General features: G+C 52.9%; 47 protein-coding genes. 2 read left to right on the top strand and 45 right to left on the bottom strand.

What is annotated here, in order from left to right; translation table 11 throughout:
- Positions 1-333 precede the first annotated feature (333 nt).
- The 35 genes from lysS to metG all read right to left on the bottom strand — a co-directional run bounded on the left by lysS (position 334) and on the right by metG (position 37,489).
- The gene (gene lysS / locus ACFO4L_RS14505) at positions 334-1,839 is read right to left on the bottom strand and encodes a lysine--tRNA ligase (RefSeq protein WP_377910384.1); all 1,506 of its coding nucleotides are present in this window, start codon (positions 1,837-1,839) and stop codon (positions 334-336) included.
- Positions 1,840-1,940: 101 nt separating this feature from the next.
- Positions 1,941-2,939 (bottom strand): tRNA dihydrouridine synthase DusB, encoded by a 999-nt coding sequence (gene dusB / locus ACFO4L_RS14500; protein ID WP_377910383.1) that lies wholly within the window; start codon positions 2,937-2,939, stop codon positions 1,941-1,943.
- Positions 2,940-2,990: 51 nt separating this feature from the next.
- The gene (gene folK / locus ACFO4L_RS14495) at positions 2,991-3,479 is read right to left on the bottom strand and encodes a 2-amino-4-hydroxy-6-hydroxymethyldihydropteridine diphosphokinase (RefSeq protein ID WP_377910382.1); all 489 of its coding nucleotides are present in this window, start codon (positions 3,477-3,479) and stop codon (positions 2,991-2,993) included.
- A complete protein-coding gene (folB, locus tag ACFO4L_RS14490) occupies positions 3,476-3,850 on the bottom strand; it encodes a dihydroneopterin aldolase (RefSeq protein WP_377910381.1) in 375 nt (124 codons plus the stop codon). Before folB ends, folK begins: the two co-directional genes overlap by 4 nt.
- 2 nt (positions 3,851-3,852) lie before the next feature.
- On the bottom strand, positions 3,853-4,701 hold the full coding sequence (gene folP, locus ACFO4L_RS14485) for a dihydropteroate synthase (RefSeq protein ID WP_377910380.1): 849 nt from the start codon (positions 4,699-4,701) through the stop codon (positions 3,853-3,855).
- The gene (pabC, locus tag ACFO4L_RS14480) at positions 4,698-5,564 is read right to left on the bottom strand and encodes an aminodeoxychorismate lyase (RefSeq protein ID WP_377910379.1); all 867 of its coding nucleotides are present in this window, start codon (positions 5,562-5,564) and stop codon (positions 4,698-4,700) included. Before pabC ends, folP begins: the two co-directional genes overlap by 4 nt.
- The gene (pabA, locus tag ACFO4L_RS14475) at positions 5,549-6,145 is read right to left on the bottom strand and encodes an aminodeoxychorismate/anthranilate synthase component II (RefSeq protein ID WP_377910378.1); all 597 of its coding nucleotides are present in this window, start codon (positions 6,143-6,145) and stop codon (positions 5,549-5,551) included. Before pabA ends, pabC begins: the two co-directional genes overlap by 16 nt.
- Entirely contained in the window at positions 6,142-7,572 is a 1,431-nt protein-coding gene (gene pabB / locus ACFO4L_RS14470) for an aminodeoxychorismate synthase, component I (protein ID WP_377910377.1), read from the bottom strand. Before pabB ends, pabA begins: the two co-directional genes overlap by 4 nt.
- A 192-nt stretch (positions 7,573-7,764) precedes the next feature.
- Positions 7,765-8,709 carry a cysteine synthase A gene (gene cysK / locus ACFO4L_RS14465; RefSeq protein ID WP_377910376.1) on the bottom strand — a complete coding sequence of 315 codons (945 nt, stop codon included), beginning with the start codon at positions 8,707-8,709 and terminating at the stop codon, positions 7,765-7,767.
- A gap of 85 nt (positions 8,710-8,794) precedes the next feature.
- A complete protein-coding gene (gene hslO, locus ACFO4L_RS14460; RefSeq protein ID WP_377910375.1) occupies positions 8,795-9,679 on the bottom strand; it encodes an Hsp33 family molecular chaperone HslO in 885 nt (294 codons plus the stop codon).
- 15 nt (positions 9,680-9,694) lie between these two features.
- Positions 9,695-10,471: a type III pantothenate kinase gene (locus ACFO4L_RS14455; protein ID WP_377910374.1), complete on the bottom strand. Its 777-nt coding sequence runs from the start codon at positions 10,469-10,471 to the stop codon at positions 9,695-9,697.
- Positions 10,472-10,546: 75 nt separating this feature from the next.
- Positions 10,547-12,535, bottom strand: a complete 1,989-nt coding sequence (gene ftsH / locus ACFO4L_RS14450) for an ATP-dependent zinc metalloprotease FtsH (RefSeq protein ID WP_377910373.1) — start codon at positions 12,533-12,535, stop codon at positions 10,547-10,549.
- Between the two features lie 70 nt (positions 12,536-12,605).
- Complete coding sequence (gene hpt, locus ACFO4L_RS14445; RefSeq protein ID WP_377910372.1) at positions 12,606-13,145, bottom strand: hypoxanthine phosphoribosyltransferase; 540 nt, start codon at positions 13,143-13,145, stop codon at positions 12,606-12,608.
- 16 nt (positions 13,146-13,161) lie between these two features.
- Entirely contained in the window at positions 13,162-14,508 is a 1,347-nt protein-coding gene (tilS, locus tag ACFO4L_RS14440; protein WP_377910371.1) for a tRNA lysidine(34) synthetase TilS, read from the bottom strand.
- A complete protein-coding gene (locus ACFO4L_RS14435; RefSeq protein WP_377910370.1) occupies positions 14,492-14,941 on the bottom strand; it encodes a threonine/serine exporter family protein in 450 nt (149 codons plus the stop codon). The genes tilS and ACFO4L_RS14435 overlap by 17 nt, the downstream gene beginning before the upstream one ends.
- Positions 14,942-14,974: 33 nt before the next feature.
- On the bottom strand, positions 14,975-15,736 hold the full coding sequence (locus ACFO4L_RS14430) for a threonine/serine exporter family protein (RefSeq protein WP_377910369.1): 762 nt from the start codon (positions 15,734-15,736) through the stop codon (positions 14,975-14,977).
- A gap of 94 nt (positions 15,737-15,830) precedes the next feature.
- Entirely contained in the window at positions 15,831-16,205 is a 375-nt protein-coding gene (locus ACFO4L_RS14425; RefSeq protein ID WP_377910368.1) for a S1 RNA-binding domain-containing protein, read from the bottom strand.
- A 79-nt stretch (positions 16,206-16,284) separates the two neighbouring features.
- Positions 16,285-16,671, bottom strand: coding sequence for an FtsB family cell division protein (locus ACFO4L_RS14420; protein ID WP_377910367.1), 387 nt, complete (start codon positions 16,669-16,671; stop codon positions 16,285-16,287).
- Between the two features lie 76 nt (positions 16,672-16,747).
- Entirely contained in the window at positions 16,748-17,008 is a 261-nt protein-coding gene (locus ACFO4L_RS14415; RefSeq protein WP_377910366.1) for an RNA-binding S4 domain-containing protein, read from the bottom strand.
- The gene (gene yabN, locus ACFO4L_RS14410) at positions 17,005-18,477 is read right to left on the bottom strand and encodes a bifunctional methyltransferase/pyrophosphohydrolase YabN (protein WP_377910365.1); all 1,473 of its coding nucleotides are present in this window, start codon (positions 18,475-18,477) and stop codon (positions 17,005-17,007) included. The genes ACFO4L_RS14415 and yabN overlap by 4 nt, the downstream gene beginning before the upstream one ends.
- Entirely contained in the window at positions 18,474-20,030 is a 1,557-nt protein-coding gene (locus ACFO4L_RS14405; protein WP_377910364.1) for an oligosaccharide flippase family protein, read from the bottom strand. The genes yabN and ACFO4L_RS14405 overlap by 4 nt, the downstream gene beginning before the upstream one ends.
- Positions 20,031-20,066: 36 nt before the next feature.
- Positions 20,067-23,609 carry a transcription-repair coupling factor gene (gene mfd, locus ACFO4L_RS14400; RefSeq protein WP_377910363.1) on the bottom strand — a complete coding sequence of 1,181 codons (3,543 nt, stop codon included), beginning with the start codon at positions 23,607-23,609 and terminating at the stop codon, positions 20,067-20,069.
- Between the two features lie 120 nt (positions 23,610-23,729).
- Positions 23,730-24,287: an aminoacyl-tRNA hydrolase gene (gene pth / locus ACFO4L_RS14395; RefSeq protein WP_377910386.1), complete on the bottom strand. Its 558-nt coding sequence runs from the start codon at positions 24,285-24,287 to the stop codon at positions 23,730-23,732.
- A 203-nt stretch (positions 24,288-24,490) separates the two neighbouring features.
- The gene (locus ACFO4L_RS14390) at positions 24,491-25,138 is read right to left on the bottom strand and encodes a 50S ribosomal protein L25/general stress protein Ctc (RefSeq protein WP_377910362.1); all 648 of its coding nucleotides are present in this window, start codon (positions 25,136-25,138) and stop codon (positions 24,491-24,493) included.
- A gap of 93 nt (positions 25,139-25,231) precedes the next feature.
- Positions 25,232-26,182 (bottom strand): ribose-phosphate diphosphokinase, encoded by a 951-nt coding sequence (locus tag ACFO4L_RS14385; RefSeq protein WP_377910361.1) that lies wholly within the window; start codon positions 26,180-26,182, stop codon positions 25,232-25,234.
- A 33-nt stretch (positions 26,183-26,215) separates the two neighbouring features.
- The gene (gene glmU / locus ACFO4L_RS14380; protein ID WP_377910360.1) at positions 26,216-27,577 is read right to left on the bottom strand and encodes a bifunctional UDP-N-acetylglucosamine diphosphorylase/glucosamine-1-phosphate N-acetyltransferase GlmU; all 1,362 of its coding nucleotides are present in this window, start codon (positions 27,575-27,577) and stop codon (positions 26,216-26,218) included.
- A 146-nt stretch (positions 27,578-27,723) separates the two neighbouring features.
- A complete protein-coding gene (gene spoVG / locus ACFO4L_RS14375) occupies positions 27,724-28,014 on the bottom strand; it encodes a septation regulator SpoVG (protein ID WP_377910359.1) in 291 nt (96 codons plus the stop codon).
- Positions 28,015-28,760: 746 nt separating this feature from the next.
- Positions 28,761-29,579 carry a pur operon repressor gene (gene purR / locus ACFO4L_RS14370; protein ID WP_377910358.1) on the bottom strand — a complete coding sequence of 273 codons (819 nt, stop codon included), beginning with the start codon at positions 29,577-29,579 and terminating at the stop codon, positions 28,761-28,763.
- Between the two features lie 73 nt (positions 29,580-29,652).
- Entirely contained in the window at positions 29,653-30,522 is an 870-nt protein-coding gene (gene ispE / locus ACFO4L_RS14365; protein ID WP_377910357.1) for a 4-(cytidine 5'-diphospho)-2-C-methyl-D-erythritol kinase, read from the bottom strand.
- A 197-nt stretch (positions 30,523-30,719) separates the two neighbouring features.
- The gene (locus ACFO4L_RS14360; protein WP_377910356.1) at positions 30,720-30,983 is read right to left on the bottom strand and encodes a Veg family protein; all 264 of its coding nucleotides are present in this window, start codon (positions 30,981-30,983) and stop codon (positions 30,720-30,722) included.
- 265 nt (positions 30,984-31,248) lie between these two features.
- Positions 31,249-32,115: a 16S rRNA (adenine(1518)-N(6)/adenine(1519)-N(6))-dimethyltransferase RsmA gene (gene rsmA / locus ACFO4L_RS14355; RefSeq protein ID WP_377910385.1), complete on the bottom strand. Its 867-nt coding sequence runs from the start codon at positions 32,113-32,115 to the stop codon at positions 31,249-31,251.
- Complete coding sequence (rnmV, locus tag ACFO4L_RS14350; protein WP_377910355.1) at positions 32,115-32,675, bottom strand: ribonuclease M5; 561 nt, start codon at positions 32,673-32,675, stop codon at positions 32,115-32,117. Before rnmV ends, rsmA begins: the two co-directional genes overlap by 1 nt.
- 186 nt (positions 32,676-32,861) lie before the next feature.
- A complete protein-coding gene (locus ACFO4L_RS14345) occupies positions 32,862-34,277 on the bottom strand; it encodes a ubiquitin-like domain-containing protein (protein WP_377910354.1) in 1,416 nt (471 codons plus the stop codon).
- A gap of 426 nt (positions 34,278-34,703) precedes the next feature.
- Positions 34,704-35,468, bottom strand: coding sequence for a TatD family hydrolase (locus ACFO4L_RS14340; RefSeq protein WP_377910353.1), 765 nt, complete (start codon positions 35,466-35,468; stop codon positions 34,704-34,706).
- 23 nt (positions 35,469-35,491) lie between these two features.
- Positions 35,492-37,489, bottom strand: coding sequence for a methionine--tRNA ligase (gene metG, locus ACFO4L_RS14335; protein ID WP_377910352.1), 1,998 nt, complete (start codon positions 37,487-37,489; stop codon positions 35,492-35,494).
- 772 nt (positions 37,490-38,261) lie between these two features.
- Here metG and ACFO4L_RS14330 point away from each other — a divergent pair.
- Positions 38,262-38,555 carry an AbrB/MazE/SpoVT family DNA-binding domain-containing protein gene (locus ACFO4L_RS14330; protein ID WP_168009081.1) on the top strand — a complete coding sequence of 98 codons (294 nt, stop codon included), beginning with the start codon at positions 38,262-38,264 and terminating at the stop codon, positions 38,553-38,555.
- A 92-nt stretch (positions 38,556-38,647) separates the two neighbouring features.
- Here ACFO4L_RS14330 and rsmI read toward each other — a convergent pair whose 3' ends face one another.
- From rsmI to ACFO4L_RS14290, 8 genes are all read right to left on the bottom strand, one after another.
- A complete protein-coding gene (rsmI, locus tag ACFO4L_RS14325) occupies positions 38,648-39,526 on the bottom strand; it encodes a 16S rRNA (cytidine(1402)-2'-O)-methyltransferase (RefSeq protein WP_377910351.1) in 879 nt (292 codons plus the stop codon).
- Positions 39,519-40,262, bottom strand: coding sequence for a tRNA1(Val) (adenine(37)-N6)-methyltransferase (locus ACFO4L_RS14320; RefSeq protein ID WP_377910350.1), 744 nt, complete (start codon positions 40,260-40,262; stop codon positions 39,519-39,521). The genes rsmI and ACFO4L_RS14320 overlap by 8 nt, the downstream gene beginning before the upstream one ends.
- Before the next feature lie 127 nt (positions 40,263-40,389).
- Positions 40,390-40,743, bottom strand: coding sequence for a DNA replication initiation control protein YabA (yabA, locus tag ACFO4L_RS14315; RefSeq protein WP_168009079.1), 354 nt, complete (start codon positions 40,741-40,743; stop codon positions 40,390-40,392).
- A gap of 15 nt (positions 40,744-40,758) precedes the next feature.
- Positions 40,759-41,586 (bottom strand): PSP1 domain-containing protein, encoded by an 828-nt coding sequence (locus tag ACFO4L_RS14310; protein WP_377910349.1) that lies wholly within the window; start codon positions 41,584-41,586, stop codon positions 40,759-40,761.
- A gap of 2 nt (positions 41,587-41,588) precedes the next feature.
- Positions 41,589-42,578: a DNA polymerase III subunit delta' gene (holB, locus tag ACFO4L_RS14305; protein WP_377910348.1), complete on the bottom strand. Its 990-nt coding sequence runs from the start codon at positions 42,576-42,578 to the stop codon at positions 41,589-41,591.
- A gap of 17 nt (positions 42,579-42,595) precedes the next feature.
- Positions 42,596-42,925, bottom strand: a complete 330-nt coding sequence (locus tag ACFO4L_RS14300; RefSeq protein WP_168009027.1) for a cyclic-di-AMP receptor — start codon at positions 42,923-42,925, stop codon at positions 42,596-42,598.
- 84 nt (positions 42,926-43,009) lie between these two features.
- Complete coding sequence (tmk, locus tag ACFO4L_RS14295) at positions 43,010-43,639, bottom strand: dTMP kinase (protein WP_377910347.1); 630 nt, start codon at positions 43,637-43,639, stop codon at positions 43,010-43,012.
- Between the two features lie 15 nt (positions 43,640-43,654).
- The gene (locus ACFO4L_RS14290) at positions 43,655-45,049 is read right to left on the bottom strand and encodes an aminotransferase class I/II-fold pyridoxal phosphate-dependent enzyme (protein WP_377910346.1); all 1,395 of its coding nucleotides are present in this window, start codon (positions 45,047-45,049) and stop codon (positions 43,655-43,657) included.
- 88 nt (positions 45,050-45,137) lie between these two features.
- Here ACFO4L_RS14290 and ACFO4L_RS14285 point away from each other — a divergent pair, with 88 nt between their 5' ends.
- Complete coding sequence (locus tag ACFO4L_RS14285; RefSeq protein WP_377910345.1) at positions 45,138-45,746, top strand: hypothetical protein; 609 nt, start codon at positions 45,138-45,140, stop codon at positions 45,744-45,746.
- On the opposite strand, the gene ACFO4L_RS14280 is transcribed toward ACFO4L_RS14285, so the two are convergent.
- Together ACFO4L_RS14280 and ACFO4L_RS14275 are read right to left on the bottom strand one after the other, a co-directional pair.
- Positions 45,743-46,429: an NAD(P)-binding domain-containing protein gene (locus ACFO4L_RS14280; RefSeq protein WP_377910344.1), complete on the bottom strand. Its 687-nt coding sequence runs from the start codon at positions 46,427-46,429 to the stop codon at positions 45,743-45,745. The genes ACFO4L_RS14285 and ACFO4L_RS14280 overlap by 4 nt on opposite strands.
- Positions 46,389-46,568, bottom strand: a 180-nt coding sequence (locus ACFO4L_RS14275) for a hypothetical protein (protein ID WP_377910343.1), incomplete at its 5' end; no start/stop codon positions are given. The genes ACFO4L_RS14275 and ACFO4L_RS14280, both read right to left, overlap by 41 nt.

The following is a 46,568-nucleotide window of genomic DNA, read 5'->3' as shown; positions in this document are numbered from 1 at the left end:
AAAATTGACAGAGAATGATTCATTCTCTTTCCTTCTTCTTGTCTTTTGTTTAGTTTTCAAAGGGCCGTGTTACTTGATGCCGCTCGTTTTGGCGACTTTATTAATATAGCACGCTGAACATTTTGCGTCAACAACTTTTTATTAAGAAGTTTTCAGCTGTTCGTTGCGGCTGCGCTGTCCTGCAGCGACGAATAATAATATATCACGATTCATTTCTATCTGACAAGAGATAATCAGAAAAAAGATATTACTTTTTTTACGGCAGCTGTTTCACTCTGCTTAATGGCAGAAAGAGGCTGGTCATCCAGCCTCTTTCTTGCCTTTGATGTGATGTTACTCGTGATCATCCTGCGGACGCATCTGCGGAAACAGCAGTACGTCACGAATGGACTGGGAGTTCGTCAGCAGCATAACGAGACGGTCGATACCGATGCCGAGCCCTCCTGTTGGAGGCATGCCGTACTCCAGTGACTCGACGAAATCTTCGTCCATCATATGGGCCTCATCATCACCCTGCTCCCGCTCTTCCAGCTGCGCTTCGAATCGGCTGCGCTGATCGATCGGGTCGTTCAGCTCGGTGAAGGCGTTAGCGTGTTCACGTCCAACAATGAACAGTTCAAACCGATCTGTAAAGCGCGGATCATCCGCGTTCTTCTTCGCAAGCGGGGAAATATCAAGCGGATGTCCGTAAACAAACGTTGGCTGGATCAGTTTTTCTTCAATAAAGTGCTCGAAGAATTCGTTCACAACATGACCGAACTTCATCGTGTCTTTAATCGGTACTCCATGCTCCTTTGCAAGAGCTCTTGCTTCCTCATCGCTCATCTCCTGCCAGAAGTCGACTCCGGTATGCTCTTTCACAGCATCGACCATGTGCACCCGCTTCCAGCGGGGCTCCAGATCTATTTCCGTGTCATCATAAACAACCTTCGTGCTGCCGAGCACCTCGCGGGAAATGTGTGCAACAAGTTCTTCTGTCAGATTCATGATGTCTTCGTAGTCCGCGTAAGCTTCATACAGCTCGATCATCGTAAATTCCGGATTGTGACGTGTGGAGATCCCTTCATTTCGGAAGACGCGGCCGATCTCATAGACCTTCTCCATACCGCCGACGATCAAACGCTTCAGGTGCAGCTCGATCGCAATACGCATGTACAGCGTCATATCGAGCGCATTGTGATGAGTAACGAACGGACGAGCTGTCGCTCCGCCCGGAATGGAGTGCATCATCGGTGTCTCTACTTCCAAGTATCCGCGATCATCCAGGTAGCGGCGCATCGACTGCAAAATCCGGCTTCTTGTGACAAACGTATCGCGCACTTCCGGGTTTACAATCAGATCAAGGTAGCGCTGCCGGTAGCGCTGCTCGACGTCTTTAAGTCCGTGGTACTTGTCCGGAAGCGGACGAAGAGATTTGGACAGGAAGATCAGCTCCTCTGCTTTTACGGAGAGCTCGCCTACCTTCGTTTTAAAAATCACGCCGCGGACACCGAACATATCGCCGATGTCTGACTTTGTAAACTGCTCGTACTGCTCTTCTCCAACGCTGTCTTTTCGTACATAAATCTGGATCTGGCCGCTTAAGTCCTGAATATGGGCAAATCCGGCCTTCCCTTTACCTCGTTTTGTCATCATCCGCCCTGCGATCGAAACAGGAACCTCTTCTTCTGCAAGGTCTTCTTTTGTCATCTCTTCATACTGCGCCAAAATAGAGGCTGCATCGTGCGATCGTTCGTATTTACCGCCAAACGGATCCATGCCGCTCTGCTGCATCTGCTCCAGCTTTTCACGGCGGACCTGCATTTGATCGGAACCTTCGAATTCTTGACTCACGTTCATCAACTCCTGGGTAGTTAAGTAGTAGTGGATACATAGAAAACTGCCGACAGCATCTACCGGCAGTTTTCGCTAATGATGAAAAACGCAGAAGCAGAACGGGATCAGCGGCCTGCTGCACGCGGCCGCTTTTCTTCCAGCTTACCGCCGATGCTGATGAGCACGTCGGCCATGCCGTCGCGCGTCGTCATCTGGTTGATTTCATTACGGAGCTCAGCAGCTCCCTTTAGTCCTTTGATGTACCAGGAAGCATGCTTGCGCATTTCCTTCACAGCGACTTTTTCGCCTTTCAGATCGATCAATCGATCCATATGCAAAATGCAGACTTCCATTTTTTCATACGGAGTCGGTTCCGGTATATGTTCACCTGATTCCAAGTAGCGGACCGTCCGATAGAGCATCCACGGGTTTCCAAGTGCAGCGCGGCCGATCATCACGCCGTCTACTCCTGAGAACTCCATCATCCGCTTGGCATCTTCCGGTGTTTCAATATCCCCGTTGCCGATAACCGGGATATTGACCGACTCTTTCACCTGTTTAATGATGTTCCAGTCTGCTTTTCCTTCATACATCTGATAACGGGTACGTCCGTGCACGGCAACTGCCTTGCCGCCGGCCGCTTCAACAGCCTTGGCGTTTTCTACCGCATAGACGTGATCGTCATCCCAGCCTGTTCTCATTTTTACTGTGACCGGTTTATCCGCTGCGTTAACAGCAGCCTGCACCATGTCATAAATTTTATCGGGATTGAGCAGCCACTTGGCCCCTGCGTCACAGGACGTAATCTTTGGCACCGGACATCCCATGTTAATGTCAATGATGTCCGCATTTGTCTGCTTATCCACGACTTTCACTGCTTCTGTAAGCGTCTCTTTTGTGCCGCCGAAAATTTGAAGGCTGAGCGGTTTTTCGCGCTCGTCTACGTACAGCATTTTCAGAGAACGCTTATTCTCACGGAGAATCGCTTTGTCACTGACCATTTCCGCACAGACGAGGCCGGTTCCGAACTCTTTTGCGATCAAGCGGAATGCCGGATTGCATACACCGGCCATAGGGGCGAGTACGACAGGATTTTTCATTTCAATATCGCCAATTTTCAGCATCTTTTCCACCTCTTCTATTTCAAACCGGGGGATTGCTCCGGTCTCCACCATTCAGCGCGGCTTTTCAGCTTTCACAATGCCGCTGTCCCCGGTGAACGCACGAGCCGCTTCTGCAGCTGTTTCTCCATCTGCCACCTGCAGCTCTGGTGCTATCTCTGCAAGCGGAAGCATGACAAATCCGCGCTCACGCATGCGGGGGTGCGGGATAATCAACGATTCCAACTCTATATTCTCGTCTCCATAGAGTAAAATGTCAAGATCTATCGTACGGGGGCCCCATTTTTTCTTGCGGACGCGACCGAGCTCCTGCTCAATCGACTGCGTTTTCTCCAATAGAGCGAGCGGGGCGAGATCCGTTTCAATCTCTACCACCGCATTCAGGAAATCAGGCTGATCTGTCACCCCGACTGGTTTCGTCTCATAGTAAGAGGATTGGTTCGTTACCTTGATATGCTCCAGCCTGTGAAGCATGTGCACAGCATCTTCCAGCTGGCTGAACCGGTCGCCTATGTTTGCCCCGAGGCTGATATACGCCTTCACGTTCCGTCAAATCCCCGTTCACGGCGAATCTCAACGGCTACCGCATCATAGTGGCCTGGAATCGGCGGATCCGGCTTCGTTACTTTCACCGTCACTGCATGCACGATGTCAAAGCGGCCTAAAATAAGCGAGGCGACTTTGCGGGTTAAGGTTTCCACGAGCTTCACCGGTTCTCCTTCAAGTACTTCCTTCGCAGATTCATACACGAGTGCGTAGTTCACTGTATCATCGAGATCATCGGTCGTTCCAGGCTTTTCTGCGTCCAGCTCCATAATGATATCGCAGTAAAAGCGCTGGCCCAGCTCGTTTTCTTCTTTAAACGCTCCGTGATAACCGTAAAATCGCATTCCCTCTACGTAGACTTTATCCATGCTTATACGCCTCCAATAGTCGTAAGTGGGTGCCGGCCTTTTCCTAGCATTGCGTCCATCATCCGGGTCATCCGGCTGATCTCCTTCACGTCGTGGACGCGCACGATGCTGCATCCTTGATCGATGCCGCGGCAGACCGTAGCACCAGTCCCTTCCATGCGCTCTTCCACAGGCAGGTCGAGGGTTTTAGCGATGAGTGATTTGCGGGAGGTGCCGAGCAGCAGCGGGTAGCCTAGCTCATTGAATTCACCGAGACGTCGCATGACAAGCAGATTATCTTCATAGCTTTTTGCAAACCCGATCCCCGGGTCGAGAATAATCCGGTCGTCTTTTACTCCTGCACGAAGGCAGCGTTCAATCGACTCCGACAAGTCCCGCTTCATATCTGCAATCAGATCGGTGTACACCGCTTCCGGGCGGTTGTGCATAAGGACAATCGGAACATCCGCGGCAGCAGCCGTTCCGGCCATGTCCGCATCCGCTTTAGCACCCCAGACGTCGTTAATGATTGATGCGCCGGCTTCCAGCGCTGCTTCTGCCGTAGCGGCTTTATACGTATCAATAGAGATCGGCGCATCAATCGTTTGTTGGAGCGCTTCAATAACTGGGACGACCCGGCTGATTTCTTCTGCCTGGCCAACCTTTTCCGCTCCCGGCCGAGTCGATTCACCACCGACATCGATGATATCAGCTCCATCCGCAGTCATTTCCCGGGCATGCCGCACCGCTCGTTCCACAGTCTCGTAACGTCCGCCGTCGGAAAACGAATCAGGCGTCGCATTTAAGATGCCCATCACGTACGTTTTTTCCGCGAAGTTCAGTTCATGCGTCTTCCATTTCATCTTCTTCATTCTCTATCACCCTGTTCTTCCTGCTGTTTCGTCTTTTCAGCTGCCTGCTTGTAAACCCGCTGCAGGCTGCGTGCCACCGGTCCCCGCTTTCCCGGAAAGATCGTATCGTCCCAGCGCTTGAGCGGCACAATTTCCTGTATGGAATTCGTTAGAAAAGCCTCTTCGGCACGGAGCGCTTTCTGGAGCGGGTACCTGCCCTGCTCCACCTGCATGCCGAGTGCACGCGCTGCATGACGGACAAAGCCTGCCGTCACGCCCGGCAGACAGCCGGTCGACGGATCAGGCGTATAAAGCGTATGGCCATCCGTGAAAAAAAGGTTGGACGTAATGCTTTCCGATACAGCACCGGCTGCGTCCAGAAAAATTCCTTCAGCAGCGTGCTTACCCACTTCCCGTTTTGCGAGAATATTATTCCAGTAATGATGGGATTTACGACGCACGGCGCCTTCTGGACTGCTGCGCCGAAGCTGAAGCGTGACGGCGACCTTTTCTTGCGCCGCCTGATTCGGCAGTGCTTTGACGTAGAGAATGATGAGGGGGCTGCGGTAAGGCTCTTGAGGCAGACCGACGCCTTCAGCACCGGCCGAGACATTCAGACGAAAATAGCCGTCTGCCATACCGTTCCGTTCCAGAAGCTTCGGAACGGCCAAGCGGATGTCTTGCTCCAAGGCTGCAGGAAGCACAAGTCCAAGCTCTGCAGCACCTTCCTCCAGACGGCGTATGTGATCGGAAAAGAGAAAAGGGTGCCCGCCGTAGGTCCGGAACGTCTCAAAGAGACCCGCCCCGTACAGAAAGCCGTGCTCATACGGGGAAATGCGGATCTCTTTATCGTCCTGGATCGTTCCGTTTACGTAGAGGTACATGCCGGCTCAAACTCCTTGTATGCGTCAAGAAAGTTGCGGAGCATTATTTTCCCGGTATCTGTCATGATCGATTCCGGATGAAACTGCACCCCTTCTACCGGCAGCTCCTTATGACGGATGCCCATGATCTCTTTTTCAGCTGTTTCCGCCGTGATGTCAAAGCAGTCCGGCAGTGTTTCGCGCTTTACGATCAGGGAATGGTAGCGTGTCGCAACAAACGGATCCGGAAGTCCTCGAAATACGCTTTTTCCATCGTGAAATACTTCAGACGTCTTGCCGTGCATAAGCCGCTCTGCCCGTACGACGTCTCCGCCAAATACCTGGGCCATTGCCTGGTGCCCGAGGCAGACGCCGAAAATTGGGATCTGTCCGGCGAATGTGCGGATCGCCTCCATCGAAACACCGGCTTCGTCCGGTGAACAAGGACCCGGTGAAATCATCAGATAGTCCGGATTCAGCTCGCGGATGTCCTCCATCGTAATCTGATCGTTACGTCTGACGACAAGTTCCTGTCCCATTTCACCGAGATACTGAACCAGGTTATACGTGAACGAATCGTAGTTATCAATCATTAAAATCATTTTGATATCCTCCTCTGCTCTTCTGCCTCTGCTTCACTCATTTCCAGCGCCCGCCAGAGAGCGGCCGCTTTCTTCAGTGACTCCCGGTATTCTGCCCGCGGTTCGGAATCGATGACGATCCCCGCTCCTGCCTGCACGTGCAGCCGGCCGTCTTTTACAATCATCGTGCGGATGGTAATGTTCAGCTCCATGTCGCCGTTCCAGCCGATCCAGCCCATCGCACCAGTATAGGCGCCGCGTCGGACCGGCTCCAGCTCTTCAATAATTTCCATCGTGCGTATTTTCGGTGCTCCGGTAATGGTACCACCCGGAAAAGCAGCGGCAATAACGTCAAGCGCATCACAGTCGGACCGCTTCGTCCCCCGCACGTTGGAAACAATGTGCTGCACGTGTGAATATTTTTCAATGACCATCAGCTCATTCACATCGACCGTTCCATATTCACAGACGCGGCCGAGATCGTTGCGCTCAAGATCCACGAGCATAATGTGCTCCGCGCGCTCTTTTTCGTTGGCGAGGAGCGTTTCTGCAAGGCGGCGGTCTTCTGCATCATCCCGCCCTCGAGAACGGGTTCCGGCGATCGGTCTCGTGCTTACTTCATCGCCTGCTGTTTTCACGAGCAGCTCCGGCGACGCACTGACGTAGGTCAGCTCCTTTGTCTGTAAAAAGCCCATGTACGGCGAGGGGTTCATGCTGCGGAGATGCTCATAAATATGGAGCGGCTCCGTCGTCTGATTCCGCGTTTCCCGGACCGACAGGTTGACTTGAAACACGTCGCCTGCAGCAATATAATCTTTCGTTTTTGTCACAGCCTCGGCAAAGCGGGCTTCATCCATCGAACGATGCACGTCATCTGAAGCTGGTGCTGGCCGCTGCCAGCCGTCGAATGCCGATGCTGCTGCCTCCTGCCAGTCTGTCTCCATCCGCTTCAGCTTAGCTTCAAGCTCTTCGGCCGCCCCTGAAACGATACACCAGCGTATGTCTTCCTGGTGGTCAATGACATACAGCTCCTGAAACGCCAGCAGCAGGACATCATCAGTTGCAAGATCATCAGCTGCCTCATTTGGGAGCGATTCAATCTCCCGGATTAAATCATAGCTGAACTGCCCGGCAATGCCTCCTTGAAAATCGGGAAGCGCCTCCCGCTTTGGTGCCGTATAGCGCTGAAGCCACGCGCGGAGGCTCTGCAAAATGGGGCCCTCCAGCACCGTCTCTTCTCCGTTTTCGCTGACGACAAGCCTGCCGTTTTTCCCTTTTAAAATCGAGACCGGATGAAGGCCGATAAAGGAGTAGCGTCCCCCGCGTCCGCTTTCCAGCAGAAGATGATTGGCACTCTGCCGGCTCAGTTTTTTATACGTTTCGAACCAAGGCTCCCGGTCTTCCGCCAGTGGGACCGGGCGGCCCTGAACATCCATAGATTGTGTCATTGCGTCACCTCCGGCCGCTGCAGGGCCGTTTCATTTTCTCCCATCATTATACGGGGGAGCCCTCTATCCTGCAATCATTGCCTTTTGAGCAGAACCGCCTGAAGCCTGCGGCAGCGATTTTCTCTATCAAAGATAAAAAAGCTGCACCCGGAACATTCCCGGCGCAGCTGGTAGATCTATAGGATCCGCTCTTTAGTTGCTCGTTGTTTCCTGTTCTTCAAACTGATAAAGCGGCGTGCTCAAGTAGCGCTCTCCGTTACTTGGAATGACGGCGACGACTTTCTTGCCTTTGCCCAGCTTTTTCGCTGTCTCAAGCGCTGCATAAATGGCAGCACCGGAAGAAACGCCCCCGAGAATTCCTTCTTCACGTGCAGCACGGCGTGCATATTCATATGCCTGCTCAGTAGAGACCTGCATCACTTCATCAAAAATATCTGTATTTAGAATGTCCGGTACAAAACCGGCTCCGATTCCCTGAATTTTATGAGGTCCTGGACCGCCTCCGGAAAGAACTGGTGAATCCTCCGGCTCCAATGCAATGATGTTCAGATCCGGGAACTTTTCTTTCAGCACTTCGCCGGCGCCTGTGATCGTTCCGCCGGTTCCGATGCCGGAAATGAACGCATCCAGCTGATCGCCGACCTGTTCAAGCAGTTCCCTGCCTGTCGTTTCACGGTGGATCTTCGGGTTCGCTTCGTTCTCAAACTGCTGCGGCATAAAGTAGCCATGCTCCTTTTGCAGTTCGAGCGCCTTGGCAATCGCACCCTTCATTCCTTTTGCACCAGGTGTTAAGACAAGGTCAGCTCCGTACGCACGCAGTAAATTGCGTCGCTCCATGCTCATCGTATCCGGCATGACAAGTACGCTCTTGTAGCCTTTTGCAGCGGCTACCATCGCGAGACCGATACCGGTGTTTCCGCTTGTCGGCTCAATGATCGTATCGCCGGGCTTCAGGTTGCCCTGCTCCTCTGCGGCGTTCAGCATGGAAATCGCAATACGGTCTTTCACACTGCTGCCTGGATTCATAAACTCCAGCTTCAGATAGACATCTGCGTCCTGTTCCCCGGTCATGCGCTGCAGTTTAACAAGTGGTGTATCTCCAATCAGCTCCGTAATATTGTTAACGACTTTCACCATGGTACTGCCTCCCTTTTAATCCTGACTATTTTAATAGGTTTACACAGTCAGTTTAGCAGACGATTTCTGGAAAAGCAACTGAAGTTTATTTTTCCTGACGCGCAAATAAGATCTCTTCAAGCTCTGCTTTGGAAAAGAGATACTGCTCGTTACAGAAATGGCACGTCGTTTCGGCGCCTTCATCTTCATGAATCATCGCTTTGAGTTCATCCTCATCGATGCTGTGCAGCGCAGTCGAGATCCGTTCCTTGGAACAGCTGCATTCAAACCTTGTTGGCTGGGTGTCGAGAATCCGGTAGCTTCCGCCCGTGAGCTGCTCGACAATCTGCTCCGGCGTATCGCCCCGCTTTACCATCGAGGAGACCGGCGGCAGCGTCTGCAGCCTTGCCTCGACTTCATCGAGAATATCATCCGTCGCTCCCGGCATGATCTGCAGAATGAATCCGCCTGCTCCTTCGATCACATCTTCCGAGCCGATCACGACACCGAGACCGACAGAGGACGGGGTCTGCTCTGACGTTGCGAAATAATACGTGAAGTCCTCGCCAAGCTCGCCTGACACAAGGGGCACGCTTCCGGTGAAGTGGTCGCGCATGCCAAGATCCTTTACGACAGACAGGTTGCCTTCTGTTCCGACGACGCTTGCAACGTTCAGCTTGCCGCTGCTGTGACGCTCCGGATCGACAAAGCTGTTGGATACATAGCCCCGTGCCGTACCGGCAGCCGTCGCATCAATGATGATCGGGCTTGCCGGGCCGTTGCCTTCGATTTTGATCGTCAGCTTTTCATCGCCTTTCAGCATCGCCCCCATCATCGTGCCTGCTGTAATCGCACGGCCGAGGGCTGCTGTTACGGTGCGCCATGTTTTATGACGCCGCGCTGCTTCCTTGACCATATCTGTGGACCGTATGGCATAAATTCGTACTTTATCGTCATAGGCGAGTGCCTTTACGAGATAATCCTGATTCATGTTCTTTGTTCCTCCTTAGCGGTATAAGCCGCTGTTTTTTTCATAAATAAACTGCAGACCCTTTAGCGTCAATAGCGGATCGGCGTGATCGATCAGCCTGCTTTCGGACGCTGCCCATTCAGCGGCAGTACCGGCAGCAACAACCGTCGCATTCGTCCCGGACTCCCGGCGGATGCGGCTGATGATGCCTTCCACTGCTCCAAGACCGCCGTAGCGGTAGCCTGACTGCAGTGCTTCTGCTGTGCTTCGGCCGATGACGCGGGGACTGGCTTCTGCACGTACCTTCGGCAGCCTGGAAGCTTTTTCAGCCAGTGCCTCCATGGCCAGATCGAGTCCGGGCATAATCGCGCCTCCCAGGTAGCGGCCTGCTTCATCCAGATAGCAAAAGGTAATAGCTGTACCGAAGTCTACAATAATAAGCGGGGATCCGTAAAGTGCTTTGCCTGCTACAGCATTCGCGATCCGGTCAGCCCCGACTTCGCGCGGATTTTCATAAAGAATATTCAGCCCTGTTTTTACACCGGGTCCGACAAAGTAGACGGGTGCCTGCACGTACTGCTCCAGCACCTGCTCCAACAGGGTGTCCATATCCGGCACGACTGAGCAGACGAGTGATCCTTCGATTTCCTCAGACGGAATGCTGTATAAAGCCATCATCTGGTGCAGCATCAATCCATACTCGTCGACCGTTCTGCCCCGGTCTGTTTTCCATTCCCAGCTGGCGAGCAGATCCTCTCCTTCAAAAACACCGACGGTCATCACTGTATTCCCTGCATCTGCCACAATATTCATCTGCCTCCCCCTTTCTGTGCAAAAAAGAGGAGCGCTTCCGTGCCCATTAGGCACGGGAAGCGCTCCCCGCTCATACTAGTCTTCTTTACGGCGATCATCCTCGGATGGTTCGTCCGTCTGTTCCTGATGCTCGGTTTCTTTTGTGTCCGCAGAAGGTGTTTCTGCTTCACCTGCTTCAGCGTTCTCTTTTTCTTCGCCGTTGTTACCGTTGCGGCCGGTAGCGTGATGGCCTTCCGGAAGCCTGCCTTCATTTACAAGGGACTCAATTTGCTGCGCATCGAGCGTTTCATACTCGAGCAGCGTCTGAGCTACAAGCTCCAGGCTGTGCTTGTTATCCGTCAGGATCTGCTTACAGGCTGCATATGCATTTTTGAGAATTGACTGAACTTCCATGTCAATCTCGTGTGCAATCGCATCACTGTAATTTTGTTCATTATTGATATCGCGGCCCAGGAAGACTTCTCCCTGCGAGCTGCCAAACTGCATCGGTCCGAGCTTTTCGCTCATGCCGTATTCCATGACCATCTTGCGGGCGATGCCGGTAGCACGCTGGAAATCGTTATGAGCGCCTGTGCTCACTTCGTTAAACATGATTTCCTCTGCAACCCGTCCGCCGAGGAGGCCGATAATCTTATCAATCAGCTCCGGCTTCGTCATGAAGTAGCGGTCCTCTTTCGGAAGCATCATCGCGTAGCCGCCTGCCTGTCCGCGCGGCACGATCGTTACCTTGTGCACGATATCGGCATTTTCGAGCTTCACCCCGACGACGGTATGACCGGCTTCGTGGTGAGCAACGATATTGCGTTCCTTTTCAGAGATAACGCGGCTCTTCTTCGACGGTCCTGCGATCGTTCGGTCAATCGCCTCATCGATCGAAGCCATATCAATCTTCTTGAGATCCGAACGGGCAGCAACAAGCGCCGCTTCGTTCAGCAAGTTCTCCAAATCTGCTCCGGAGAAGCCAGGTGTGCGCTGGGCAATCGCCTTCAGATCGACTGTATCGTCAAGCGGCTTATTCTTTGCATGCACCTGCAGCACCGCTTCCCGGCCTTTCACATCCGGACGGCCGACCGTAATCTGACGGTCGAAACGGCCTGGACGCAGAAGGGCAGGGTCCAGAATATCCGCACGGTTTGTCGCTGCAATGAGGATGATTCCTTCATTAACACCAAAGCCGTCCATTTCGACGAGCAGCTGGTTGAGCGTCTGCTCACGCTCATCGTGTCCGCCGCCTAGACCGGCGCCGCGGCGTCGTCCGACTGCGTCAATCTCATCGATAAAGATGATACACGGTGAGTTTTTCTTCGCGTTTTCGAACAGGTCGCGTACGCGGGATGCACCGACCCCGACGAACATTTCCACAAAGTCCGAACCGCTGATGGAGAAGAATGGTACGCCTGCTTCTCCGGCTACCGCACGGGCAATCAGCGTTTTACCGGTACCAGGAGGACCTACGAGCAGCACCCCTTTCGGAATACGTGCGCCGATTTCCGCGAATTTGCGGGGATCCTTCAGGAAGTCAACAACTTCTTCAAGCTCCTGCTTTTCTTCATCTGCGCCTGCTACATCTTTAAAGCGGGCTTTTTTCTTATCTTCGCTGACGAGCTTCGCTTTACTCTTGCCGAAGTTCATCACTTTTCCTCCGCCGCCCTGAGCCTGGCTCAGAAGGAAGAAGAAGAGAATGAAGATGATGACGAACGGGATGATCGCGATCATGACGTTTACCCAGCCGCTCGGCTCATCCGCCTGTTCAATCACGAGCTCCTCAATGCCCTGCTCGCCGGCTGACGTAATCACCTCTTCCAGGAATACCTGAAGGTCCGGCACGTTAACCGTGAAAAATTCATCTTCTTCTGCCCCGCGCAGCTGTCCGCGCGCAGCATAAACATCCAGCGTCGGCTGAATGGTTAATGATTCAATATTGTCATTTTCCAGCTCCTGCTGGAATTCATTGAATGTTATCTGTTCTGTCTCGTCCGGATCGGCCTGGAAAATGCTGACGATCCCGATGATGACGAGAAAGATAAGTAAGTAAAAAATGACGTTACGAAAAATTCGATTCATCCTGGTCCTCCTCCCACATCTAATACACTTTTTTCATCGTATCATACCGACTGTTTGCCATACAACGAATTTACTTTTCGTATACTTCCGGCTTTAAAACGCCGATGTATGGGAGGTTGCGGTACCGTTCGATATAATCCAGCCCGTAGCCGACTACAAATTTATCAGGGACGGTAAAGCCTGTCAGATCCGGATAAATGTCTACCTGCCGTCCTTCCGGCTTATCCAGGAGCGTCACGATTTTAACGGAATTAGCCTGACGGTATTTGAACAGCTCTGTCAGATACTTGAGTGTATTTCCGCTGTCGATGATATCTTCGACGATAATGACGTCGCGTCCTTTTACGGTCGTGTTCAAATCTTTTTCGATTTTCACTTCGCCGCTTGATACGAAGCCCGTGCCGTAGCTCGATACGTCCATCACATCATATTCCAGGTGGGCATCGATTTTTTTAATAAGATCTCCCATAAATGGAAGAGATCCTTTCAGAATACCGATGACGAGCGGGAATCGATCCTTGTACTCCTCAGCAAGGTCTGCTCCGAGCTCCGTCACTTTCTCCTGAATTTCCTCTTCCGAAATTAATGTCTCCAAAATATCTTCGTTCATATGGATTTAATTCCTCCTAGTTGTATATAGCGGTCAAGCCCTGTCCGGAAACAAACGTCAGGTTTATCTCCTGGAGGGGGGCCGCAGGGTCGTTCGGCGGCACAGCAGCCGCAAGAAAAGGCACCCACAATATTGTACCATGACTGTCGGCGACAATGGGCCACCTGTCCCGTTCTTTTCTTGGAATTTTTGCATCAATAAACAATTTTTTTAGTTTTTTCGTACCAGAGGCCGTATGGATGCGGTCGCCGTCTTTTCTCGTACGCACGATCAGCGGAAGCGCTGCTAGGTCTGCATAAAGTGTGGCGTCCGCCTTCCCCTGCTGCCCGTGGGTTTCAAATCCGCCGGCGCCGCAGACGGCTCCGGGTTCAATGATCTGTCGGGGCGGAAGTGCCGCTTCTTGAGCACGGCGCAGCGTAACATGCGAGTAAGACCGCTCCAGCTGGATGCCGGATCCGATCGTTCCCGTTTCCGATGCATCTTGTCCGGATGCTGTCCGCTGAAACACGGCAATATGATGCTTCCCCCAAGGCATTCCGGGGTTAAGGTAGTTCAATAGTAGAGGAATGACCCGGCTTTGTAAAGCCGCAGGCACCGCCTGCCAGTCCTTTGTCGAAAAACAGACGGAATCCGGTGAAAACTGGAACCGCTCCAGCTGTTTTTGCGCCTCCTGCATCAAATACGAATCATCGAGCGCCGCCTGCTCACTCATCGATTGAGCCGCCCGGTGCAGCTGCGGATTTTCCTCCCGGAGCACCGGCATCACGCTCATGCGGATGCGGTTTCGTTCGTAAACATCCGATTGGTTGGAGCTGTCCTCGCACCAGCGGATCTTTTCGTGCTGCAGAAACTGCAGAATGTCCTCTTTGGAAACCGCGAGCAACGGACGAATAACAGTGCCAAAGGCCAAGCTGCGCCGGACCGGAATACCTTCTCCGCGGGGTGTACCTCTCAGAAAGCGCATGAGCAGGGTTTCGGCCTGATCGTCTCCGTGATGGGCCGTCGCAGCCAGCGGAATCTGACGCTCCTGCATGAGGCGGTCGAGTTCCTGATAGCGGAGCTCGCGGGCCGCAGCCTGAGTACCGGCTCCGGATTGGCGCATCCAGGCTGCCACGTCCAGATGTTTCACGTGAAACGCGAGCTCGTGTTCATGACAGAACCGGCTCAGAAAACGGACTTCTTCGTCGGCTTCACGACGCAGGTGGTGATGCAGGTACAGCACTTCCGGCTGAAGCGGGGAATAGCGGTACAAGTACCAGAGCATCGCCATGCTGTCTGCGCCGCCGGAAACAGCCGCAATGACATGGTCATGCGGCTTAAACAGCTTATGCTCCGATGCGAATGCTTCAATCGCCTGTCTCATAACGGTTTCCTATTCCTTTCCGGAAGGAGAAGACGGACAGCGCAAGCACGAGTCCTGCGGCAATCGCTCCAGCCTGCAGCATCGTTTCAACGCCGTACTCCAACCCGTTAATATAATCACTTTCAACGAAGGAAAGCATCGTGAAGTAAGCGAGACTTCCGGGAACGAGCGGCAAAATGCCGGGAATAGATAAAGTGGTCACCGGCAGCTGCACCCGCCGGGCGAGAAAATGGGCAATCACTGCGGCAGTGAACGAGGCGATCACGGTCGCTACCACGTTGGTGATCCCCATATACAGGCTGACCTGCAGCGCTGTCCACGTCCAGGCGCCGATCATGCCGCCGAGCAGCAGAGCCCGTCTCGGCACACTGAATATGATGCCAAAACCGATAATCGCTGCGAATGTCAGGATAATTTCCGTCAGTAGCTGCACGATGCTTCCTCCTTTCTTCATGATGCACGAATCTTATATGAAAATCGAAATGGCGAGGGCGACCCCGCTCGCAATCGACAGCGATGTGAGCAGAGCCTCTACGCCGCGCGACATACCTGCAAGCAGATCGCCGGAGAGCAGGTCACGGACCGCGTTTGTCAGCGGGACACCTGGAACGAGCGGCATTAACGAGCCGATAATGATCTGATCCATGTTCGTACCAAGTCCAAGTGCCACAAGAGCGATGGCACTGGAGCTGCCTGCAAAAGCCGCGGCGATTTCCGAAGCAAAGCGCACTCGCAGATAGCCTTCGATCGTCACGAGTGTAAAGCTTGAGATCATTGCAGCCAGAAAGGCCGGAATAAAATCAAACAGGCCGCCCCCGAATAAGTAGGAAAAGCCGCCGCCTGCGACTCCCGCTCCGAGGTGAATCAACCACATCGGATACTGGATTTTGGCTGCGTAGATCTCTTCCAATCTGCGTTCCGCTTCCTGTACCGTAATGTCGCCGGCGGTAAACTCCCGGGAAACCTGGTTTACCTCGGTCACCTTATTTAAATCCTGCATCCGGTCATCGACGCGGACCATCTGCATCAGATCGCCGTTCCCTTTTTCTTCTTCAAATGAAAGGAAGATTCCGGTCGTCGTTGAAAAGCAGTGCACGTTCGTAAAGCCTGCTGCTCTTGCCATTCGTTCAATCGTTTCTTCCACGCGGTACGTTTCTGCTCCGTACGTCAGCATAATCTCCCCTGCCCGCAGGCAGACGTCCATGACTTTATCTGCTTTTGCACCCATCCGGCATCCTCCTTTCCTGTCCAGCTTGTTCTGTCTGCACACGAAAAGATGCGCCGCCCTGATCCCAAGACGGACACATCCTTTTACGGTGCTGCTATCTGTTCCGGTCTCCCCGCTTCCGGTCATCGGTTTTGCTGCGAAGCGTGGAGAGCCGTTCCTCACTGTCTTTTAAAAACCGGTTCATTTTCTCTTCGAATGCAGCCGGACTTTCTTTTTTGCGCCGGCTTTTCGTTTCACTGCCGGCCTGCTTCATAGAGAGCGCAATTTTGCCGTCGTCCTTGATCTCCAGTACCTTAACCTGAACATCCTGACCAGCTTCCACAAAGTCGGATACTTCCTTCACGTAGCTTTCGGCCACTTCACTGATATGCACGAGTCCCGTTTTTCCGTCCGGCAGTTTGACGAAAGCACCAAATGGCTTCACGCCTGTCACCCGTCCGGTATAGGTCCTTCCCGATTCCACTGTCATGTCAGCTTGTGCTCCTCCTTCGCTGCTTCCGTAACGGCAAGCTTATGTGCCCTGATTATACGAAGCAGAGAAACGCGTGTCAATCATCATTCATTTGGCTGCGCGGCAGCTGGAACAATGTCTCTCCCGGTTTTGATAAAAAGAAATCGCGCCGGGCCAGCTCCGCTATGTATTCTGGATCGTGCAGCAGCTCAATTTCTTCCTCCAAGCTGCTTCCTTCAGCCTGCAGCTCTTCCAGTTCTTCCTGAAGCAGCTGGTTTTCCCGCTCACTGTCCTGAATGGCCGAATGCTGCTGATAAAGGGTGACGGAGACAATAATAACGAACAGGAGCATGAAAGCACCAAATACACTAAGACGACGTTTGAGACCCTTCATCCGGCGGCTGCGCTTCTCTTCCATTTCTTCCTGACGATGCATGTATTCTGTCGTCAGTTTTTTAATTTCCGTTTTCCGGTTACCGTCCATCAAACTTCCCCCTTTATCCATACAGCGTTTTCTCTATCGTAATGGACGAATCCACCCCTTACAAGGGCGGATTGTCTTAATCTTCCACTCTTTCTTCGGATATGACGGTGTAAAAGCTTGCTGCTTCTTCTTTCTTAGCGGTTTCGGCCGTACGCTCCACCTTCAGTGTCACCACTTTCTGGCCGAAGTGTATCACCAGCTCGTCTCCCGGCTTCACCTCCGTACCTGCCTTCGCCGTTACGCCGTTTACTTCCACCCGACCCTGGGAGGCCACCTCTTTTGCCATTGTACGCCGTTTGATGAGCCGTGACACTTTTAAATACTTATCGATTCTCACTCGGATCCCTCTCTTCGTTCGATCTTTTTCGCTTCCTCCCAATATACGTCCAGCTGCTCCAGGTTTTGATCTTCCACGTTCAGGTTTTGTTCTTGAAGCCGCATTTCGATATGACGGAACCTTGATGAAAATTTACGGTTCGTCTGTCGAAGCGCTTCTTCCGGGTCCATGCCATGGTGACGCGCTACGTTAACAACGGCAAACAGCACATCGCCAAGTTCGCCGGCTGCTGCTTCCATCCGGTTTTCCTGCAGGTCCTGCTTCCATTCGTTCAGCTCTTCCTCCACCTTGGCCCAGACAGGCCCGTCTTCGGTCCAGTCGAAGCCGGCTTTTGCCGCTTTTTTCTGAAGCTTCCAAGCATAGTGCAGAGCAGGTAGCGATGCCGGAATGCCATCTACGAGGGACTTACGGCTTCCATTCTGCTTTTCCGATTTTTTGATTTCTTCCCAGTTCGCGAGTACTTCCTCTGCGTCCGCTGCAGCCGTATTGCCGAATACGTGCGGGTGACGGCGGATCATTTTTTCCGTGACGTGCTCAATGACATCCTGGATATCAAAATAGCCATTGTCCTCGCCGATCTGTGCATGCAGCATCACCTGCAGCAGCACGTCGCCCAGCTCCTCGGCAATATGGTCATCGTCCTGCTCGTCAATCGCTTCAAGCAGCTCATACACTTCCTCGACCGCATAGCGCTTGAGCGATTCGTGCGTCTGCTTGCGGTCCCATGGACAGCCGTCCGGCCCTCTGAGCGTTGCGATGACTTCGCGCAGCGTCTGAAATTCACGGTACAGAATGCTCTCTCTTTCTATCGGCTGCACGTACACAGCCGTTAAATTACTGACAGACACGGCCCGGTCCAGCTCAAACAGCGGCACCGTCACGAGTGACTCTGCTTCAGAACCTGCAGCGGTGACCACCGTTACTGGATAGTCGTCCGGATAGCGTTCCATAAGCGACAGCTTCACTTCGCCGGCGCTCGCGGAGTCAAAGACCTGGCTGATCAACACGTGCTGAGTGACGGCGATGTCCGGCGGATAGAGCGCGGTTCCGTCCAGCAGCTGAAAGCCATCGTTCGGGTCGATCTCAAGCGCCGTAAAGACGGCATCGAGAAAGCTCTGTCCCCCTGCTACCTGTACAGGAATTTCCGGCTGGCGCAGCAGCAGCTGCACCGTTGTTTCTGCTACCATCGGGTGACCGGGCACTGCAAACGTGACCGCTCCTTCTTCACGCGCTTTCTGCATGAGTGTTTCTGCTGTTTCCCGGTACACCTCTTCAAAGCGGTCGTGCTTTTCATACAAGGAATCGAAAGCGTGAAAAACGACTCCCTCCTGCTCCAGCTCCGCAATGATCGGATGGTCAGCCGTACGAATGTACACCTTTTCTTCCCCGAGCAGTTTTTTATACAGGCCGACAGGGAGCTGGTCCAACTCCCCTGCTCCAAGCCCGATGATCGTAATCGACGGTTTCATACGTGATTTCCTCCTTCAGATTGACGCCGGTGCGGAAGCCGGGTTCCCAGCTTCGGGAGCATCTCCCATTCGCGCACCGTAAACACAGACAGTCTCCAAATGATCCCGATATAGAGGACAGCTCCTCCTCCGGACACGAGTGCAAGCTGCACCGATGCTCCGGCTCGGCTTCCAATAGGACCTGAAGCGGCGAACCAGGCAGCCGCTGTCATGATGAGCAGCGCCGCTCCCGTTTTTACAAGCCAGGTTCCAGGTCCAGGACGCAGCACCCCTATCCGGATCAGCGACCGCACAGATGCCGCTGCAAGCAGAACGGCTGCAAGCACCGTTGCCGCTGCGGCGCCCATCGTTCCTGCAACAGGAACGAGCAGCACGTTCAGCACCGCTTTTCCTGCAAGGGCTCCCAGCAGCAGTGCAGCGGCTGTTCCCGCATGATCCGCTGCGTGCAGGAGCGCTGCTGCGGTCATAAAGACCGCTGCCGGCAGAATAGACAGCGCCATGACCTGCAGCACGGCCGTGCCGGATGCGTCGGTAAACATGCTGACATTCAACAGCGGCATCACCGCTGCCATACCGAGTGCAGCGGCTGCGCCAAAGACCGTGCAAAGCTTCAGCGCACTCCCCGCCTCTTCCGACGCCCTGCGCCGGTCGAGCGGCCACGCTTTTGCTACTGCAGGCAGGGCCGCATAGGAAAAGACCGTGATCACCACTGCGCCGAACTGAATCAGCGGCCAGCTTCTGTCATACACACCCTTTTCCTGCGCGGCCTGCAGCCCCTCGGGTAACCGCTGAACGATGGTAAACGCATCGATGAGCTGAAACAAAATGAGCAGCATCGCGCTCGCTGAGACGAAGAGTCCTTTTACGAGCAGCTCTCGCATAAGCCCCGGCCAGGCAGGCGGAAGCCGGAAGTCCGGGCATATGCTTTCCTCACGCCGGACGTAAAACCAGAGTGATGCAAGTCCTGCGGCTCCGCCGGCGAACGCTCCAATGCCTGCTGACGCTCCGGCGGTATACACGCTTCCAAGCTGCATCCCCGCCCAAGCCGCCAGCAGAATGACAATCACTCGAATAAACTGTTCAATTACCTGTGACACGGCGGTCGGCAGCGTATTGCTGTCGTGCTGAAAATAACCCCTCGCAGCTGCAGCAAATGGAATCAGCAGAAACGGAAGCCCCATCCACCGGAGCGGCTCGGTCAAAGCCGGATCTCCCATAAGTGCGGCAAGCGATGGCGCTGCGAGCGTCACCGCTCCTCCCAGGAGACCGAACAGCACGATCATAATCGCCGTATAGAACGTCAGCAGCGAACGGATGCCGTCCCGGCTCCCGTTATCGATCAACGCCTTGGCAATGACGAGCGGAAAACCGTATGTCCCGAGCACGAGTACCGCTCCATAAAGCGGATATAACTGCTGGTAGACGTAAAATCCGGTGTCTCCTGTCATGTTTTGATACGGAATTTTATACAGCGCGCTCAGTCCTTTGGCTGCGAGCGCAGCCAGGGACAAATAAGCGGCGCCCTTCGCCCACGATGGCGTCGGATGCGGCATACGGATCGGCTTCCTTCCATGCAAACAGCCGGACGGCTATGCTTTCACTTCTGCATCCCGGCTGACTTCCGGCAGACGGGAAATCACCTGCTCCAGGAGAGAAAGGTAGTCTCCGTCCTCCAGCTTCTTCGTTTTAATTGAAATGACAATGCGATTATTTTCATAGCTGAGGTTCATGCTGCGGGACAGCTTGTTGACGAGCGTGAAAAGCTTTGAGCCGTCGGTCCGGTCTGTTGCTTCTCTGCTCAGCGTCACGCGGCAGGTTTGATTTTTTTCCTGAATCGTTTCAATCCCTTCACGGGCTGCGTACAGCTTAATCCGGGAGATGATGAACAAATAGTCAACTTCCTCCGGATATTCTCCAAAGCGGTCGATCATTTCGTCCTGCAGATCCTGTACTTCCTGAAGCGCTGCCACCGCCCGAAATCGTTTATACATATCGATTTTTTGACGGGAGTCTCCAATGTAGCGCTCCGGAATATAGGCGTCAGCTTTAATATCCAGCTCCAGCTCCGGCGGTGCTTCTTTTTTAGCGGCCTCTTCCTTGCCGTCCATTTCCTCTTTTCGTTCATCGATTGCCTCTTTGAGCATCTGCGAGTACAAATCAAAACCGACGGAGGCAATAAAGCCGTGCTGTTCGGCACCAAGCAGATTGCCCGCTCCTCGAATTGACAAGTCCCGCATGGCAATTTTAAAGCCGGAGCCAAGCTCGGTAAATTCCTTCATGGACTGAAGCCGCTGTTCGGCAATTTCCGTGAGCACTTTATCCCGCTGATGGGTGAAGTACGCGTAGGCGATCCGGTTGGAACGGCCGACGCGACCGCGCAGCTGATAGAGCTGGGACAGGCCCATCCGGTCGGCATTATGGATGAGGAGGGTATTGACATTCGGAATGTCGACGCCGGTTTCGATAATGGTCGTCGTCACAAGAACGTCCGCCTCTCCTTCAAGAAAGTCCATCATCACCGATTCCAGCTCCGTTTCCGTCATGCGGCCGTGTGCGAAGCGGACCGTTGCATCCGGCACCATCATCTGAACCCGGTCGGCCATCGATTCAATATCCTCCACCCGGTTGTAAAGGAAATAGACCTGTCCGCCGCGGGCCAGCTCGCGTTCCATCGCTTCCCGGGCGAGTGCTTCATTGTATTCCACCACGTACGTCTGTACGGGGAAGCGGTTTTCCGGCGGCGTTTCAATGACAGAAAGATCACGAACGCCAAGCATCGACATATGAAGCGTTCGCGGAATCGGCGTCGCCGTCAGCGTCAATACGTCAACGTTCGCCTTAAGCTGCTTGATCTTCTCTTTATGCGTGACGCCGAACCGCTGCTCTTCATCGACGATGAGCAATCCCAGATCGTTGAACTTTACATCTTTGGACAGCAGCCGGTGCGTACCGACTACGATGTCCACCCCTCCAGCCTGCAGCTTCTGCGACGTTTCTTTCAGCTGTTTGCGTGTCCGGAACCGGCTTAACAGCTCGGCGTTTATCGGAAAATCCTGAAACCGCTCGCGGATCGTCTCAAAGTGCTGCTGGGCGAGAATCGTCGTCGGCACAAGAATTGCGACCTGTTTGCCGTCCATGATCGCTTTAAACGCGGCCCGCAGTGCGACCTCTGTCTTGCCGTAGCCGACATCTCCGCAGAGAAGGCGGTCCATTGGCCTCTCCCGCTCCATGTCTGTTTTGATTTCCTCAATCGTACGCAGCTGGTCCTCCGTTTCCTGATACGGAAACGCCGATTCGAATTCACGCTGCTCCGGCCCGTCTGCCGTGAAGGCATATCCTTTGGAATGCTCCCGCTCCGCGTACAGCTTGATCAGGTCGTCCGCAATGTCCTGAACGGAGGAACGGACTTTGCGTTTGACTTTCTTCCATTCGCTTCCGCCGAGTGCGTAAAGCTTCGGATCTTTTTCTTCGGAGCCGACGTATTTCTGCACGAGATCGATCTGCTCTACCGGAACGTAAAGTTTATCGTTGCCCGCATAGGAGATATGCATGTAGTCCTTATGAATATCGCCGACTTCCAGCGTCTCAATGCCGAGGTATTTGCCGATCCCGTGGTTCACGTGTACGACCCAGTCGCCGACCTTCAGCTCCGAATAACTTTTAATTCGTTCAGCGTTGGACATCTTTTGCCGCCGCTTTGGCTTTTTCGGCGTTTTCTTCGTGAAAACTTCTTCTTCCGTAATGATGACGATTTTTTCAAGCGGCATTTCAAAGCCGGCTGTCAGCTGACCTGTCGTAATCCGTGCTTCTCCTTCATGTGGAGGCGTTTCAGGCGGAACGATGGAAGCCTCCATCTCATAGTCCCCCATGACGCGCTTCAGCCGCTCGGCCCGGTCATCAGAGGCGCATGTAAACAGCACCGCATAGCCGTTACTCTTCCAGCGGTCGACTTCGTTTTTCAGCACGTTCATTTGGCCGTGAAACTGCTGCATCGATTTCGTCTGCAGATTAATGTGATCGGCAAGCACAGCGCCTTGAATCTGCCGGGCAAACAGGCTGAAGTACAGCTTCGGAGCGTCTGCTTCCACGACTGCCGACCACGGAACAGACATTGTCAGATTTCGCGGAATCGCTCCATCCGCGAGCATCGCGGTCTGCCAGTCTGCTTCTTCACGGTCGAGCGTATCCATCGTTTCCTGCGCCCGGCCCGGTTCATCAACGACCAGCCTCGTTCCTTCCGGCATATAGTCCAAAATCGTATACGGCTGGTCATAAAGCAGCGACATGTACTTATACAGCGCTTCAAACGGCGTGCGCTGTTTCAGCTTTTCAATTTCGCTGCCGATGTTTTCTGCCAGACGGTTTTTTGCCGACTGCTCCCGGGCAGCGCGGACGCTCGTATCAAGTCGTTCCTGGAGCGCTTCTGCACCGCGCTCATACTCCTCATCGGTCAGCAGTATTTCCCGCGCTGGTCCAATTTGTACGGCAGAGGCCTGTTCAAGCGAGCGCTGGGAGCCGACGTCAAAAAAGCGGAGAGAGTCCACCTCGGTATCGAACAGCTCAATTCGGACCGGATGCGTTTCCGTAAGCGGATAGACATCGATGATTCCTCCGCGCACGCTGAACTCACCCGGCGCGCCGACCATGTCTTCGCGGTGATAGCCGAGTGTTACCAGGCGGGTCATAAATGCTTCCAAGTCCAAATCAGTGCCGGTCTCGACGCGCAGCTGCGCCTCCTTCCACATTTGAGGAGGAGGAAGCAGCCTCCGGACGCCTGCGGCCGGTGTGACAATAATGCCGCGGCGGTTTTCAGCCCAGTGGTTCAGCGCCTCCATGCGCTGGCTCCGCAGCTCCGGACTCGCTACCGCTACTTCAGCTGAAATGAGCTCGTTCACCGGATAAAGGTGTACGTCCTCCTCGTCGACAAACGACAAAAGATCATCGTACAGCTTTTGCGCCTGCAAGAGGTTATGTGCCACGACAAGCTGGGAACCGCCGCTCTGCTCATAGAGAGAGGCCAATACGGCTGCACGTGACGAACCGGTGACTCCCGATACGAGTCTGTCGCCCTCGCTGGAGGTCAGTTTTTGTAAATCTCCTGATGTCTGTAACCGTTCTAGAAAGCCTTTCAACGCGTTCCCCACCTTTTTTCTTCAAGTTCCTGCCGGACGGCTTCAAGAGGGTCAGCCCCTGCGTCCGAACCGGACATCAGAAACCCACCCTCGCCATGCTTTTCTTCTGCTGTGAATGGATCAGTTAAAGCGGTTCATCACCTGAAGAAACGATTCGTCCTTCCATGCGTCCACCGCTTCTGCAGCGCGATTGGCTGCATCCTCCACTTTATGGAGATCCTCCGGCGAAAATCTGCCGAGAACATAGTCCGGCACGGGAATTCCAGGAGACGGACGGCCGATGCCGATGCGAATCCGGTTAAATTCATTGCTGCCGGTATGCTGGATGATCGATTTTAATCCGTTATGGCCGCCGTGGCCGCCCTTTTGTCTCAGGCGGATGCGTCCCGGTTCCAGATCGAGATCATCATAAATCACCAGCACGTTTTCGATTGGTATGTTGTAGTACTGCATAAGCGGTGCGATCGATTCACCGCACAAATTCATGTACGTAAGCGGTTTGAGCAGGAATAATTTCTCCGTACCGTTCCTTTCCACCCCGTACACGCCTTTAAACTTCTGTTCGTTCAAGTCAAGCGACCATTTGTCCTGCAGCCGGTCGATGACGTCAAAGCCGATGTTATGCCGGGTGCGTTCATATTTACGGCCGGGGTTCCCCAGTCCGACGATCAGTTTCATGCTCGTTGCTCCTTCATGCTCTTCCTGGTGTCTGCGCCGGAACAGTTTATCCAACAGCTTCATCCTGTTCCTCCTTCGCGTTCCCTAAAAAAATCCTCCACGGCATCGTGGAGGATATATATGTGTCGAAGCCGGAATCCGGCTGAAAGCAGGCTTCCGGCTTCTCCACGTGCAGGCGTTGTTTTTAGAACCTGTCTTTCGTGTTATTCGCTCTTTTCTTCAGCGTCTTCGGATGCTTCGCCTTCTTCAGCGTCAACAAGCTCCGGCTCTTCATCCACTTCTACTTCCGGCTCTTCCGGCTCTTCGTCCGGAGGCGTGATGGAAACGACAACCTCATCCGGGTCGTTGTTGAATTCGTACTTCTCGCCAGCTGTCAGATCACTGACAGAGAGAGAATCGTTTACTTCCAGCTTCTCCACGTCCACTTCAATCTGGTCCGGGAGCTCCTGTGGAAGCGCACGTACAGACAGCTCATAAACAGCCTGCTGCAGAACACCTCCGTCTTTTACGCCCTGTGCTTCCCCAATGAGGGACACTGGTACGTCTGCATCCATTTCCACGTTCATGTCTGCTGCGTAGAAGTCTACGTGTACGACTTCGTTTTTCAGCGTATCGTACTGCAGGTCATAAATCATGACGTCAGTCTTCGTACCGTCGATGTCCATCTTGAAAACGCCGGTCTTACCTTCCTGACGCATCGTCTTGATGAAGTCGATCGAGTTAACGGAAACTGCTTTGCTTCCGAACTTCTTACCATAAACAACAGCCGGGATGTTTCCCTGCTGACGAATTTTTGTTAGACGGGATCCGCGAAGATCCTCTCTTACCGCGGCTTTCAATACAGTAGCCATCTCAAAATCACCTCAATAGTTTTTTCAGATCCTAAATGCACCTTCCCCAATTATAGAGCAATGAAACGTCTTTTTTCAAGAGGGGATCCGGCATCAGTCAAACAAACGGCTGACAGAACGCTGCTCGTGCACGTGTACAATGGCTTTTCCGATCAGCGGAGCCACTGACAGCTGTTTAATTTTGCTGATTTTCTTTTCATCCGGAAGCGGAATGGAATTCGTAATGACGAGCTCTTCCAGCTGCGAATTCTGAATGCGGTCGATTGCCGGACCGGAGAGCACCGGATGTGTGCTGCATGCGTAAACGGCTTTTGCTCCATTTTCAATCATGGCATTGGCTGCAAGCGTCATCGTGCCGGCCGTATCGATAATGTCGTCGATAATGATCGCCGTCTTGCCTTCAATATTCCCGACAATGTTCATCACTTCAGACATGTTCGGCTTTGGACGGCGCTTATCAATGATCGCAATCGGCGCCTTCAAGCGGTCTGCCATCTTTCTGGCACGTACGACACCGCCGTGGTCCGGTGATACAACCACAATGTCATCAAGCTGTTTGGCTTCGAAATAATCTGCCAGAATCGGCACACCAACAAGCTGGTCCACCGGAATATCGAAAAAGCCTTGAATTTGTGTCGCATGGAGGTCCAGCGTGATAACACGGGTGGCACCTGCTGTTTCAAGCAGATTTGCAACGAGCTTGGCCGTAATCGGTTCTCTGGAACGAGCTTTTCTGTCCTGACGGGCATAGCCGTAGTAAGGCAGCACGACGTTAATCGTTTTTGCCGAGGCGCGCTTCAGTGCATCGATCATGATGAGAAGCTCCATGATGTGTTCGTTGGCCGGTGAGGACGTGGACTGAATAACGTAAATGTCACAGCCGCGGATGCTTTCTTCAATATTAATCTGGATTTCTCCGTCGCTGAAGCGCTGTACAGAGCTTTTTCCTAACGGCACGCCGATTTCTTCCGTGATTTCATATGCCAGGTCCGGATTGGAGCTGAGCGTAAATACCTTTAACTTGTTGTCTGCATACTGAGCCATCCAAATGCCCTCCATTGTTATCTAGTCATCGTCTTACGATTTGCGGGTATAGCCTTCTTTGTTTGTCTGACGCTGACGGGCGATCGCCAGTGAGTCCCCTGGCACATCGTCGGTAATCGTCGATCCTGCTGCGACGTAAGAGCCTTTTCCGACCGTCACCGGCGCAATCAGGTTAGAGTTGCATCCGATAAATGCATCGTCTTCAATCGTCGTCAGATGCTTGTTTTTGCCGTCATAATTAACGGTGATCGATCCGCAGCCTACATTAACGCCTGCTCCGATATCCGCGTCCCCGAGATAGCTCAGGTGGGAGGCTTTGCTGCCTGCGCCCATACGCATCTTTTTCAGCTCAACGAAATTGCCGACCCGCACCTCATCCTCCAGTGCCGTTTCCGGACGAATATGCGCAAACGGTCCTACTGCCGCTCTGCTGCCGATGCTGCTTCGATGTACGACGGACTGGCGGATCACCGTCTCGTCTGCGATGCGGCTGTCACGGATTTCGGTGTGCGGGCCGATTTCGCAGCCGCTGCCGATTTGTGTATCCCCTTGGAGCATCGTGCCCGGATACAGCACGGTGTCGCTGCCGATCGTCACGTCCGCTCCAATGTAAACGGAATCCGGATCTGTGATCGTTACTCCTTCACGCATCCAATGCTCATTGATCCGCTTCTTCAAGTGCGTTTCCGCCTGACTCAAGGCTACACGGTCGTTGACACCCATCGTTTCATGAAAATCGCTGCTCTGATGGGCGAACACGGGCTCTCCCTGCTCCTGCAGAATCTCAATCACATCCGGCAGGTAGTATTCTCCCTGTGCGTTGTCGTTCCCTACGCGGCGAAGCGTGTCGAACAGCGCTTCATTATCGAAGCAGTACGTGCCGGTGTTAATCTCCTGCACCTTTTTTTCTTCCTCTGAGGCGTCTTTTTGTTCCACAATTTTAACGACTTTGCCTGCACCGTCACGGATCACGCGCCCGTAGCCGGCCGGGTTTTCAGCGTGAGCTGTCAGAATCGTTGCTTTTGCCTGCTTTGATTCATGAGAATCGAGCAGATTTTGAAGCGTTTCTGCTGTTAAAAGCGGCGTGTCGCCGCAGACAACAAGCGTTGTGCCGCTTTTTCCGCCGAGCTGTTCCTCTGCCTGCATAACTGCATGACCGGTACCAAGCTGCTCTGCCTGCAGCACATAATCAGTGACGCTGCCGAGCTGCTCTTTTACCGTATCGGCCCCATGACCGACAACCGTAACCATCTTTTCGAGACCGCACTGCTGTAGCTGGTCGGTCACATGCTGGACCATCGGCTTGCCGCCGACAGGGTGAAGCACTTTGTAAAGACTGGACTTCATTCGCGTGCCTTTTCCGGCGGCCAGAACGACCGCAAATCGATTTGTCATATTAAGTACCCTCCACGGCCAGAATTTCCTCTATGAATATATCTTATATCCGACTTCATTTCAAGCGAACGCGGGCTTTTCGCCCATGCTGAAAAAGCCCGGTACATTCCGCATCCGGACTTTTTGTCTATGTGTCTGTAAAACGACTACGATGTGCCAGCCTCTTCAAACGTTTCTGCGTTTTCACCGGCCTCTTCATAGGCTTTCAATACAGCATGCTGAATTTTTTCCCGGGTTACTGAAGATATAGGATGGGCAATGTCGCGGAACTCCCCGTCCGGAGTGCGCTTACTCGGCATCGCTACAAATTTCCCATTGTTCCCATCAATGACACGGATATCATGTACGACGAATTCCTCATCGAATGTGATTGAGGCAATTGCCAGCATCCGTCCCTCCGTTTGCACCCGGCGGAGCCTGACGTCGGTCACTTCCATGTCTGCCACCACCTTTTCTCTATATTTATAACTGCCTGCTGGTAATACTTCTTTAAGCAGCAGTTGAAATCCTTTTTATTTCATAAAAAAATTTACATAAAAGAACAAAAGGTAAAAAAAGGCTTCAGCGTCTCCGCTGAAACCTGCAGCCGATTCCGACGTATCCTTTTGCCACGCGGCATGGAAACGACAAAAAACAGGCTGAGCCTGTTTTTCAGAGTGTTGATAACGTCATTTCAGGTGAATCACGTTGCATCTGCCTGTATCTGCGGCCCCTCGCTTTTCGGAGGGAACGGGCTCGGCTTTCCCTCCAGCTGTCGGCCGGATCTTCGCCTCGTTCTGAGCCGAGACCCTTCGATGCCGGCAGCTGGCAGACCGTTTCACGTACCTGGTTAGGACTGCACGATTGGCTTCCATACATATAGACCATTCCCTATGAGGCGTTTCGATGTTGAATAGGGGGTGTCCGTACTTCTAGAAATCATGATAAATGTAAAAAGCAGTCGCACCTGCCTGACGTGACGTTGTTCTCCAAGAATCTGAGTCGTTTCCCTGATGTGTCCGGCGTGCCCGTGGAAGCCGCGCCATCCTCCCGTGCCTTTCTTCCCTTCATACAGGGTCACCCTGAGAAATATCTGAAGGTCAGCCCACGGCAGGCTAGGTAAGCAGAGAAAAATACAATCAAACGAATAAACATGTAAGTTGAAAGACTTTTTCAACAGCCTAAAAACAGGCTGAGCCTGTTTTTACGAGTCGAATATGCTTCCTTTGCGGACGGTGATTTTCTTTCCTCTTGCATCGACCTTGTCGAGACGTGCGAGGGAAACGTAGTCGTCTACCAGCTTCTCGTGCTCGTGCACCGCTTCCATCAGCACGCCTGCGCCGACCACCTCTGCCTGAAACTCTTCTGCAAGGTCCATCATGCCGCGTATCGTGCCGCCGGCCTTCATAAAGTCATCGATAATCAGCACTCGGCTGCCAGCTTCCAGGCTGCGCTTGGAAAGCGACATCGTCTGTACCCGGTTGGACGATCCGGAAACATAGTTGATGCTCACTAGCGAACCTTCTGTCACCCGCTGCTCATGCCGGACAATGCTGACCGGCGCACGCAGATGGGAAGCCACCGCATAGGCAAGGGGAATCCCTTTCGTCGCCATCGTCATCACCGTATCCACCTGTGCGTTCTCATAGCAGGACGCAAAAATTCGGCCCAGCTTCTGCATCCACTGGGGGTCCCCGATGATGTCCATCATGTATAAATAGCCGCCCGGGAGCAGCCGGGAAGGCTCTTCCAGTCTGCTGCACATCTGCTCCACCGCATGAACGGCTTCGTCGCTTCCTATCAGCGGTATGTAGGTTACGCCGCCGCTCACCCCTGCAGAGGTCGACAGCCTGCCGATCCCTTTTTGTTCAAATACTTCTTTGATAATGCCAATGTCTTCACTGATGGAAGACTTTGCCGCACCATACTTGTCTGAAAAAAACGTCAGTGAAACAGACTGGTGCGGATGCCGCAGCAGATACTCCGTCATATCCACCAGCCGGCCGCTTCGTCGGTACTTCATGCTGCCACCTCCTGTAAAACCCGAATATTCCACCTGTAATATATCATTTTTGTACGGGTTTCACAATATGAACTTACAGTTCGTGGCGCATTCCCATCATCCGGACCACGTAGACATGATCCATAAAGCCTTTTAATCCGTTGTAAAGCCGGTCTGCGCGTGATTCGCTTTTCGCCAGTGCAAACACTGTCGGCCCGCTTCCGCTCATGACCACTCCGTCTGCCCCGTACTGCTGCAGCCGCTCCTTAATGACTTTCACTTCAGGCTCGAGCGAGAAGGTCGCCGGCTCCATGACGTTTTGCAGGCGGCTGCAAATGCCGTAAAAATCCTGCTGCTTAAGAGACTGGATCATGCCCGCTGTGTCCGGGTGAGCCATCGTATGAAGCTTGAGGCGGTTGTAAATATCCTTCGTAGAAACGCCTGCCCGCGGTTTCGCGAGCACGACCCAGCAGGAAGGCGGCGCCGGCAGAAATTCCAGCTTTTCTCCACGGCCTGAAGCGAGCGCTGTGCCGCCATAGACGCAGAAAGGAACATCCGAGCCTATTTCTGCACCGATCTCCGCGAGCTCCTCCATCGAGCAGTTCAGTTCCCAGAGCCGGTTTAATCCGCGCAGTACGGCTGCCGCGTCGGAGCTTCCGCCTGCAAGTCCTGCTGACATCGGAATTTGTTTATTTATGTAGATCTGCACACCCTTCTCCGGGGCATAACGTTCCTGCAGCTTCCTCGCCGCCTGCCACGCATGGTTGGAATCATCGAGCGGCAGATAGCCGTTGTTTGATTCGATCCGGATCACCGGGCGGCCGAGACTGGTAAGCTCGATTCTGTCTGCGAGATCGACTGTCGTCATCACCATCTCGACTTCGTGGTAGCCGTCCTCTCGTCTGCGAAGCACATCCAGCGTTAAGTTAATCTTTGCCGGTGCCTTCACTGTAAGTGTATTCAACGTCCGTCACCTTCTTTAAATTTATCTGAGATAAGCAGGAGCACCTGCCTCTGTACACGTACTGCTTTTGCTATTCTATCATTTACGGCCGTGAAAAAGAACCGCCGCTCCCCCTGCGGCGATTCCAGACAAAAAGAAAAGCTTACCCAGACGTGACATTCTGGATAAGCCTTTCTTCCGATGCATATGGGTCGTGCTTAAGCCTGCACGCCGTTAAGTTCACTGCCATCCGGTACGGACAGCTTCACTGTTTCGGTCAGTACATCTGTATAGCTGTAGGAAAGCCTCTCGATTGAATACTGCTCTTTATCGAGTTTTACGGTGAATACAGAAGGATAAATTCCTTCCAGCAGGCCGGAACGTTCAATGGTCTTCTTCCGTCCGCCGTTCGCGTGAATCGTAATCTCTTTACCGACATTTGCTTCTAACGACTGTTTGATTTCCGCTAATGTTTTAGCCATCCACGACACCTCACTTAACGATATTATACCCTAAGTGGTGCCGATAAGTCAAATAAAATTTAAATTATAGCAACGCCAAGCCGGTGTGTCAACGAATAAATTCTGGTTTTCTTTACTTTTTGGGTCCTTTTCGAGTGCCGAAATGACGCGCTGCTAAAATTTCCTGCGCTGCATGCCCGCCGCTTTCAAAGACGGTGATCAAGCTGGCAAACGTCAAACAGCCAGCCGGGACTCTCCGGCTGGCGCAGGCGTGCAGATAAAAATGTTAAATGCGGAAAAAGGTGCTCGTTAAGGCAGCAAATTCTTTCATCGTCAGTGTTTCAGCCCGGCGCGCTCCATCGATCCCGATCCGCTGCAGTGCGTCGGCCGTTTCCTGCTTGCTGAGCTTTTCCTGAAAGTGCTTAGATAAGTTATTTAAAAGGGTTTTGCGCCGCTGTACAAACGACGCCCGGACAATTTCAAAAAACAGTGCTTCATCTACGACGTCCACCGGCGGCTCTTCCCGCCTTGTCAGTCTCAGGATGGCCGAATCAACGTTTGGAGGCGGCATAAAGACCGTTCGCGGCACCGTAAACACCGTTTCTGTGTGTGCGTAATACTGTGCAGCAATGGATAGAGAGCCGTAAGCCTTTGACCCTGGAGAAGCAGCAATCCGTTCTGCTACTTCCAGCTGCATCATGACGACCATCACTCTGACTGGAAGTTTTTCTTCCAGCAGCTTCATCAAAATTGGTGTTGTCACGTAATAAGGCAGGTTGGCGATGACCGCAAGATCCTGTCCCGGAGTAAACGCTTCCCCGATCCGCTGATGCAGATCTGCTTTCAGGACATCTTCGTTCACGACGCTCACGTGCGGATAGGGAGCCATTGTTTCCTTTAAAATCGGCAGCAGCCGCTGATCAATTTCAAAAGCGAGCACGTTTTTCGCTTTCCGTGCCGACTGCTCTGTCAGTGCGCCGATCCCCGGGCCGACTTCAATGACGCCTGTTTCCTCAGTTACGCCGGCAGCATCGACAATATTCGCGAGTACGTTCGGATCAATCAGGAAATTCTGTCCGAGGCTTTTTTTGAAGCGGAAGCCGTGCCGCTCCAAAATGTCTTTCGTTCGTTTCGGTGTTGCAATATCTTTCATCATGATTGGTCATCCTCCAGCTTTGCCGCCGCCTCATAAAATTCGCGGCGGCTGATTTGAAACTGCTCCAGCCGCTTTAACAGCTGTTTGCCATTCGCATAGCCGATATGCAGCGCCTCCCCGAGCTTTCGTCTTTTTTCCTTAGCTCCGGGACCGGCAAGTAGTCCTGCTTCGTGCAGCTCCAGCCAGCCCGGACTTTCTTCCCGGATCTCTTCAGGAATGAAGGTACGGACCTCCCGCAGCGCTTCCAGCAGCGCCTCTTTGCTGGCATGCTCAATTCCGACCTTCCGTTTCACATGGTCAACAGCTTCTGCTTTTGGCAGAAAGGCATGGCGGCATCCCGGCACGGTCTTGTCGATCATATGACGGATCTTTTGTCCGGGGTAGTCCGGGTCTGTAAAAATAATGATTCCCCGCCGTTTTTGCGCTTCCCGAATTCGCGCCATCGTTTCAGACGTCAGACCGGTTCCACCTGTTTCTATCGTCGTACAGTCCAAAAACCGCTTCAGCCGATGTGTATCGTTTTTGCCCTCTACGACGATAATCTCCTTTATTTGCACGCTAGTCGTCCCCGCTTCCATCACGTTTATCTTTATTCATTCTACACAAATTCGATGCGGACACAAGCACCTTAACCATTTCCTGTCGTTATTTCCCGGGGAATAACCTTCGGACGCGCTTATTTTCCTGCACGCAAAAAAAGCTGATCCGCAGGTGGTAATACCTGCAGGATCAGCCTGTTTTCATCAATCAACAACGCGTACCTGGACACTCTGACGTCCAAAGGAAGTAGCACTTCCACGGTCCGACATGAAAATATCAATTTTATTGCCGTTAATCGCACCGCCGGTATCCGCTGCAGTAAATGTTCCATGGCCTTTCACTTCGACCTTGGAGCCGAGCGGGATAACGGAAGGGTCAACAGCGATCACGTTTGCATTCGGGTTCGCCTTCAAGTCGACTCCAGTAGCCGTCACACCTGAGCATCCATTACAGGAAGCGGTGTAGGCAGTAGCCTGGAAGGACTCCCAGCTGCTGCCGGAACTTTCTGATTCAGAGCTCGAGCTGCTGCTGGAGCTTTCGTTTTCTGAAGAAGAACTGCTGCTCTCAGACGAGGAGCTGCTCGAGGAGGCAGCTTCCGTCCCGCTGGACGAGCTGGCTTCCTCCTGTGAAGACGAGCTCGCTTCTGCTGTTTCTGTCTCGCGCTCAGAGGATGCGGTCGTTTCTTCCGCAGCCGGCTCTTCCTTATCCGTTCTTTCTTCAGAAGCGGAGGAACGGCCCCGCGACACGGTTTCCTGCTCCATCGTTCCGACTGCGATGATGCGGTCACTGCTCTCTTCCACAACTTCTTCTTCAATCAGCTCACGGGAGACTTCTTCTCCGTCTTCTAAAACAACTTCATACGTTTTTTGAAGAGTGCCTCGTTCCCCCTCCTGCTCCACTCGTTCCGTGCCAGCTTCCAGCGAGTCATCGTTTTCACGAACTGTGGCAAAGGATACAGACTCCTCGATCGTTTCCGTAATCATGTCTACTCGCGTAATGGTTACATCTGCATCAGCGGTCAGTGTTTCATCGATGTCCGGCTCCACCTGGTCCATCTCGCCAAGGTCGATATTTTGTTCATCCAGGACATCTTCTACAGTGGCAGCTACCGTCCAGACCTGGGCGGATTCTCCGTCATGCACGACCGTTACCGGAAATGCTTCTTCGTAAGCAATAGTCATGCCCTCTTCAATTTGCGCATGCAAAGATGGCTCCACTTCATCGTGAGAGGACACTGCAACGTCCAGTTCTTCCATCAGTTCATCGACGGTATCAACTGTCGTCCATACTTCTTCCTCGCTCCCATCCAGGGATACGTTCACGTGCTGTGCAGGTACATACTCTATAATAAGGCCCTCTTCTACTTCAGCAGAAAGCGGCGGTTCTACGTCATCATGCTTAATCAACTCAATGTCTTGTTCTGCCAATACGTCGCCGACTGTTCCGGCGTGTGTTTCCACCGTAAATGATTCTCCGTCAGCTGATACTGTTACTTCTGTCTTCGTCACATCATAGATGACAACAGAAAGCAGGCAGAGAACAGCAATTATTCCAATGTTTGCGGTGAGGTCCGACTTTCGTACGATATGTACAAAAAACGACTTAATCCTCTCAATCATGGCAAACCCTCCTTCTAAGACGCAGATTATACGCACGCCCTTAAAACGTGTCAAACGAATATCCTAAATAAACGTCATCGAATAGGATAATATCCGCCGTATTACATGAGAAACAGCGCGCCCTGCCTGCTTCGAACGTCTTACTTTACAGTTTCGTTACAAATCGCTGAACTGCCGCTCACAGTGGGCTTTCATCGATGTTTTCATGTCGCTTACTACGGATGATTATTTCACGCAAAAGGGGGTGTTTTCTGCGCCCAAACGTCCGTTTCAACTGCCTCAACAAGGTCATTAGTCGCATGTCTAAGGATAACAAAATGATGTGTCTGGTTTTGACCTCGTCCTTCTTTTTCATTTGTTTGTTTTTCCGGACGCCATTTTCCATGCAAAAAAGCCGCCTCTTGAAGAAGGGGCGGCCCGGATGTGCTACAGGCGAAACAATGTTTCGGCATTTTTCGTTGTTTGTGCTGCAAGCTCTTCATAGGTGATACCACGCAGCTCGGCAAGCTGTTCGGCAACAAGCCTCACATAAGCCGGTTCATTTCGCTTGCCGCGGTACGGATGCGGTGCAAGATAAGGAGCGTCGGTTTCGATCAGAAGCCGGTCGTCCGGAACGATTTTTGCGACTTCCTTTGGCAGCTTCGCGTTTTTAAACGTAACCGGTCCCCCGAATGAAATGTAAAAATTCATGTCGAGACATGCTTTTGCCATCTCCTCATCACCCTGAAAGCAGTGCATGATACCGCCTGCTTCCGCTGCCTCTTCTTCCCGCAAAATAGCCGTGATATCCTCATGAGCTTCGCGGTCATGAATAATGAGTGGCAGCTTCATTTTCTTTGCAAGTGCGATCTGCTTTCGAAATGCTTCTTTCTGTACGTCATGCGGAGACTTGTCCCAGTAATAATCAAGACCCGTTTCCCCGACTGCGACAACTTTCGGATGCCTGGTCAGCTCTTCCAGCCAGGCAAGCTTGTCATCATCGAAATCAACAGCGTCTACCGGGTGCCATCCGACAGCCGCATATAGAAATGGATACGTTTCAATCAGCTCCATGGCGAGATTGATGGTTTTTGTATCAAAGCCGACAACGATCATTTTATCTATGCCAGCTTCCTGCGCCCGCCGAATGACGTCATCCACGTCATCAGCGAACTGATCCGCATTCAGATGCACGTGCGTATCGATCAGCATGATGGACCCTCCTTCCTTTCTGTCTATTTAACCTGAGCACCGTTAGGGAGTGACTCTGCTACGGTCGCAAGCGTCAATGATTTGTCGTGAGAGCCGGCAAGAATCATTCCCTGGGACAATTCGCCTCTCAGCTTCACCGGCTTCAGGTTCGTCACACAGATCACTTTGCGCCCGATTAAATCATCCGGCTCGTAGTATTTGGCAATGCCGGAGACGACCTGGCGCTTCTCGTAGCCGAGGTCGAGCTGAACTTTTAACAGCTTATCCGCTTTCTTCACCTTTTCTGCTCCGATCACCTCTGCGACGCGCAGATCCACCTTCGAGAAATCGTCGATCGTGATTTCTTCTGATTCAGGAGCTTCCGGCAGTTCTTCCTCCTTCGGCTCGTCAGCTGCTTTCACCGTGCCGCCCATCATCTCCACGATTGCTTTGACCTCCTCGTCAAAATCAAGACGCGGGAACATCGGCTCTCCTTTTTCAATGATACGAACACCCTGCTTCAGACGTCCCGGCGTCCGCAGCGTATCCCACTCCATCAGCTCCTCTGGAATCGCAAGCTGGCGCCGGATGTTTTCCGGTGTTTTCGTCAGGAACGGGCGCAGCATGATGGAAATCTGGCGGATCGATTCTGTCAGGTGATGAAGAACGGAACCGAGCTGCTCGTTTGCCGTTTCGTCTTTGGCAAGAATCCACGGCTGTGTTTCGTCGATATATTTGTTCGTGCGGCTGATCAGCTGTCCAACTGCTGTCAGTGCAACAGAAAACTGCATGTCTTCCATTGCATCCTCTACTTTATCTACCGTAGCGTCAATAAGCTCGACAAGCGGTGCATCAAAGGACGTCGCATCCTTCACATAAGCAGGCAGTTCTCCATCAAAATATTTGTTGATCATGGCAATCGTTCGGTTAACGAGATTGCCGAGGTCATTCGCCAAATCATAGTTAATCCGGTCTACAAATGCCTCCGGTGTAAAGACGCCGTCAGATCCGAACGGCACTTCGCGCAGCAGGTAGTAGCGGACAGCGTCCAGACCGTAACGGTCAATCAGCGGCACCGGATCGACGACGTTACCTTTTGATTTGGACATTTTCCCGTCCTTCATCAGCAGCCAGCCGTGACCAAACACTTTTTTCGGAAGCGGCAGGTCGAGTGCCATCAGCATAATCGGCCAGTAAATCGTATGGAAGCGGACAATTTCTTTCCCGACTAGGTGCACATCCGCCGGCCAGTGGGACTGGTAGAGGCTGTCATCGTCTGTTCCATAGCCGAGCGCCGTAATATAGTTGGATAGCGCATCAATCCATACATAAACAACGTGCTCTGGATTGCTCTTTACGCTCACACCCCAGTCGAACGACGTTCGGGATACAGCGAGATCTTCCAGTCCGGGCTTGATGAAGTTGTTGATCATCTCATTTTTACGAGATTCCGGCTGAATAAACTCAGGATTTTCTTCATAGTATTTCAACAGCCGGTCCGCATACTTGCTCATCCGGAAGAAATATGACTCCTCCCGCACTTTCTCTACCGGATGGCCGCTGTCCGGACTTTTTCCGCCAACGATATTTCCAGCTTCATCGTATTCTTTATCCTCGAGCTGCAGCTCCGTGTAAAATGTCTCGTCTGAGATGGAATACCAGCCCTCATACTCATCCAGATAAATATCGCCTTTTTCCAGCAGACGCTCGAAAATATCTGCTACTACTTTTTTGTGGCGCTCTTCTGTCGTTCGGATGAAGTCATCGTAAGAAATGTCCAGCTTGCCCCACAGGTCGCGAATATCTTTCACGATCCCGTCGACAAATTCCTGCGGAGTTACTCCGGCTTCCGCTGCTTTTGTTTCGATTTTCTGACCATGCTCATCTGTTCCGGTTAAATACCGAACGTCATAGCCGCGCAGCCGTTTATAGCGGGCCATCGCATCACCGGCCACCGTCGTATAAGCATGTCCGATATGCAGCTTTGCACTCGGATAGTAAATTGGTGTTGTAATATAAAATGTCTTCTTTTGATCTGTCATGGTGACAGTCTCCTCCTTCAATCATGTTTCGCTGCAGGCATACTAAAAAGCCCCCGCCCCACATACTGGGACGAGAGCATAAGCCCACGCGGTACCACCCGGTTTCACCGGATTTAATCCGGTCTCGGTCGAACTGCGGCTGGCAGTTCTGCTGCGTAACGTGCAGCGGACGTGCAGGCCTTACGCTTAAACGCTCGACCATACAGCCTCTCCCAGGACCATGTTCAAAAGACCTTCCGCACCGGTTCTCAGCTTCCCCGGCTCTCTGCAAGCGGACGGCGGCTCTCTACTCATCCCATCATTGAAGCGTATGCGTATTCTCTCTGCAATATACCGAATGGCTCGTCCTCTGTCAATAGAAGCGTGCTGCATGGCGGTTTTTACCAATTCGGGCACCGGGGGTATATGGTATTTCGACAAACTAAACATTGTACAAAGTTTGTACATTCTTTATAATGAAGAATTTTTTTCTTGCATTTTTGTTATATTCTTCCCTTTTTTGGGTATAGTGCTATACGTGATGTCAGATGTCGAATTCAGTCGACAATGGAGAGGAGGGACGGGGAGCGGTTTATGACAACCTGACAGACTGCTTCCAGTGAAACCAGCTTCAGAGCATAGCTGCACGCCATATAATAAAAAACTTATTTCCTTTTTATATCATTTTAATTGACTTCATTTGGAAGTGCTGGTATTATACTCTTAACAGAATTTTGTCGAATCATGACGTTTCGAGACTTCTGGAATAACACACAGGATTACAGAGAGGGGTATTAACATGAAATCAACAGGTATTGTAAGAAAGGTTGATGAGCTGGGCCGCGTCGTCATTCCTATCGAGCTGCGTCGTACACTGGATATTGCTGAAAAGGATGCGCTGGAGATTTACGTGGATGATGACCGCATCGTTCTGAAGAAGTACAAGCCAAACATGACATGCCAGGTGACGGGTGAAGTCTCTGATGACAACCTTTCCCTTGCGAAAGGCAAAATCATCCTCAGCCCTATGGGTGCCAAGGAGATCATCAAAGACCTGGAAGAATATATTTCCAAGCAGGAAAATTAATCTCTAAAAAGTACGCCCGTCTAGTCGACGGGCGTACTTTTTTTGCTTTCAGAAAGCTAAGCTGGGGCACAGAGCGCTGCCACTGACACCTTTTAACTAGCTCCAGTGTCGTGATAAGCCGCATACACGTCGCGCTTCGGCATGCTCCGGTCCACAGCCGTTTGTTTGATCGCCTGCTTGGAAGAGTGGCCTTTGTCGATATGGTGCTCGACATGCTGCTTCAGCGACAGCTCCTGCCACCATTCCGTTCCGGCAGCTGCCGCTTCCTCCTCACCTGCACCTTCGATCAGAATCACGCACTCTCCTTTGATGTCTGTCCCGGCCGCCCAGGCTGCAAGCTCCTCAAGTGTTCCGGTCATATATGTTTCAAACTGCTTCGTCAGCTCACGTCCGACGGCGGCCCGGCGGGGGCCGTATACATCAAAAGCGGCCTGCAGCATTTGATCAAGCCGGTGCGGAGATTCATAAAAAATCAGCGTAGAGCGGGCTGTCCGCCACTCTTCCAGCAGCTCAGTGCGCTTTCTCTTTTTTCGTTCAGAAAAGCCGAGAAACGTAAAGGAGGTGGTCGGAAGTCCAGAAGCGGTCAGAGCCGTGACGGCTGCATTTGCTCCGGGCAGTGCGGTCACAGTCAGCCCTTCCTGCCGGCATGCGTCAACGGCTGCCCAGCCCGGGTCGGAAACACCCGGCGTTCCCGCATCGCTGACGAGCGCGACCTTTTTACCGCTGCGGATTTTTTCCAGCAGCTCCTCCAGCCGCGTATCGCTGCTGTGTTCGTGAAAGCTGATCAGCGGTGTCTCAATTTCGTAGACATGACACAGCTTCCGCGTATGTCTCGTGTCTTCTGCCGCAATAACGTCCGCTTCTTTCAGCTCGCGGACAGCACGAAATGTCATATCCTCCAGGTTGCCAATCGGCGTCGGTACGAGAACCAGCATGCCGCCATCAGCCTGATACGTTCGCTGCTCATGCATGAAGACCCTCTCCTTTCACCATGTAGTCGTAAAACGCCGGTTCATATTCTCCATTTTCCTGATAAACCGTCCACGGAGACTCTACTTTCATACCCGGAGACCCGTCTTTCACCGCTTCCACGAGTAGAATATTCGCTTCCCGTCCCGGCTTCGGATGAATCAGCTGCACCCGTTTCGGCTCCAGATTTACCCGCTGCATGGCGGCAAATAGTTCCGACATCCGCTCCGGACGATGGACAAACGCAGCTTTTCCTTTAGGACGGACGAGCGCTGCGGCTTTTGCTGTAACGTCCTGCAGCGAACAGGCCACTTCGTGACGGGCGATCTGCTTCGCTCCCGCTTCCTTCAGCGGCTGCTTCATTTTCGGGGCCGCAAAATAGGGCGGATTGCACGTGACCAGATCAACCGGTCCATCCACGGCGGGGTGCAGGGTAAGCAAATCGCGTTCCTCCACCTGGATGCGCTCCTCAAGACCGTTTGCTGTAACCGAGCGTTCCATAAGTCTGCACAGCTGCGGCTGCAGCTCCACTGCCCGAATGAAAGCTTTCGTTTTCGATGCAAGCAGCAGCGGAATCGCCCCGGTACCCGCGCATAAATCAATGACAGACTCTGCTCTGGCAGCATCCGCAAACATTGCCAGCAGCACCGCATCCATCGAATACGTAAAGACGTCGGGCCGCTGATGAATGATCGTTCCTCCAGGCAGATAATCTGCTCGTTCCTCTGTTTTCGTCATCGTTCAAACGCCTCTTTCTTCTATTACTAACGCTCTCTTCTTCCCCCAATGCGCTTCCGTGCAAAGCGGTACTGTCCTTTCAAAAAGAAAAACGCCCAAAAGCAGCGCTTCTGAACGTTTGCGTCATTTATTCCTCCCGATTCAGGAAGGAAAGACAGAATAGACAGTCTCCCTCTTTGCGGATGCTTCCATAGTGCAGGTTGCAAATATGGAACCCCTCCTGGTAAAGACGCGCCAGATTGTCGTAGCCTTCTCCAAATCCCGGCTTCAAACGCGGACCGGCAGCGCCGACTCCTGCAGCCTCTGCTGCTTCTTCCTCCTGGTTCATCCGCTCACGCAGGTGCTCATTTTCCATCTGCAGATGCGTATTCTCCTCGAGAAGCAGCGCCAGCTGATCCTTTAGTTCACCCAGCTCGTGATGGAGACCGCCGATGCGCTCTTCCATCTGGCTGACGCGTGTAAATATCTCATTTTTGTTCACGATGCGCACACCTCATTATTTCGTGGTTTCCGTGGCGATCGCTCCTTCTTCCAGGAGTTCATCCAGCGTATACTCAATGACCTGCTTAGACTCGAAAATCTCGACCTGAACGAGCCGCTCCAGCATGTTCAGTCCAACGACCTTCCCGCGGCCGTAGCTCGTATTCAGCTTCTGATACAAATCAGGAAGCACTTTTTTCGCTTCCTCATACATATCGTTTTCATATTTCAGGCAGCACATCAGCCTTCCGCACAGTCCGGAAATTTTCGTCGGATTAAGCGACAGGTTCTGATCCTTTGCCATTTTAATAGAAACCGGCTCAAAATCACCGAGAAACGTCGAGCAGCAGAGCATGCGGCCGCACGGACCGATACCGCCAAGCATTTTCGCCTCATCCCGCACGCCGATCTGACGCAGTTCAATGCGTGTACGGAAAACGGAAGCGAGGTCTTTGACGAGCGTCCGGAAATCGATGCGCCCGTCCGCTGTAAAGTAAAACAGTACTTTATTTCGATCAAACGTGTATTCTACATCAACCAGCTTCATATCAAGGTTGTGCTCCGTAATCTTCTTCAGGCAGACATCGAATGCTTTCGCGGCTTCCCGCCGGTTTTCTTCGATAGTCAATTTATCCTTCTCCGTTGCCTTGCGCAGTACTTTTTTCAGCGGCAGGACAACGTCTTCTTCGGCAACTTCCTTCATGCCGATTACTGCTTTTCCGAATTCGACGCCACGCGCCGTTTCGACGATTACGTAGTCATCCTTCTCTATATGAAAATCCCCGGGTGAGAAATAATAAATCTTCCCGGTTTTTTTGAAACGAACTCCGATCACTCGATGCACATTTATCCCTCCTGTAGACGAAGAAGCAGCTGTTCCATGAGCAGCTGCGGCGCTGCGTTGGCACTAAGCCGGCGCCTCGCATCCATCACTGCCTGGAGGTTGTTACCGAGTTTCCCTTGAGAGAGCTGGAAAGCCTGTTTGGAGAGACTGTCTTCCTGATCGATAAACACAATTTGCTCGGACTGGCCGACCTGCATGCGCAGCACGTCCCGGTACCAGAGCATGATCATATCCAGTGCGGTTTCCAGATCCTTGCGTTCTGTAAAAAACGGCATCACCGTTTCATGCAGGGTAATATAGGAATCGCGCGGTTTGCGGATAAGATCGTCAACTAATTGTATCACTTTCTCCCGCGCCTGTGAAATCCATTCCTCGCCAAAAAGTGCCTCAGCCTCCGTCAGATCAGAGGTCAGCCGGGAAGCAAGGTACGCTTCTTTTTCCGGATAGCCTTTGCGGACAAGCTCCCTCGCAGCGGCTTCCGGCGGCAGCGGCACAAAGCTGAGCATCTGGGCACGGGACAGAATCGTCGGAAGCATTAGACGGGAGTTAACCGTCATGAGAACAGCCAGTGCCTCGCCATCCGGTTCCTCTAAAAATTTCAGCAGGCTGTTCGCTGCACTCGCTGACATTTTATCGGCTTCTTCCACGAGGTATACCTTTCTGCCGGATTCCATGCCGCGCATGCTGAACTCCCGCTTCAGTTCACGAATCTGGTCTACTTTGATCACGGCTCCGTCCGGACGGAGCACGTGCACATCCGGATGATTCCCAGAGGCTGCACGCCTGCATTCCGGACAGGCCAGGCAAGGATCTGCACCGCTCAGATTTCGGCACAGAAATGCCTGAGCCGCAAGCTGGGCCGCAAGCTTCTTCCCCGTGCCGCGGCCGCCTTCAAAAATATATGCATGGGCCAGCCGGCTGCGGCGGATGCTGTTTTGCAGCACGTGCGCTACAGCCGGCTGTGTCTGTTCAAGCTCCTGCCAATGCTGCATGGCTGTCTCCTTCATTTCTAAAACTTTTCGAACCGTTCAACCGGAAGAATAAAGACGGTCGCACCGCCGACCTGTACTTCCACCGGGTATGGCACGTAGGAATCTGCATTTCCCCCCATTGGTGAGATCGGCGCCACCAGCTGTTCTCTCGCCTTGCAGTTTTCTTTTATCAATTCCAAAACAGGCTGTACCTGATCATCTTCCACACCGATCATAAAGGTCGTATTCCCTGCTTTTAAAAATCCGCCTGTGCTTGCAAGCCTGGTCGCCTGAAAATCCTGATCCACCAGCGCATCCGAAAGACGGTTGCTGTCTTTATCCTGGATTACTGCAACGATCAGCTTCATAGTCATCTCCTCCATCGAAAGGGGTTACTCGTATTATAACAAGAAACTGCTGCGCAGGCGTGTGATTTGTCAGATTTACCGCGTTCAGCGGCTAAGTTTTTTATGTATTTCTTCCCACGCCTTTTTCACTGTGTCGGCAGGCGTACCTGAAGCGTCAATTTGACGAATCCGCTCTGGTTCCTGCTGCTGCAGCTCCCGGTACATGCTGCGCACTTTTTCATGAAACGGCAGTGCTTCAGCGTCCAGCCGGTTGATTTCGTGTCCTCTGCCAGAGGCAATGCGGGCAAGACCGATTTCCGGATCAATATCAAAATACAATGTCAGATCAGGCATGCGGTCTTCTGTCGCAAAGCGATTCAGTTCCCTTACTGCTTCTACGCCGATGCCCCGAGCATACCCTTGATAAACGAGGCTGCTGTCGACAAACCGGTCACAGAGCACAATGCCTCCTTTTTCAAGGTGCGGGAATACTTTTTCTACAAGATGCTGCCGCCGGGCTGCTGCGTAAAGCAGCGCTTCGGTGCGGGCGTCCATCTCTGTATGGGACGGATCGAGAATGACCGCACGAATTTTTTCCGCGATTACACTTCCTCCCGGCTCTCTCGTAGCCAGGACCTCCCAGCCTTCCTCTTCCAATTTTTCCTTCAGGTAGAGCATCGCCGTCGTTTTACCGGCTCCCTCTCCTCCTTCTACTGTAATAAACCATCCGCTCACGGTGTTCATCCTTTCTTATGCTCTAGTTTTAAAGACACGAACATAGTCGTCGCCCCCTTTGATACGTATGCCCGCCCTCCGCAGCTGGTACAGCTTCTCAATGTGCCGCTTTGTCAGCTGTTCGCCGCGGATGACAAGTGGCACTCCCGGTGGATAAGGAATAAGCTCAGCTGCACTGATTCTTCCCTTGGCTTCGTGCAGCAGACAGCTCTCAGTGGGAAGCATCGCCATTTCCTCCTGCCGGAGAGCAGGACGACGCAGCCTTACCTCCGGCTCCGCATGCCAAAATTCCGGCGCTGCAGCTGAACGGTCCCCAAATACCGGGACGCTTGCTGTCATGCGATGGATCAGGTCCGCATCGAGCGGAAGCGTGAGCAGGAACAGCTCCGGTGTACGAAGTTCTGCATAGCCCCCCGCTGCTTCCAGCAGGTTCTCCATATCTGCTGTGCTCCTGTGCAATGAGGCGGCAAATGCTGCCTTCAGCGGATCACGGCGCCAATTGCCGAGCTGCGCCGGGAGAACCAGTGCTCCCGTCTTCCGGCACAGCTCCTCTGCCGCCTGCGCAATCTCCTTCCAACCTGTCACTTCTGCGAGAAAAGCCCGGGCCGCATCAAGCGAGGCCAGTATCGGATACGAGGGGCTGCTCGATTGAATCATTTGCAGCATCCGGTTTAAAGCTGCTTGGTTCACGCGGCTGGTGCCGATATGCATCCACGCTCCCATCGTGAGGGCCGGGAGCATTTTATGAGCGGACTGAATGACGAGATCCGCTCCATGCTGCAGAGAGCTCTCAAAAAAGGGCAGCTTTGCCCCTGGCAGAAAATGCGCGCCGTGCGCTTCATCTACAATAAACAGCGCATCGTGCTCGCGGCACAAGGCTGCATGCTGATGAAGCGGCTGGACGTACCCTTCATAAGATGGATTCGTCACCAGTACGGCCGCTGCTTCCGGCACTTCTTCAAAGGCCGTTTGAAGAGCGTCGGAGGGGATGCCGAGCGGTGTGCCTGTCTGTGCTTCTATATCCGGTTCGACGAGCACCGCTTCTGCCCCTGCGAGCTCCAGCGCGTGAAACACGGATTGATGGCAGTTTCGTTGCACAATGACTGTTTGTCCACGTGAAACAGAGGAAAGGACTGCAGCAAGGATACCGGAAGTAGAGCCGCCGACTAATAAGCGGCTGTCCCGGCTCTGATACAGCTGGCTCAGCAGGATCTCTGCTTCCCGAATAATCCCGGAAGCATCGTGCAGGTCATCAAGCCCGGTGATTTCTGTTTTATCAACCTGCATCACGGCTTGCAGGATTTCCTCTGTACCCTCCGGCAGCAGCGTTCCGTTCTTGTGACCGGGAACGTGGAACGAATTGTCGCCCCGCCTGTTCATCAACGCTTGTACGATCGGCATATGTAACATGGTACGCTCCTTCTGCTTCCTCCGCTCCGCTTGCACTCCTGTCCTGCCTCTGGTTAACTGGAGGAAACAGCTGTGAAAGGGGCCTTATGTGAAACGTTATATTATTCTATTTCTCCTGTTAACAGCCTATGCCGTCTTTGTAGCACCAGGTGCACAAAATGCAGATGATCCATTTTTATCAGCCATCATCGACGGTCGTATTCAGGACTTGAATCCGCTGACGGTCGCTGTGTTTACGATGCTCGGCATTTACCCGCTGCTGTTTTTGTTTCTGCTGCTTCCAAAGGATACAAGACGCGTTCCTGCCTGGCTGTTTGCTCTGTTTTCCTTCGGATTAGGGGCCTTTACGATATTGCCGTACATGGCCGTTCGCGGCCGGAAGACGCGGGAGACGCCCCGTGGTCCACGCTTTCTGCAGCACGCCCTCACGCATCCGGCAGCTTATCTGCTTGCAGGCATCGCGGGTGCCGCCGTGCTCCTCTCTGCGCTTGGCGGCAGTGTAAGCGGCTATATAGAAGATTTCCAGCAGTCTCATCTCGTCAGCGTGATGTCTATTGACTTTCTCGTCGTCGTCTGGCTTGCCTACGACATTTTAAAGCGTGAATGGGGCGTCGAGCGTTATGCGTGGCTTGCCTTTATTCCGGCGGTCGGTCCAGCGCTGCTTCTTTGGATGAACCGCCGGCAGGCTGCTGATTAGTCTCGGCGCAGTTCATCTGCCAGCTTCCTGCCAAAAGCACCAAGCCTGCCATCAGCATAAGCATGGATCACCTCAGGCATAAGTGAAGCTAACGCCTGGCGGATGTAAAGCTCCTGCCATCCCTCCTGCCGCAGCTGCTCTTCAAGAGCGGCTGCGGCTTTTACAGCTGCTTCCGTCGCTGTCCGGTTCAACGTCTCTACCGTTTTTTCCTCACCGTTAATGACGTCTCCCAGTGCTTCAAACCGCAACTTCAGCGTTTGGTCCGACGCCGCCTCAGGAGAAACAAACAGCACCGCCTCGCCCCGCCTTAACGTTTCAGCATGAACAGCTGCCTTCATGCCGGCAAAGCGATGCTCTGGAAACTGCTTCCGAAGCGAAGCGGTCCCCTTTGTCGTCGCCATGTTGACAAGCGTCGTGCGGCGCATGTTCAGGCCGCTCTGTTCGAGATCCTCGATAAATGGTGCAATGCTGTCAGCTGGAAGCGCCAGAACCAGGTAATCCAGATGCGGCAGCTCTTCCTTTGCCGCTTCTCGTGCCCCCGCTGCAGACGATGCTGCCGCGCGGCGTCTATGTTCATCAGGGTGGTATATCTCTGTCGTCAGTCCTTGTCGGTCCCAGCCGGCAAGGAGCGCTGCTCCAATTTTACCGATTCCAGCCAGTCCCCATCGAATCGTTTCGCTCATCGTCATTCCTCCCTGTCTCCATCATAGCGAATACGGCGCTCTGCTGAAAGGCGTATCCATGGAAAAAGGAAACCAACGCAAAAAAAGAGGGTGCCGCCCGGGAACCAGGGTCTGGTTCCGGGAGACACCCTCCGGTGAC

Origin of the sequence: Bacillus daqingensis, from assembly GCF_042654445.1 — a bacterium.
GTDB lineage: Bacteria > Bacillota > Bacilli > Bacillales > Salisediminibacteriaceae > Alkalicoccus > Alkalicoccus luteus.
Note: the sequence above shows the minus strand (reverse complement) of the source record. Positions and strands in the feature narration are given on the sequence as shown.

Bases quoted from the DNA above. Each gene is read 5' to 3' on its own strand.
- purR (WP_377910358.1), bottom strand. From the start codon at position 29,579: ATGAAGTACCGACGAAGCGGCCGGCTGGTGGATATGACGGAGTATCTG.
- glmU (WP_377910360.1), bottom strand. From the start codon at position 27,577: ATGACAAATCGATTTGCGGTCGTTCTGGCCGCCGGAAAAGGCACGCGA.
- ACFO4L_RS14360 (WP_377910356.1), bottom strand. From the start codon at position 30,983: ATGGCTAAAACATTAGCGGAAATCAAACAGTCGTTAGAAGCAAATGTC.
- ftsH (WP_377910373.1), bottom strand. From the start codon at position 12,535: ATGAATCGAATTTTTCGTAACGTCATTTTTTACTTACTTATCTTTCTC.
- metG (WP_377910352.1), bottom strand. From the start codon at position 37,489: ATGACAGATCAAAAGAAGACATTTTATATTACAACACCAATTTACTAT.
- ACFO4L_RS14320 (WP_377910350.1), bottom strand. From the start codon at position 40,262: ATGACGAAAACAGAGGAACGAGCAGATTATCTGCCTGGAGGAACGATC.
- ACFO4L_RS14390 (WP_377910362.1), bottom strand. From the start codon at position 25,138: ATGGCTACTGTATTGAAAGCCGCGGTAAGAGAGGATCTTCGCGGATCC.
- hslO (WP_377910375.1), bottom strand. From the start codon at position 9,679: ATGAATCAGGATTATCTCGTAAAGGCACTCGCCTATGACGATAAAGTA.
- rsmI (WP_377910351.1), bottom strand. From the start codon at position 39,526: ATGCATGAGCAGCGAACGTATCAGGCTGATGGCGGCATGCTGGTTCTC.
- pth (WP_377910386.1), bottom strand. From the start codon at position 24,287: ATGAAACTGATCGTCGGACTGGGGAACCCCGGCCGTAAATATGAACGC.
- ACFO4L_RS14455 (WP_377910374.1), bottom strand. From the start codon at position 10,471: ATGAATATTGTGGCAGATGCAGGGAATACAGTGATGACCGTCGGTGTT.
- holB (WP_377910348.1), bottom strand. From the start codon at position 42,578: ATGCAGCATTGGCAGGAGCTTGAACAGACACAGCCGGCTGTAGCGCAC.
- folP (WP_377910380.1), bottom strand. From the start codon at position 4,701: ATGAAGAAGATGAAATGGAAGACGCATGAACTGAACTTCGCGGAAAAA.
- ACFO4L_RS14300 (WP_168009027.1), bottom strand. From the start codon at position 42,925: ATGAAGCTGATCGTTGCAGTAATCCAGGATAAAGACAGCAACCGTCTT.
- lysS (WP_377910384.1), bottom strand. From the start codon at position 1,839: ATGAACGTGAGTCAAGAATTCGAAGGTTCCGATCAAATGCAGGTCCGC.
- ACFO4L_RS14385 (WP_377910361.1), bottom strand. From the start codon at position 26,182: ATGGCTCAGTATGCAGACAACAAGTTAAAGGTATTTACGCTCAGCTCC.
- ACFO4L_RS14430 (WP_377910369.1), bottom strand. From the start codon at position 15,736: ATGGGTGCAAAAGCAGATAAAGTCATGGACGTCTGCCTGCGGGCAGGG.
- tilS (WP_377910371.1), bottom strand. From the start codon at position 14,508: ATGAGACAGGCGATTGAAGCATTCGCATCGGAGCATAAGCTGTTTAAG.
- ACFO4L_RS14420 (WP_377910367.1), bottom strand. From the start codon at position 16,671: ATGGACGGTAACCGGAAAACGGAAATTAAAAAACTGACGACAGAATAC.
- ACFO4L_RS14290 (WP_377910346.1), bottom strand. From the start codon at position 45,049: ATGTTACATATGCCGATCGTACAAGCGTTGATGAACAGGCGGGGCGAC.
- yabN (WP_377910365.1), bottom strand. From the start codon at position 18,477: ATGAAACCGTCGATTACGATCATCGGGCTTGGAGCAGGGGAGTTGGAC.
- folB (WP_377910381.1), bottom strand. From the start codon at position 3,850: ATGGATAAAGTCTACGTAGAGGGAATGCGATTTTACGGTTATCACGGA.
- ACFO4L_RS14405 (WP_377910364.1), bottom strand. From the start codon at position 20,030: ATGCCGCATCCGACGCCATCGTGGGCGAAGGGCGCCGCTTATTTGTCC.
- ACFO4L_RS14345 (WP_377910354.1), bottom strand. From the start codon at position 34,277: ATGATTGAGAGGATTAAGTCGTTTTTTGTACATATCGTACGAAAGTCG.
- ACFO4L_RS14340 (WP_377910353.1), bottom strand. From the start codon at position 35,468: ATGCTGATCGATACGCACGTGCATCTGAATGCGGATCAGTTCGCTGAT.
- ACFO4L_RS14425 (WP_377910368.1), bottom strand. From the start codon at position 16,205: ATGACAGTGGAATCGGGAAGGACCTATACCGGACGGGTGACAGGCGTG.
- hpt (WP_377910372.1), bottom strand. From the start codon at position 13,145: ATGAACGAAGATATTTTGGAGACATTAATTTCGGAAGAGGAAATTCAG.
- dusB (WP_377910383.1), bottom strand. From the start codon at position 2,939: ATGCTGAAAATTGGCGATATTGAAATGAAAAATCCTGTCGTACTCGCC.
- pabB (WP_377910377.1), bottom strand. From the start codon at position 7,572: ATGACACAATCTATGGATGTTCAGGGCCGCCCGGTCCCACTGGCGGAA.
- spoVG (WP_377910359.1), bottom strand. From the start codon at position 28,014: ATGGAAGTGACCGACGTCAGGCTCCGCCGGGTGCAAACGGAGGGACGG.
- cysK (WP_377910376.1), bottom strand. From the start codon at position 8,709: ATGGTGAAAGTCGTTAACAATATTACGGAGCTGATTGGAGATACACCA.
- ACFO4L_RS14280 (WP_377910344.1), bottom strand. From the start codon at position 46,429: ATGAGCGAAACGATTCGATGGGGACTGGCTGGAATCGGTAAAATTGGA.
- pabA (WP_377910378.1), bottom strand. From the start codon at position 6,145: ATGATTTTAATGATTGATAACTACGATTCGTTCACGTATAACCTGGTT.
- rsmA (WP_377910385.1), bottom strand. From the start codon at position 32,115: ATGAAAGATATTGCAACACCGAAACGAACGAAAGACATTTTGGAGCGG.
- pabC (WP_377910379.1), bottom strand. From the start codon at position 5,564: ATGTACCTCTACGTAAACGGAACGATCCAGGACGATAAAGAGATCCGC.